The sequence below is a fragment of the Marinobacter shengliensis genome (assembly GCF_003007715.1).
In the GTDB taxonomy this organism is placed as follows: Bacteria; Pseudomonadota; Gammaproteobacteria; order Pseudomonadales; family Oleiphilaceae; genus Marinobacter; species Marinobacter shengliensis.
Genome location: NZ_PXNO01000021.1, coordinates 1 through 57203, shown reverse-complemented (window position 1 = coordinate 57203; position 57203 = coordinate 1). Strand labels below are relative to the sequence as shown.

General features: G+C 57.6%; 55 protein-coding genes, 1 tRNA gene, 1 pseudogene and 1 riboswitch (1 of these 58 running past the window's edge). Of the genes and pseudogenes, 24 read left to right on the top strand and 33 right to left on the bottom strand.

Annotated features, from left to right (window positions below; all coding sequences use genetic code 11):
- Positions 1-1623, bottom strand: partial view of an amylase gene (locus C7H10_RS06405; RefSeq protein WP_244178201.1) — the 5' portion only. It extends 750 nt beyond the left edge of the window; the window shows 1623 of its 2373 coding nt (coding positions 1-1623); its start codon is at positions 1621-1623; its stop codon lies off the left edge, out of view.
- Positions 1624-1854: 231 nt separating this feature from the next.
- Between C7H10_RS06405 and C7H10_RS06400 the strand changes: the two genes are divergently transcribed.
- On the top strand, positions 1855-2526 hold the full coding sequence (locus C7H10_RS06400; protein WP_106694208.1) for a TVP38/TMEM64 family protein: 672 nt from the start codon (positions 1855-1857) through the stop codon (positions 2524-2526).
- 217 nt (positions 2527-2743) lie between these two features.
- On the opposite strand, the gene C7H10_RS06395 is transcribed toward C7H10_RS06400, so the two are convergent.
- Positions 2744-3040 carry a hypothetical protein gene (locus C7H10_RS06395; RefSeq protein ID WP_106694207.1) on the bottom strand — a complete coding sequence of 99 codons (297 nt, stop codon included), beginning with the start codon at positions 3038-3040 and terminating at the stop codon, positions 2744-2746.
- A gap of 415 nt (positions 3041-3455) precedes the next feature.
- A complete protein-coding gene (locus C7H10_RS06385) occupies positions 3456-4022 on the bottom strand; it encodes a TetR/AcrR family transcriptional regulator (RefSeq protein WP_244178200.1) in 567 nt (188 codons plus the stop codon).
- A 129-nt stretch (positions 4023-4151) separates the two neighbouring features.
- Here C7H10_RS06385 and C7H10_RS06380 point away from each other — a divergent pair, with 129 nt between their 5' ends.
- The 6 genes from C7H10_RS06380 (at position 4152) to C7H10_RS06355 (ending at position 9452) form a co-directional block, all read left to right on the top strand.
- Positions 4152-4586, top strand: a complete 435-nt coding sequence (locus C7H10_RS06380; protein WP_106694204.1) for an MAPEG family protein — start codon at positions 4152-4154, stop codon at positions 4584-4586.
- 147 nt (positions 4587-4733) lie between these two features.
- Positions 4734-5909 carry an ADP-ribosylglycohydrolase family protein gene (locus C7H10_RS06375; protein WP_106694203.1) on the top strand — a complete coding sequence of 392 codons (1176 nt, stop codon included), beginning with the start codon at positions 4734-4736 and terminating at the stop codon, positions 5907-5909.
- Positions 5910-5978: 69 nt separating this feature from the next.
- On the top strand, positions 5979-6734 hold the full coding sequence (locus C7H10_RS06370) for an amino acid ABC transporter substrate-binding protein (RefSeq protein WP_106694202.1): 756 nt from the start codon (positions 5979-5981) through the stop codon (positions 6732-6734).
- A gap of 26 nt (positions 6735-6760) precedes the next feature.
- Positions 6761-7435 (top strand): amino acid ABC transporter permease, encoded by a 675-nt coding sequence (locus C7H10_RS06365; RefSeq protein ID WP_106694201.1) that lies wholly within the window; start codon positions 6761-6763, stop codon positions 7433-7435.
- Positions 7432-8178 carry an amino acid ABC transporter ATP-binding protein gene (locus C7H10_RS06360; protein ID WP_106694200.1) on the top strand — a complete coding sequence of 249 codons (747 nt, stop codon included), beginning with the start codon at positions 7432-7434 and terminating at the stop codon, positions 8176-8178. Before C7H10_RS06365 ends, C7H10_RS06360 begins: the two co-directional genes overlap by 4 nt.
- 383 nt (positions 8179-8561) lie before the next feature.
- Positions 8562-9452 (top strand): SRPBCC family protein, encoded by an 891-nt coding sequence (locus C7H10_RS06355; RefSeq protein WP_106694199.1) that lies wholly within the window; start codon positions 8562-8564, stop codon positions 9450-9452.
- A 144-nt stretch (positions 9453-9596) separates the two neighbouring features.
- Here C7H10_RS06355 and C7H10_RS06350 read toward each other — a convergent pair whose 3' ends face one another.
- Positions 9597-10061, bottom strand: a complete 465-nt coding sequence (locus tag C7H10_RS06350; RefSeq protein WP_106694198.1) for a MarR family winged helix-turn-helix transcriptional regulator — start codon at positions 10059-10061, stop codon at positions 9597-9599.
- A 292-nt stretch (positions 10062-10353) separates the two neighbouring features.
- On the opposite strand from C7H10_RS06350, the gene C7H10_RS19185 reads away from it, so the two are divergent.
- Positions 10354-10512, top strand: a complete 159-nt coding sequence (locus C7H10_RS19185) for a hypothetical protein (RefSeq protein WP_167392882.1) — start codon at positions 10354-10356, stop codon at positions 10510-10512.
- Between the two features lie 54 nt (positions 10513-10566).
- Here C7H10_RS19185 and C7H10_RS06345 read toward each other — a convergent pair whose 3' ends face one another.
- Positions 10567-11427: a DUF547 domain-containing protein gene (locus C7H10_RS06345; RefSeq protein ID WP_106694197.1), complete on the bottom strand. Its 861-nt coding sequence runs from the start codon at positions 11425-11427 to the stop codon at positions 10567-10569.
- A gap of 110 nt (positions 11428-11537) precedes the next feature.
- Positions 11538-12089 carry a carboxymuconolactone decarboxylase family protein gene (locus C7H10_RS06340; RefSeq protein ID WP_106694196.1) on the bottom strand — a complete coding sequence of 184 codons (552 nt, stop codon included), beginning with the start codon at positions 12087-12089 and terminating at the stop codon, positions 11538-11540.
- 119 nt (positions 12090-12208) lie between these two features.
- Here C7H10_RS06340 and C7H10_RS06335 point away from each other — a divergent pair, with 119 nt between their 5' ends.
- Complete coding sequence (locus tag C7H10_RS06335; protein WP_106694195.1) at positions 12209-12814, top strand: TetR/AcrR family transcriptional regulator; 606 nt, start codon at positions 12209-12211, stop codon at positions 12812-12814.
- A gap of 48 nt (positions 12815-12862) precedes the next feature.
- On the opposite strand, the gene C7H10_RS06330 is transcribed toward C7H10_RS06335, so the two are convergent.
- The 3 genes from C7H10_RS06330 to C7H10_RS06320 form a co-directional block, all read right to left on the bottom strand.
- Entirely contained in the window at positions 12863-13627 is a 765-nt protein-coding gene (locus C7H10_RS06330; RefSeq protein ID WP_106694194.1) for a substrate-binding periplasmic protein, read from the bottom strand.
- 87 nt (positions 13628-13714) lie between these two features.
- Entirely contained in the window at positions 13715-14566 is an 852-nt protein-coding gene (locus C7H10_RS06325) for a UDP-2,3-diacylglucosamine diphosphatase (RefSeq protein WP_106694503.1), read from the bottom strand.
- Positions 14567-14701: 135 nt separating this feature from the next.
- The gene (locus C7H10_RS06320; protein WP_106694193.1) at positions 14702-15325 is read right to left on the bottom strand and encodes a YbhB/YbcL family Raf kinase inhibitor-like protein; all 624 of its coding nucleotides are present in this window, start codon (positions 15323-15325) and stop codon (positions 14702-14704) included.
- 327 nt (positions 15326-15652) lie between these two features.
- On the opposite strand from C7H10_RS06320, the gene C7H10_RS06315 reads away from it, so the two are divergent.
- Positions 15653-16963, top strand: coding sequence for an NAD(P)/FAD-dependent oxidoreductase (locus C7H10_RS06315; RefSeq protein ID WP_106694192.1), 1311 nt, complete (start codon positions 15653-15655; stop codon positions 16961-16963).
- A gap of 34 nt (positions 16964-16997) precedes the next feature.
- On the opposite strand, the gene C7H10_RS06310 is transcribed toward C7H10_RS06315, so the two are convergent.
- The 3 genes from C7H10_RS06310 to C7H10_RS06300 form a co-directional block, all read right to left on the bottom strand.
- On the bottom strand, positions 16998-17882 hold the full coding sequence (locus tag C7H10_RS06310) for a phosphate/phosphite/phosphonate ABC transporter substrate-binding protein (RefSeq protein WP_106694191.1): 885 nt from the start codon (positions 17880-17882) through the stop codon (positions 16998-17000).
- Positions 17879-20203, bottom strand: coding sequence for a putative bifunctional diguanylate cyclase/phosphodiesterase (locus tag C7H10_RS06305; protein ID WP_106694190.1), 2325 nt, complete (start codon positions 20201-20203; stop codon positions 17879-17881). Before C7H10_RS06305 ends, C7H10_RS06310 begins: the two co-directional genes overlap by 4 nt.
- 246 nt (positions 20204-20449) lie before the next feature.
- Positions 20450-20523, bottom strand: a tRNA-Gly gene (locus C7H10_RS06300).
- Positions 20524-20594: 71 nt separating this feature from the next.
- Between C7H10_RS06300 and C7H10_RS06295 the strand changes: the two genes are divergently transcribed.
- The 3 genes from C7H10_RS06295 to C7H10_RS06285 all read left to right on the top strand — a co-directional run bounded on the left by C7H10_RS06295 (position 20595) and on the right by C7H10_RS06285 (position 23476).
- A complete protein-coding gene (locus C7H10_RS06295; protein ID WP_061331330.1) occupies positions 20595-22307 on the top strand; it encodes a potassium/proton antiporter in 1713 nt (570 codons plus the stop codon).
- A gap of 123 nt (positions 22308-22430) precedes the next feature.
- Entirely contained in the window at positions 22431-22985 is a 555-nt protein-coding gene (locus C7H10_RS06290) for a L,D-transpeptidase family protein (protein ID WP_106694189.1), read from the top strand.
- Positions 22986-23194: 209 nt separating this feature from the next.
- On the top strand, positions 23195-23476 hold the full coding sequence (locus C7H10_RS06285) for an Lpp/OprI family alanine-zipper lipoprotein (RefSeq protein WP_061331332.1): 282 nt from the start codon (positions 23195-23197) through the stop codon (positions 23474-23476).
- A gap of 66 nt (positions 23477-23542) precedes the next feature.
- Here the strand turns inward: C7H10_RS06285 and C7H10_RS06280 are convergent, their stop codons facing one another.
- From C7H10_RS06280 to C7H10_RS06245, 8 genes are all read right to left on the bottom strand, one after another.
- Positions 23543-24328, bottom strand: a complete 786-nt coding sequence (locus tag C7H10_RS06280; RefSeq protein ID WP_106694188.1) for a slipin family protein — start codon at positions 24326-24328, stop codon at positions 23543-23545.
- A gap of 42 nt (positions 24329-24370) precedes the next feature.
- A complete protein-coding gene (locus C7H10_RS06275) occupies positions 24371-25831 on the bottom strand; it encodes an NfeD family protein (protein WP_061331334.1) in 1461 nt (486 codons plus the stop codon).
- 22 nt (positions 25832-25853) lie between these two features.
- A complete protein-coding gene (locus C7H10_RS06270) occupies positions 25854-26606 on the bottom strand; it encodes an SDR family oxidoreductase (protein ID WP_106694186.1) in 753 nt (250 codons plus the stop codon).
- 70 nt (positions 26607-26676) lie between these two features.
- Positions 26677-27717: a L,D-transpeptidase family protein gene (locus tag C7H10_RS06265; protein ID WP_374787089.1), complete on the bottom strand. Its 1041-nt coding sequence runs from the start codon at positions 27715-27717 to the stop codon at positions 26677-26679.
- A gap of 60 nt (positions 27718-27777) precedes the next feature.
- The gene (locus tag C7H10_RS06260) at positions 27778-28347 is read right to left on the bottom strand and encodes a TMEM165/GDT1 family protein (protein ID WP_106694185.1); all 570 of its coding nucleotides are present in this window, start codon (positions 28345-28347) and stop codon (positions 27778-27780) included.
- Between the two features lie 84 nt (positions 28348-28431).
- Positions 28432-28537, bottom strand: a riboswitch (yybP-ykoY riboswitch).
- A gap of 46 nt (positions 28538-28583) precedes the next feature.
- Complete coding sequence (locus C7H10_RS06255) at positions 28584-29975, bottom strand: DHA2 family efflux MFS transporter permease subunit (RefSeq protein WP_106694184.1); 1392 nt, start codon at positions 29973-29975, stop codon at positions 28584-28586.
- A gap of 3 nt (positions 29976-29978) precedes the next feature.
- Positions 29979-30404, bottom strand: a complete 426-nt coding sequence (locus C7H10_RS06250; RefSeq protein ID WP_058092884.1) for a MarR family transcriptional regulator — start codon at positions 30402-30404, stop codon at positions 29979-29981.
- A 162-nt stretch (positions 30405-30566) separates the two neighbouring features.
- A complete protein-coding gene (locus C7H10_RS06245) occupies positions 30567-31850 on the bottom strand; it encodes an MFS transporter (RefSeq protein ID WP_061331339.1) in 1284 nt (427 codons plus the stop codon).
- Between the two features lie 249 nt (positions 31851-32099).
- Between C7H10_RS06245 and C7H10_RS06240 the strand changes: the two genes are divergently transcribed.
- The 4 genes from C7H10_RS06240 to C7H10_RS06225 all read left to right on the top strand — a co-directional run bounded on the left by C7H10_RS06240 (position 32100) and on the right by C7H10_RS06225 (position 36960).
- On the top strand, positions 32100-33002 hold the full coding sequence (locus C7H10_RS06240) for a BrxR family helix-turn-helix transcriptional regulator (RefSeq protein ID WP_106694183.1): 903 nt from the start codon (positions 32100-32102) through the stop codon (positions 33000-33002).
- Positions 33003-33011: 9 nt separating this feature from the next.
- The gene (locus C7H10_RS06235) at positions 33012-34778 is read left to right on the top strand and encodes an ExeM/NucH family extracellular endonuclease (protein WP_244178198.1); all 1767 of its coding nucleotides are present in this window, start codon (positions 33012-33014) and stop codon (positions 34776-34778) included.
- Positions 34779-34884: 106 nt separating this feature from the next.
- Positions 34885-35772 (top strand): alpha/beta fold hydrolase, encoded by an 888-nt coding sequence (locus tag C7H10_RS06230; protein WP_106694182.1) that lies wholly within the window; start codon positions 34885-34887, stop codon positions 35770-35772.
- Positions 35773-35916: 144 nt separating this feature from the next.
- Positions 35917-36960 carry an AraC family transcriptional regulator gene (locus C7H10_RS06225; RefSeq protein ID WP_061331343.1) on the top strand — a complete coding sequence of 348 codons (1044 nt, stop codon included), beginning with the start codon at positions 35917-35919 and terminating at the stop codon, positions 36958-36960.
- A gap of 43 nt (positions 36961-37003) precedes the next feature.
- Here C7H10_RS06225 and queE read toward each other — a convergent pair whose 3' ends face one another.
- Together queE and queC are read right to left on the bottom strand one after the other, a co-directional pair.
- Positions 37004-37660: a 7-carboxy-7-deazaguanine synthase gene (gene queE / locus C7H10_RS06220; protein WP_106694181.1), complete on the bottom strand. Its 657-nt coding sequence runs from the start codon at positions 37658-37660 to the stop codon at positions 37004-37006.
- Complete coding sequence (gene queC, locus C7H10_RS06215) at positions 37660-38325, bottom strand: 7-cyano-7-deazaguanine synthase QueC (RefSeq protein WP_106694180.1); 666 nt, start codon at positions 38323-38325, stop codon at positions 37660-37662. Before queC ends, queE begins: the two co-directional genes overlap by 1 nt.
- A 150-nt stretch (positions 38326-38475) precedes the next feature.
- Between queC and C7H10_RS06210 the strand changes: the two genes are divergently transcribed.
- A complete protein-coding gene (locus tag C7H10_RS06210) occupies positions 38476-38988 on the top strand; it encodes a 3'-5' exonuclease (protein WP_106694179.1) in 513 nt (170 codons plus the stop codon).
- Here C7H10_RS06210 and C7H10_RS06205 read toward each other — a convergent pair.
- A complete protein-coding gene (locus tag C7H10_RS06205) occupies positions 38957-39193 on the bottom strand; it encodes a hypothetical protein (protein WP_058092893.1) in 237 nt (78 codons plus the stop codon). The two genes, C7H10_RS06210 and C7H10_RS06205, sit on opposite strands and share 32 nt — an antisense overlap.
- Before the next feature lie 571 nt (positions 39194-39764).
- On the opposite strand from C7H10_RS06205, the gene C7H10_RS06200 reads away from it, so the two are divergent.
- Entirely contained in the window at positions 39765-40037 is a 273-nt protein-coding gene (locus C7H10_RS06200; protein WP_058092894.1) for a hypothetical protein, read from the top strand.
- Positions 40038-40062: 25 nt separating this feature from the next.
- On the opposite strand, the gene C7H10_RS06195 is transcribed toward C7H10_RS06200, so the two are convergent.
- Genes C7H10_RS06195 through C7H10_RS06185 form a run of 3 tightly spaced genes read right to left on the bottom strand, consistent with a single transcriptional unit; the run spans position 40063 to position 44534 of the window.
- A complete protein-coding gene (locus C7H10_RS06195; protein WP_106694178.1) occupies positions 40063-40476 on the bottom strand; it encodes a response regulator in 414 nt (137 codons plus the stop codon).
- A gap of 28 nt (positions 40477-40504) precedes the next feature.
- Positions 40505-41050 (bottom strand): hypothetical protein, encoded by a 546-nt coding sequence (locus C7H10_RS06190; protein WP_106694177.1) that lies wholly within the window; start codon positions 41048-41050, stop codon positions 40505-40507.
- Entirely contained in the window at positions 41043-44534 is a 3492-nt protein-coding gene (locus tag C7H10_RS06185) for a 7TM diverse intracellular signaling domain-containing protein (protein WP_106694500.1), read from the bottom strand. The genes C7H10_RS06190 and C7H10_RS06185 overlap by 8 nt, the downstream gene beginning before the upstream one ends.
- Before the next feature lie 215 nt (positions 44535-44749).
- Between C7H10_RS06185 and C7H10_RS06180 the strand changes: the two genes are divergently transcribed.
- On the top strand, positions 44750-45763 hold the full coding sequence (locus C7H10_RS06180; RefSeq protein ID WP_244178197.1) for a hypothetical protein: 1014 nt from the start codon (positions 44750-44752) through the stop codon (positions 45761-45763).
- Positions 45764-45765: 2 nt separating this feature from the next.
- On the opposite strand, the gene C7H10_RS06175 is transcribed toward C7H10_RS06180, so the two are convergent.
- The 3 genes from C7H10_RS06175 to C7H10_RS06165 all read right to left on the bottom strand — a co-directional run bounded on the left by C7H10_RS06175 (position 45766) and on the right by C7H10_RS06165 (position 48682).
- On the bottom strand, positions 45766-45993 hold the full coding sequence (locus C7H10_RS06175) for a hypothetical protein (protein WP_058092899.1): 228 nt from the start codon (positions 45991-45993) through the stop codon (positions 45766-45768).
- A 107-nt stretch (positions 45994-46100) separates the two neighbouring features.
- Positions 46101-47387, bottom strand: a complete 1287-nt coding sequence (locus C7H10_RS06170) for a serine hydrolase domain-containing protein (RefSeq protein WP_106694175.1) — start codon at positions 47385-47387, stop codon at positions 46101-46103.
- Between the two features lie 74 nt (positions 47388-47461).
- Entirely contained in the window at positions 47462-48682 is a 1221-nt protein-coding gene (locus C7H10_RS06165) for a sensor domain-containing diguanylate cyclase (RefSeq protein ID WP_106694174.1), read from the bottom strand.
- A 136-nt stretch (positions 48683-48818) separates the two neighbouring features.
- Here C7H10_RS06165 and C7H10_RS06160 point away from each other — a divergent pair, with 136 nt between their 5' ends.
- Genes C7H10_RS06160 through ybaK form a run of 4 tightly spaced genes read left to right on the top strand, consistent with a single transcriptional unit; the run spans position 48819 to position 52471 of the window.
- Complete coding sequence (locus C7H10_RS06160) at positions 48819-49202, top strand: c-type cytochrome (RefSeq protein WP_106694173.1); 384 nt, start codon at positions 48819-48821, stop codon at positions 49200-49202.
- Between the two features lie 11 nt (positions 49203-49213).
- Complete coding sequence (locus C7H10_RS06155) at positions 49214-50632, top strand: D-arabinono-1,4-lactone oxidase (RefSeq protein ID WP_106694172.1); 1419 nt, start codon at positions 49214-49216, stop codon at positions 50630-50632.
- A gap of 6 nt (positions 50633-50638) precedes the next feature.
- Positions 50639-51943, top strand: a complete 1305-nt coding sequence (locus tag C7H10_RS06150) for a DSD1 family PLP-dependent enzyme (RefSeq protein ID WP_106694171.1) — start codon at positions 50639-50641, stop codon at positions 51941-51943.
- A gap of 57 nt (positions 51944-52000) precedes the next feature.
- A complete protein-coding gene (gene ybaK / locus C7H10_RS06145; RefSeq protein WP_106694170.1) occupies positions 52001-52471 on the top strand; it encodes a Cys-tRNA(Pro) deacylase in 471 nt (156 codons plus the stop codon).
- A 96-nt stretch (positions 52472-52567) separates the two neighbouring features.
- Here the strand turns inward: ybaK and C7H10_RS06140 are convergent, their stop codons facing one another.
- The 4 genes and pseudogenes from C7H10_RS06140 to C7H10_RS06125 all read right to left on the bottom strand — a co-directional run.
- Entirely contained in the window at positions 52568-54811 is a 2244-nt protein-coding gene (locus C7H10_RS06140; RefSeq protein ID WP_106694169.1) for an NADP-dependent isocitrate dehydrogenase, read from the bottom strand.
- Between the two features lie 465 nt (positions 54812-55276).
- A pseudogene (locus C7H10_RS06135) lies at positions 55277-55534 on the bottom strand (acetoacetate--CoA ligase); the annotation flags it as partial.
- Positions 55535-55611: 77 nt separating this feature from the next.
- The gene (locus C7H10_RS06130; RefSeq protein WP_106694168.1) at positions 55612-55869 is read right to left on the bottom strand and encodes a bacteriocin immunity protein; all 258 of its coding nucleotides are present in this window, start codon (positions 55867-55869) and stop codon (positions 55612-55614) included.
- On the bottom strand, positions 55869-57203 hold a 1335-nt coding region (locus C7H10_RS06125), incomplete at its 5' end, for an S-type pyocin domain-containing protein (protein WP_106694167.1). The genes C7H10_RS06125 and C7H10_RS06130, both read right to left, overlap by 1 nt.

Below are 57203 nucleotides of genomic sequence, written 5' to 3'. Positions count from 1 at the left end.
GTCTGTGTAGAACCGCGCCCGGAAACGACCGCAGGACAACGTCATCGACATCATTGCCGAGGTTTCCGGTACTGGAGGCTGAGCCTCCACCGGGGCAGGGTTTGAGGCGGCTTGTTCTGACTGAATCAGGAACCGGTTGTTGATCCAGTCCGCCAGGGTATTCCAGACATCATTGCGAATCGCCCACGCATCAGGAGCCGAAGGCGTGGTCTTGAGCGCAGACTCCACCAACGCCGAAGCAATGTCATCGGGCCCGGCGCCCTCTGTGGCCATCAACCAGATCAAAGACGCGGTCTCGTTCAGGCTGCTCAGGTGGCCCAGGCGGGTGTCGTAGAGGTAAACCTGGTCTTCGCTGAAGGTTTCCTCTGCCACCCAGCGCTCCAACCGGGGCTGTTTCAAAGGGCGATCTGAAAGCGCCTGAGCGACTACCCAGTCGGATAATCGGGGCAGGGCCATAAATGGCAGGTAGGCGGCCGGATCCGCTCCGGGGATAAGGTTTCGGAAGCCGCCCCGGTTGGCCAGTTCCACCTGAGTTTCCCGGACCAGGCGTTCAACCATTGAGCCATCGGCTGCCCTGGCGGACGAATTGTTCAACCCGAGCAGCTTTACCATGTCGGCCACCATGCCGCCCTTGATCTGCTCCTCAATGTCGCCGCCACTCTCCGGGCCGGCGCACACCTCTAGCGAAGGGCTGAGGTTGCACTCAAGGATCCAGGGTTTGATGTCCGCATCAATCAGGCAATCAATGCCCATCAATTCATAACAGCCTCGGGTATCGGCACCGATCACCCGGGAACGCTCACGCATGGGTTCCAGGGCAGCCAGACAGGTCAGGGCGACCATGTCCTCGATTTTGGCAAATAGGGCTTCATCGTCGTGTCCCTGCTCCCGGAGCCAGGCCCGGTAACGTTCGAAATCCACGAATTCCACGGGCACTTCGGCATCCAGATTCAGCGCGTTCACATCCGGATTGGTGAGGTAGCTGTAGGGATTATTCGCGTTTTCCTCGTTGTAAGGCATGGACGCCAGCTTGGCGAACCCTTGGTGGTACAGGTAAACGCGAAAGGGCGAGACCGAAGAGACCAGCACATACAACCGCAAAACGTATTTCCGGCCGTGCATGGTGTGAGGATTTTCCAGGTACTCCTGAACCATCCAGGAGGATTCCATCGGCACTTCGGCCGGATCACCCACCAGCTGAATACCCTTGCCTCGGGCGGCATTCTTCGGCTTTAGCAACCAGCGCTTGTCCGGATTATCCAACGCCGCCTGCTGGAAGGCATGGTAGTCCTCAGGCATCGAGAACACCCTGGGCACGAACGCCAGGCGGTCGGTCAGATGTTTGCCGCCCTTTTGCTGCCGCTCGACGCGATCCCGCAAGTCCATCAGGCTGCGGTAAAGGCGGCTTTTCACCGTGAGGGCATTGTTGCCGGGGATGTGATTGATTTTCCGCTCCGGCCCCACCTGGCTGAAAAATTCGGGGGCAGGCATGCCGGTGTACCAGCAGGCATCCCATTGGTCTGCGCTCTCAGCCTTGCGCCACAAAGATTTATCGAGGGATTGCTCGAAAAAACGGTCCTGTTCATAAGACCTGTTGCCACCCATCCAATAGTGCCGAGTCATCTTGTCGCGCTCTCCGTTCCGGTTGTCCGTTGCCCGTCGTTGTCAGGGCACTGATTTCTGCGTTTCACGAATACCGACACATGAGATCTGCAACTGTTACAGCACGGCTCGAAATTTTCCGGCCTATCGGTTGGGCTTCGGGGTGGCCTTCAATTTGTGCATAATGCCCTCACACGCGCTGGCGCTCATGGTCAGGTGAGTCTGTTCACGGGCAATCGATAAGGCTGTTTAATGACATCACGAATTGCGGTTGTTCTGGTGATAATCGCCGCACTGGCGGGTGCCTGGTGGCTGCTGCAGATCCTGGGAATGCCGCCAAACCTGTCACCGGATGCCCTGGCAACCTGGTTACAAAGCCAGGGTGCGGCCGGGCCCATGCTGTTAATGCTGCTGATGTTAATCGCGGTGGTTGTAGGCCCAATCCCCACACTTCCAGTCAGTGCCACCGCCGGACTCGCCTTTGGCATCCTGCCGGGAACCGCTATTGCTGCCACGGGTGCCGTGATCGGCGCCCTTGCAGCCTTCTGGATTGCCCGGTTCCTCGGCCGGGAAGCCATCTGCAAGCGGTTCCCTGACAACCCTGTTCTGGCCAAAGATGGCTCACAGCGCTTCCTCACCATCGCCATCCTGCTGATGCGGCTGATTCCCGTGTTCTCATTCGCCCTCATTAGCTACGCCGCTGGCGTGACGGCCATCAGGGCCTGGCGTTTCGCCGTCGCGACTCTGTTGGGCATGCTCCCGATGACGGTGGTCTTCGCAGGGCTGGGGAATACCTTCAGGCTAAACCCTATGCTGACCGTGCTGGCTGGCGCTGCGATTCTGGCCGCCATGGTATGGTTACCCTGGTCGATCAGCCGACGCCCCGGCTCAAGGCTGGCCCGTTGGCTGAAACTGAACCAATAGCAACAAAAGAATGTCCGATGCGCCGCCCCGAAAATGCAGACCTAATGCCCTGGTTCGCCCGCGCCCTGTCCAGGGCGAACAGCACCTGGCTCGGGTTTTCATCAACTCGCGAGATGCCATGAGGCTCGCCGGCTCTGGGTTATCGAAGGGGCCATCAAAAAAAGGGTGGAGACCAGCTCCACCCAAGGGGTTTACGCCCCGACCAACAATGCAGGGGTCACACAGATTCAATGCAGTAATTAAGGTAAGTCGGCTCAAACACACCAGAGGCCAACCATTTGCCGGTGTTAGCCGATTTTGGCCCATCGTTCGCTGAGGGATAGCGGTAATTCACGTAGCCTGGTTCATAAATGCCCGGCGGCACCACGATGCCTGTCGTCAACAAGCTGAACGGCTCGCCAGCGTTAGACGATGCATAGTCGTAGTTAACATAACCCGGCACCGTCTCAGAGCCCGAGGCGAGAACAGAACCAGACCAGATCAGAGAAAACACAACCAGTAGCGCAGATTTCATATCATGCCTCCAACGGCAGTTGCCGTTTTGTGTCTTACTGAACACTGACACGCCTGCCAGCCGAATGTTACATGGCCAAGAAGTGCCTATCTGCGCATTACCGCTTTTGCCCAAGTGCCCAATGTCTGCTGAAGCGAAGTCCCAGCGCGAGTGCCGACCCAATCCCCATCAGGACCTGCTACTGAGGTGTTTGCCGATTTCACCACCGGCGAAGATCCAAACCAACATAATGCCGCCCAACATTCACCAGCGATACGAAACTTCCAGTAAACCAGTATCAACGCCAGCACCAGAGATGCCACGGCAAACCAGGGCAGAAGCCCGAACTGGTAGATTATTCTGCGCAGGTCCGGTTCCACGTCTGCCACGATCAACACGACCCATCTGGCCAGCCAGGCCAGGGTGCTCACTGGGTTCAAGTTTCACGGCAGTAGATGCCATCGAGGAGCGACAGCAGAATTGCCTTACTACGAGGAAGGTTCGTTACAGTGTCTTCTGCAGCCACCAAGTTTCCATCCAGCCGCAGGCTGATGTAGCCGTGAATCATTGACCAGATTGCAATTGCGTTGGTTTCCATGTCCACGCGGCGGTTTACCTGGCCTTGCCGCAACAGTGAGAGCAGGGTTGAATACACACGCTCCATTTCCTTGGCTAAGACTGGATCGTCATGATCGACCAACTGGCGTTGCCAGATTAGTTGATAGCGATGTGGGGAATGAAGAGCAAATTGGAAGCAGGTTTCAGCGAATGCCTTTATGGATTGTTCGGGTTCATCAACCGTATCAGCTACCGCCTCTGCTATTAAATCAGCCAGGTCGGCAAAGATCATTGCGGCTATGGCAGTCAGCATAGCGCGCCTGGAGGGGAAATGATTGGCTGGCGCTGAATGAGCGACGCCTGCATTACGTGCTACCGCACGAATTGTGACACCGCCAATACCCTCACTGTCTAACAGAATTACTCCTTCACGAAGCAGTTCCATTCGTAGATCACCATGCTTTTGTCCCACCGTGCGTTTCTGTTGCCTTTTCAAATTGACACCGTCCATATATCAGCATAAATTGACGCTGTCCATTTTAGCAGCAGCAGGTATTTTTTAGCGAGGAACCCCATGAACTCAAGCGATATTTTCTGGCCTGTTCTAGCCCAGATTGCTCTGACCCTGGCGATGTTCATTATGCTTGGGATCAGGAAGGCCAGAGCAGTAAAAACCGGTAAGGTGAATCGTCAGCAGGCGGCATTGGATAACCGGGTATGGCCCGGGGAGGTGGTCAAGGTCTCTAACAACATTGCGAACCAGTTTGAGGCGCCAGTGTTGTTCTACGTACTCTGTCTGGTTACATACAGCATCAATGCGGCAGGTACACTGGCCATCGCCCTGGCTTGGCTGTTTGCACTGAGTCGGTACGCTCATGCCTACGTGCATGTAGGCTCCAATTATGTACCCTTGAGATTGCGGCTGTTTGTGTTTGGATGCGTGATATTGTTGGCCATGCTCATCTTGGTGGCCTGGAATCTGGCTACGGGCGTCGTTGATCCGTACTGAGGATTGTCGCGCACAGCTCACGTATCTGGTCGGCTTTACCGTCGAACAGGTGCTGCACGTGATCAGCAGTGTCCGGTGCCTCGAAGGTGGCAACCGCCTTATCTCTTAGTCATATCGAATTCTGAAACCGACTGATAAGGATTTCCAATGACCAGCAGCGTGTCCATCGAGAGAAAACCCGCCATAGTCGCCGCTCTTGCCGGCGGCTGGGTGGCGGATGCGGCCGGCCTCGGTTTGCACTGGCTGTATGACAGCCAGCGAATCGATGAGGTGGGCGGCCAGTCGCCGGAATTCCTGCCGCCGAAGGCGGACTATTTCAAAGGCGGATTTGGCTACTTTGCGCATGAAGGCAAACAGTCCGGCGATATCAGCCACTACGGGGCGGCCACCGGGGTGCTGATCGACAGCCTTCTGGCCAGTGAAGGCAAGCTGGATATCCGCGATTACCAGCGGCGTTTCCGGGCGTATTTCGGACCTGGTGGCCACTGGCAGGGTTATATCGACAACCCCACCCGGGTCACTCTGAACAATCTGAACACCATCGAACAGAATGCCATTGAACAGGCGCAATCGGGCACCGCTGCCGAACTGACCGAAAAGCAGAAACGGATACTGGTGCAGAAAGTTTTGCCCTACACCCGACGCCTGAGCGGCGACCAACTGGCTGAACCGGTTCGAAAGGCCATCAGCCTTACCTATCAGGAACCCGAGATACAGGAAGCAGGCATTTACCTCGCTAAAACCATCGATCAGCATCTGCTACCGGAAAGCGGCGCCGACGATATGCAACTGCCTGCAGTGTCCAAGCTACCACCACTGGTAGCCTGCTATTCCGGCAGCAACAAGCTGATGGAGGCCACCGAAGCTGCCGTGCGGGTGACCAACCACAATGACGAGGCCGTGGCCTGGGCTAAGTGCGCCGCGACCCTTCTGGACCAGATTTTCCAGGGCAAACCCATGGCCGAAGCCCTGGAAACTGCCAAAACCGAGGCGCCAGACCAGGAAAGCCTGAGCAACGCCCAGTTCGGTTCATCACTGGATGCGATCAAAGCCGGCAACACCTTCGGCCGCACCTGCTATCTGCACGAAGCCATGCCGGTGATATTCCATATTCTCAACCATGCCACGAGCTATACCGAAGCCGTCCGCGCCAACATTCATTGCGGCGGCGATTCCTGTGGCCGGGCCTGGATCATCGGGCCGGCCATGGCGGCACTGCATGGGGTGGGCGGCCAGCATGGCATCCCTCTGAGCTGGTTGGCGCGGGTAACCAATGCCTCTGGTCTCCTCACGGATATTGAGAAGCTGATTAACAGCCAATGATAGGCATCATTGCCCAATTTTCACCTCCGACTATGCTTCAAGTAGGATCCACGCTGGGAGGTAGTTATTATGAAAACGCTATTGATCAACACGTTATTGACGATCACCTTGCTCGCGAGCGCACCTTTGCTTGCGCAGGAGGGCCCACTGCGAGTCGGAATGTCCGGCCAGTATTTCCCGTTTACGTTTGTAGAGCAGGATGAGCTCAAAGGCTTTGATGTCGATGTCATGAATGCCCTGGCCAAAGAGATGGGCCGCGAGGTCAAGTATGAAACCGCCAATTTCTCCGGCCTGTTTGGCATGCTGGAATCCGGGCGCATCGACACGGTGGCGAACCAGATCACCATCACCGAAGAACGGCAGAAGGCGTATATTTTCAGCGATCCCTACGTCTATGACGGTGCCCAGGTGGTGATCAAAAAGGGCAACACCGAAGTCGAGAGTGTGGAAGACCTAAAGGGTAAAACTGTTGCCGTGAACCTGGGCTCCAACTTCGAGGCACTGCTGCGCGAGCTGCCCTACGCGGACGAGATTAATATCAAGACCTATGAGAGCAACCTGGAGCGTGACACCGCCCTGGGCCGCGTCGATGCCTTTGTGATGGACAGGGTCAGTGCCAGCCAGATCATCAAGGAGAAGCCTCTGCCTCTGGAGCTGGCCGGCCCCACCTTCTCGCAGATCACCAACGCCTATCCGTTCCGCGACACCGAGGCCGGCAGAGCTCTGCGTGACGAGGTCAACAGGGCCCTGGCGACCCTGAGAGACAATGGCACCCTGGCGTCCATTTCCGAGAAATGGTTCGGCACGGATATCACCCAGCCCTGAGGGCACCCACCAAGGCCTGATTCCCTATGGACGTGTTGAACGTCGAATACATGCTAGGGCTGGTACCTGTGCTGCTCAGGTACCTGCCCCTGACCCTGCAACTGGCCGGTATCGGGATGGTGCTTGCACTGATTCTTGCCTGCCTGTTTGCCGTAGTCCGGGTGCTTCGCATTCCGGTGCTCAACCAGCTGACCATCGTGTTCATTTCGTTCTTCAGGGGCACACCGCTGCTGGTGCAGCTGTTCCTGTTCTACTACGGATTACCACAACTGGTCAGTGCACTAACCGTGATAGACGGTATTACCGCAACCATCATGGGCCTGACCATGCACTTCTCCGCCTACATGGCCGAATCAATACGCGCTGCTATTGTGGGTGTTGACCGCAGTCAGACCGAAGCGGCATTGTCGATCGGCATGACCAACGGCCAGATGATGCGGCGGATCGTCCTGCCCCAAGCCACACGGGTGGCGTTGCCCACGCTGATGAACTACTTCATCGACATGATCAAGGCCACCTCCCTGGCGTTCACCTTGGGGGTCACCGAACTGATGGGTGCCACCCAGAAAGAGGCCGCCGGTAGCTTCCTCTACTTTGAGGCGTTCATTGTCGCCGCCATCATTTACTGGATCGTGGTTGAACTGCTGTCAAAACTTCAGCACTACCTGGAGATCCGCCTGAACAAGGCCTATAGCCGATGATCAAACTGGAATCACTGAGCAAACACTTTGGCAAGACCGTGGTCCTCAACGGCATCGACCTTACTATTGAGAAGGGCGAAATCGTGGTGATCATCGGGCCTTCGGGAACCGGCAAATCCACCCTGCTGCGCTGCATCAATTTCCTGGAGCAACCCACCGCAGGCACCATGACCGTTGGGGACCTTACTGTGGATGTGAAGAAAGCCAGCCGGGCGGATATTCTCTCCATGCGGCGGCGAACCGCCTTCGTGTTCCAGAACTACGCGCTGTTTGCCAACAAGACGGCCCTGCAGAACATCGCCGAGCGGCTGCTGGTAGTGGACAACTGGCCCAAGGAAAAGGCTTACCAACGGGCACGCGAGATCCTCGACCAGATCGGCCTGGGCGAAAAAGCCGATGCCTATCCCGCATCCATGTCCGGCGGCCAGCAGCAGCGGGTTGGTATCGGCCGTGCCATGGCCGCCGGCGCCGAGGTCATCCTGTTTGATGAGCCCACGTCGTCGCTGGACCCTGAGTGGGTGGAGGAAGTCTTGGGGCTGATGAAACAGCTGGCGTCAGAACGCCAGACCATGATGGTGGTCACCCACGAGATGTCATTCGCCCGGGACGTAGCGGACCGGGTGATCTTTATCGACGGCGGCCGCATCGTGGAACAGGGCCCACCCAGCGAGATCTTCTACAACCCGCAGGATCCTCGAACGAAGGATTTTCTGAAGAAGATTCTCGCCACCAACCCTGTCTGAAGAGCCGGGAAGTTATTACCAGGCTTCCCCGAACGGTCGGATATCCAGCTCAAAGGTCTAGGCAGACGGGTCCTGCTGGATGAGAGACCAGACAGCGTGGGCCACTGCAGAAGCGTCTCACAAAGGCTTCACCATTCCCGCACCGACGCCCATCACTGCGCAAACTTTGTTCATGGTTTACCTCCTTTTCAGTGGGAAATCATTATTCAGTGTAGGGCAGATTTCTACACCTCAGAGATAACGAGAAGCACTCAACTCATTCAAATTAAAACCTCCCCCACGCAAACACGGCTCGAATTTCATGTGTCAATATAGTTGACAAACTGCATAACCCTCCCTACTTTGTCTACTCGGTTGACATATATTAACCTGGGAGAATCAACATGAACCAGACACTCGTTCGCACAGCACTGAAACTCAATGCGGCGTTTTCGGGTATTTCAGGACTTTTCCTGCTTTTCCTGCCAGATCTCATAGGCGGGTTGATTGGAATAGTCTCCCCCATGGCCTTTCAAGCAGTGGGGTTGGGGTTGCTGATTTTTTCTATGGATCTATTGCATCAAGCCACTCGGAACCAGGTCGCCGGCTGGCGAGCACTGTACGCCAGCGCCGGTGATTTCATCTGGGTTCTGGGTTCCATATTGGGCTTGATCCTCTGGAGCTCACACCTCACTCCTCAGGGAATCTTTGGGATACTTGCCGTTGCTGCGGTTGTGCTTTGCTTTGGGCTCACCCAGATGGCTGGATTGAAAAAAATGTACTTCCTGCCAAAGGACCGTTGTTATGGCTATTTCATCCGGCACAAGTCCGTCTCGGATGCAGACAGCCTCTGGCACATTGTCGGAAATCTGGGGGCCATCGCCCAGTATGCTCCGAATCTGGCTTCCTCGCGAATTGAAGACGTTCACGACGGCGACCTTCCATTGCGAGCCTGTGAAGATAACCAAGGCAACCAATGGCGGGAGCGCTGTACCGAGTATGACGAACACCGCAGATGCTATGAGGTTGAATTCCTGACCGACGAGGCAGGCTTTCCTTATCCGGCGACCTGGATGGTTGGGGGCTGGCGGGTTGAACAGATCCCGGACGGATCCGAAGTGGTCGTCTGGTGGAAGCTACATCCGAAACCCAAATGGTTGGCGCCGGTGATCATGGCAATGCTGGCCTTCGGTGTCGACAGAACATTTCCTAGTGTGATCGTAAACATGGAAACACAGGCGCTTTCACGGGATTCTGGAGAACTCGCAGACTCTGAAGATCAGGCAACAGCTTGACTAGCGCTTGGGCTGCAACTAGTGGTCGCTCACGACACCATTGTTAAAGCCTGTGGCGATTGTTTAGGAGGGGCTACAATGAGTGGGGAAGAAATTGACAGGCTGGGATCCAACTGCGAGAACTGACAACCAGCCTTCGTGCGATCAGAGAGTTCCAAGAGTGCCGGCTAGCGCATCCAGTTCTCGCACCAGATCCTTGAGGCTTTTCTTGCCGACGCTCTTGTTCAGCTCACGATCCATCTCTGCAAGGATCTGTCGAACCTCGGACATCAACCTCTCGCCCTTCAGCGTAAACTCAATAGGTTTGAGCTTACCCGGTCCGGCTCCCTGGACAAGATAACCGGCTTCGCTCAACTCCCTCACGGTTTTTGCCACCATCTGGCGTGAAATATCGAGCCTTCGGGCAATGTCAGAACCAAAGTTCACCCCGCAGTCCAGGGCACCCAGAAACCCAAGTAAGGAAGCGGATACATCCGCATAGCCTCGATCACGAAGCCGGGCGGCTGCAACTTCAGAGATCCTGTCTTTCACCATGCCCGAGGTCTGCACCAGGGTGAGGGTGTCGCTTTCGGCAAGTGGTGTGCCCCGCTCAGTAAAACTAACCGTCATAATTCTGTGCCATGGCTGTATTTGAAAAATCGTGGAAAGCCGTGGCAATAGTGTACTGCATCTTCCTCCTGATAGTAGGCAAGCGCTGGAATGAGGCCAGTTTCTTGCAAGAATTGCTGACACTCAACCACCGGTTAACTCATATAGCTATATCAACAGAGCCAAACCCTGTTTGAAACTCCTGCTGAACTGTAACAAGTAGTCTCTCTCGAGTGTCTGTATATCAGGCGCAGAGATCTCCTCATCAAAAGGAGGCTCGCACCGATCACCAAACAACGAGAGGATTTGAGCCATGAGAAAGTTCACTGTTTTGATGACAGCGATTGTCCTGACAGCATCCGCCAGCGTCTCAATGGCAATGAATGGCCAGGCTGATCGCTTTAACGAAGCTCGCAGCTATCCGGACAAAACCGTTGAGGTAGCGTCACGCGCGGGTTCACAATCCAAGTAAACAGAATTTGGCCGCTGTCCTTCCGGTATGGCGGCCAATCAATTTTCGATTTCTCTATCGGCGAATCTCTGGAAAGTTCTCAGGCGTGTTCAGGCTCCAGTCGTAGTCGATGTAGCTCAGCCCGGCCGCGCTTTTAACACGCTCAGACACCTCAGGCGTCGCCCACTCCAGAATGAATGCCCGGTTTGATCCGGAAGCCTCCTGAAAATCCTCCTCGTACCACTTGAACAGCTCACTCACATACAAACGTCCGGATTCAACCCGGAGCTGGCGCTCGGTGCTCAATGCCCGCCGGGTATTCTCGGCCAGCAATCGCTCCAGGTTCGCCGCGGTATAGATCTCTGCCCTTAAAGGCGGGCAACCCACAGAGGCGCAGTTAACGGCAAAATGCACCCTCGCGTCTTTCCAGCCACGGGCCTGGTAGTCATCGCCCAGAAGAATCCCTTTCTCGATATCATCCAGGCTGTAAGCCTGGCCAGCCACCGTAAAATGGGCGCGGCCGAAGACATTTTTGACAAACGGATTGATTCGGCCGCCGTAATCCCACACCGAAGACACCAGCTGGCCATTCGGCCGCTCGGTCAGAATCTGGTCGATCATGAAAAAGTTATAGGCGTTGATCCAGAAGGCCACGGCTTGCGCCTGTGTTTCAAGCTGGTTCAGATCAAAGGACGCCAAACGGCTTCGCTGTCGTTCGAGACGCGGCAGCGTCTTATCATCGGCTAGAGCCGATTCATAATCAAAGGCGGAGACCAGACCATTTCCCGGCAGCATGTGCTCAATAAGATGATCGGTGACAAGCTGCTGGAACGGCTCGTAAGGGGAGGTGTCCGCCAGCACACTGGCCGACAGGAACCCTAGCGCGATCAACCCGCGCGACAGGGTTTTGCTGAAAATCGAGAAATAACCGGTCATAACAACTCCATTCATGGTGTCTAAATAGGATATATCGACACACTTCAGGGCGAGTTGTTACGGCAAGGCGGTGATTGGCCGGCAAGCAGCCGGCCAATCACCGCCGGACATCAGGCCTTTTTCCATTCAAACTTTTTAAAAGGCTCATCGACCGGTGTTTTCGCAATGTGATTGATGTAGTTACTCAGGGTTTTCTGAGACAACGTCATAATCACTTCCAAAACATGCCGGTTATCGTAACCTGCCTCGAAAAACGCGTTTAAGTCATCTTCACTCAGGTTACCCTGCTTGCGCATGACTGCCAGGGTGAAATCACGCAGCGCTTCAAGTTTGTCGTTCGGAAGCGGGGTCTCGTCACGCAGGGCATTGGTGATGTCGTCAGACACTTCCATCATCTTCGCGATCCCGGTATGAGCGGGAACACAGTAGTGGCAAGCGTTCTCAACGTTGATGGTCTGCCAGACCACAGTTTTTTCATCGTTGGTGAAACTGCTGTCCAGTACCAGCTGATGCAGTTTCTGGTAGGCCTCAAGCACTTGCGGCGATTCTGCCATGACCGCATGCAGGCCGGGAATCATACCGAAGTTCTTTTGGGAATTTTCCAGGAACGGCTTGGCTCCCTCGGGAGCGGACTGGGCATCGTGTAATTTGAAATCTGCCATTGCGGTACTCCAATCAAGTTTATGAATGATCGCTCAACAACCAAACGGTATCTGTTTTTGAGCGGCCATTCAAGCTATAATTGAGCGAGTATTCAAAAGCACCACACAAGGGTGTCGTTATGCCAAGACCTCCAAGCTATGACCGGGATACAGCCTTGGCCAAGGCTGTCAGTCTGTTCTGGCACAAGGGCTATCACGGCAGTTCAATGAAGCAGATTGAGCAAGCGCTGGATATGCGCCCGGGCAGCATCTACGCCACGTTTGGCAGTAAAGATGGCCTGTTTTCTGAAGCCCTGGCCAGTTACGCCCAACAGGGCGGGACTGATCTTTCAGAGCACATGGCCGGCTATGACAGCATTGTCGAAGGGTTGCAGGCGTATCTTCGGAAAATCGCGAGCAGCTGCACAGACGTTGACTGCGCCCCCGCACGCGCCTGCCTGATCGTGAAAACCCTGCTGGAGGCCAGCAGCACCAACCCGGCACTGTATTCACAGGCCCAGAGTGTGCTGGCCGCTATTGAAACGTCCTTTGCCGAGCTGCTGGAAAGTGCAAAAAATCAGGGAGAGATTGCCGTCAAGACCGATTGCCGGCGGCTGGCAAGGCTGCTTCAGAGCCAGATTATGGGGCTGCGCTCCATGGCTGAGCGCAACCTGTCGGCCACCGAGCTTGAACAGCTCGGCGACGACATGGCGGCGATTCTGGATAGCTACAAGTTAAGGGATTAGGGCGCAATCGTGTTTTTTCAATACCTCGGGGTAGTTATGTTCTGTTGCTTACTGCTGAACATAACGGCGAAAAATCTCATCAAGCGTTCCATCCTCTCTGAGCGATGTCATCGCCGTGCGCAAACGGTCAATAATGGACGGGGATACGCCATGCCCTCCGGCCAAGTACATCGGATCCGTGTCGAACCCCATCAAAGCCTCCAACTCAACAGGATTTCCTCCCTCTTGGCGAAGCAGCACATGCGCGACCATTTCTCGGGCAAACCAGTATGAGGTTCGCTTGTGTAAAAGCATACGTGCGGCAATTCGCTCGCTACTTGTTGCAAACAGATTGACATAACCGTTGTCTCGTAGGAAATCTTCGCCGGGGCTTGCCCTTTGCACAACGATCAGAGTATCCCGGCGGGGCGATTCATCGACAGACGAAGACAAACGATACAGGTAGTATGGGTCCGAGAGGATCGGCACTATCCATTTGTAATGCGTCTCACGGGCCTCAGTGCGGGTAAGCGGCGCAATGCCTAGATTGGCCCCTGAAGCCACTTGCTGCTGAGCTCTCGGCCATGGGCGCATGACCAACTCAAGTGACACACCGGATCGACGAGACAGCTCTTTCAACACATCAATAAAAAAGCCACCTGATGCTTCATCTTCGATATAGGGCGGAAACTCACCGAGCAATACTGTCAACTTTGGCTGCTCGACATTACCAGACACCGGCTCTGCTTGGACTAGCGGCGGTGCGAACAGGCAAGCTAAAGCCAGTACCAGCTGATAAAACGCCCTTCTCGAATCAGGTCTGGCGAAAGGCATGAGTTATCTCCAGGCAATCGGTCTCCTCCATTTCATTGCAGTGTAGACCATTACGCTGGAATGTCCCGCACCACGAGCCACCCGGCTTCACCTGGCAAGGCGATTGGCCTGCTCGATGAAAGCCGAAGGCAAAACATCGATCATAGGGCGCATATTACCGGCCACTTCAGGATCCGGTGACTCCGGTTCGCAGCCTACTATTTCCGGATGCTCTGACCAGTGCAGCAACTCCAGCCGCCCATCGTCCCGCTCAACCAGCGCGGTGCAATGCTCCACCCAGTCGCCATCGTTGCAGTAGAGTCCATCTTCACTGCGAAGAAAGCCTGCCGAGTGGATGTGGCCGCAGATAAAACCGTGGTAATGACCTTTCTCTGCAGCCGTCAGCGCCGCCAGCTCGAATCGCCGGATAAAGGTTCTGGCCTTACCGATCCGGCTTTTGATCCAGGCCGCCAGCGACCAGTAAGGCTTGCCTTGAAGCCGACGCAGGGCGTTGAACCAGCGGTTCAGGCGCAGCAACAGGCCGTGGGCGCGGTCTCCCACCAGCAGCATCAGCGGGCTGCAGCGCACCACCTGGTCGAACTGGTCGCCATGGCAGACCAGAAACTGACGACCGTCGGCGGTGGTGTGCACTGCCTTGTATTGCAGCTCTATGCCGGAGAAGGTCTGACCGCAGAAGCGCCGGAAAAACTCGTCGTGATTACCGGGAATGTATACCACCCGGGTACCGGTGGCGGCGAGCTCCAGCAGCTTGTGGATAACCTGCCGATGACTGTCCGGGAAATGGGCCCGGCGCTGCATGGCGATCAGGTCGATAATGTCGCCTACCAGGTACAGCGTCTGGCAGCGAACGTTGTTGAGGAAATCCAGCAGGTAGTCGGCCTGGCAATCGGCCGTTCCCAGATGAACATCGGAAATGAATACGCTGCGATACGCTCGCATGGTGCCTCCCGTGGTGTCAGGCCTGCCTTCGGTTTCCTGTAACAACCTTGGCAAGCTCCGGTGACACCCGGGTGACAATGGCAAGTCAGTTTTATGAAGTCGGGCGAAGAACCGTCCGCCCGGCGACAAACAGCGTCAGCGCAGATCTGGATTGAGAGTGTAGGTGCCGGTCACCCTGGCACTGGCCAGCACATGGCCGGCCATCGCCTGGCGCACATCGTTCCCATCAAACTCACCTTCCAGACCAAGACTGTCCACATCCAGCGCGTGCACTTCAAAATGGTAGTGGTGGATGATCTCGTCGTTCCAGGGCGGGCAGGGGCCGTCATATCCGGCATAGGTGCCCGCCATGTCCGGGTTGCCGGCAAGGAACTGGGTGTAATTATTCACGCCCCGAACGCCAATCGGACCCGGCCCATGGTCCTTGCCCTTGGGCAACACGCCGTCACTGTCTTCGCCTTCCGGGATGCGGCCGATATTGGCGGGAATGTCTGTCAGCAGCCAGTGGAAGAAATCCACCCGGGGCAGGTCGGCGGGCACGGTTTTGCCTTCCTGATTCACATCATCGGCTACGCTGGGCACATCCGGGTCAAACATCATCACCACAAAACTCTTCGTACCCTCCGGTGCCCCAGACCAGACCAACTCGGGGTTTCGGTTGGGGCCAAAGCTCATGTGGTCCTGCTCGCTGAAAACCCCAAAGGCAAACTTCTCTGGAATGGGTTGTCCCTCTTCTACACCACGAACCTCTAGTTTCACGATCGTCTCTCCTGTCGAGCGGCTTTTGATTAATTCAGCCATCGCCGAATGATACGGGACCGGCCGGTGTTCCGGTTTTATCAACCACGTCAGGTCTTTGTCCAGATTAGCAAACTAGCGGCGGAAAACACGGCTTCTGCGCTCAGGTGTAACCCAAAGCACCCGCCAGGCAACACTTCTGTCCAATTGTCATCCCGGGCCGTCAACGTTAGTATAACGGAGTTAGCAGCCTACCTTTTGTGTTCACAGGTCAGACTGATCAGAGCAGACAGCCAAGCGTTTTCCCGCGAGAGCGCTTGGCTCTCATCTTCTGAAGGTCTGACTGTTATGGAAAACCTGCATCACATTGTTGTCGTCGGCGGTGGCGCCGGAGGCCTGGAACTGGTCACCAGCCTCGGCAACAAACTCGGCAAAAAAAACAAGGCTCGCATCTCCCTGGTCGACGCCGGCTTGACCCACGTCTGGAAACCTCTGCTGCACGAAGTGGCCTCCGGCTCACTGGACGCCAGTGCCAACGAAATTAATTACCGGGCCCACGCACGGAAACATCACTATGAATTTCAGCTGGGGCGCATGAACGGCCTTGATCGGGCGGCCAAGGAAATCATCATCGCGCCGTTCCTGGACGAAGAGGGCCACGAGGTGGTGCCCGAGCGTCGGATTCAATACGACACCCTGGTGATCGCCGTGGGCAGTACAGCCAACGATTTCGGCACACCCGGCGCCCAGGAACACTGCCTGTTTCTCGACAGCCTCAGGCAAGCAAGGCGATTCCATAACCTGATGCTCAACGCCTTCCTGCGCAAGAACCACGAGGCCAATCAGGGCAAACCCCATACTCTGAACATCAGCATCATCGGCGCTGGCGCCACGGGTGTGGAGCTGGCTGCCGAGCTGCGACTGGCATCCAGGGAATTGCCGGTCTACGGCATGAACCACCTGCAGTCCTCGGATGTTTCCATCAGCGTGATCGAAGCGGCAGACCGGATTTTGCCGGCCCTGCCCGGGCGCCTGTCAGCGGCAGCCACCCGTGAACTGGAACGCCAGAAGGTGAAAGTACTGACCGGGCAGCCAGTCAGCGAAGTGCGTGAAAACAGCCTGGTCATGAAAGACGGCACCGAATTGCCATCTGAAATGACCATCTGGGCCGCGGGCATCAAGGCTCCGCCGTTTCTGGCGGAGCTCGGCGGCCTGGAAACCAATCGCAGCAATCAGCTGTTGGTGAAACAAACCCTCGAAACCACACGGGATACCGACATCTTTGCCTTCGGTGATTGCGCAGCCTGCCCGCAGCCCGATTCCGACCATCCCGTGCCACCACGGGCCCAAGCCGCCCATCAGCAGGCCGATGCCCTGTTCAAGACCCTGTGCAACCGCCTGGAGGGCAAAGATCCAGTGGCCTTTGTCTACAATGACCATGGCTCACTGATCAATTTCAGCCGTTACACGACGGTCGGCAACCTGATGGGCAACCTGTCTGGTCGCAGCATGTACATCGAAGGGAAGGTGGCCAGGTTGTTCTATGTGTCCCTGTACCGGATGCACCAGGTTGCCCTGCACGGGTTCCTGCGCACGGGCATTATCTGGCTGATGGACAAGATCAGCCGAGCGATGCATCCTCGCCTGAAGTTGCATTGAATGATGACCTGAATACTGGAATTTCCGAACGCGGCTATTTCGGCAGGGCGATGACCTCAATCGCCCTGTAGTCATCGTGGGTCACGCGGTTTATTCCCATCGCGCGCTGGGTATTCAAATACTCGGTAAGCATTGGTGAAGGTGTTGTCAGTAAATCAATTACCCGGCTGCGAACTTCCTCGCAAATCCCACTGCGGAATACAAACGGGTCATAGTGAAGCGGTGCAGAGCGCCAGAGAACGGTTAGAGTATTCTTATCAATCACGCCGCGCCTGTAGGCTTCATCTGCTCTTGAGCTGGAAACAAAGGCTGCATCCGCCTTGTTATCCAGCAACGCCATCAATGCCTTGTCATGGCTGCCCGCGTATATGTTTGCGCCAAAGAAATCGGAGAACGGCTCGCCGATAGTAGTGGCAAACTCTTTCTTTGGAACCAGGGCCCCCGATGTACTGGAGGGGTCGGTCAGCAACACCTGGGCATGTCTCAGGCGCTCAATGCTATCTATTCCTGCCGCTTTTGGAACCACCAACAACGAGTAATAGAAACTTCCCTTTGGCGTAAAGAACCCGGCCTCTGTGGTTAATGACGCAAAGGCATCCAGGCCCGAATCTTGAGCGTGGGCGATAACATAGGACGCCGGCCCCATGACGGCCAGATCGACACCGCCCGAGAGTAAGCCATCCACCACGCTTTCGTAGGAAGTTGCTCTGACCAGCTCAACTGGCATTCCAAGCCCCTGTTCTAACAGCATGATTAACGGCCGATATTCAGTGCGCTGCTGGTCAATGTCTTTTTTAGGAACCATGGTGAAGGTCAATCGGTTCATGCTGCAGGATTTGACCTCCTGAACGGCTTCTGCACGGGAGAATGGTGCAAAAGCCACGAAGACAAGCCCTATAGTCAACATCAACAACCTCATGCGCTGGCGGCCTCCTCTGCAAAGGTTCTGAGAAACTCTGGTATTTGCTCTGCGGGCATTGGACGCCCAAGGTGATAGCCCTGAGCGATATCGCAGCCGGCGACTTTCAGGTGCACCAGCTGTTCACGGGTTTCTACCCCCTCGGCCACCACCTTGAGCGCCATTCGCTTGGCCAGAATAATGGTTGAGGACACAATGGGACTGTCATCGTGGCTGTTTGATATTCGATTGATCAGGCTTCGGTCAATCTTCAGCTTGTCTACCGGTACCGCCTCGAGGTGGGCAAACCCTGCATAACCGGTGCCGAAATCATCAAGACTGAGCCGGATACCTGCCCGCTTGAGGCAGTGCAGACTCTCGACGGCCCGGCCCTCCAGCATGGCGGTTTCCGTAATTTCCAGCTCCAACAGGTCTGTCGTCAAGTCGTGTTCAGCCACCATCGCCAGGACCTCTTTACAGAATTCCGGCTGGGCAAGCTGTATCGGGGAAACATTGACTGCGACTGGCTTTGAGCTACCGTATTTCTGTTTCCAGTCAGATATCTGGACACACGCCAATCGAAGTACTTCCATACCCAGTGCCACCACAAAGCCCGTTTTCTCGGCGACAGGAATAAACCGATCCGGATAAAGCAAACCAATACCTGGATGCTGCCAGCGCACCAGGGCCTCATAGCCGATGACTTCCATACTCTCCAGACACACCAGGGGCTGGTAGTGCAGCACGAACTCCCGTTTTCTGAGAGCCTCGGCGAAGGCTTGTTCCAAGTGAAATTCTTCCACATCAGCTACATTCAATGACTGGTCGAAAAAGCGATATTGGCCACGCCCGGCTTTCTTGGCCGAGTACATGGCTGCATCAGCGCATTTCGTCAGTTCATCAATACTCTGGCCATCCCGAGGACTGATGGCGATACCGATGCTGGGACTGGTAACCAGTTCCGTGCCTTCCAGCATGTAGGGAGCGGACAAGTGCGCAGTCAATGCTGAGGCCCACTGCTCAATGTCTGCCTCACTGCGATCGCCAGCCAGCAACACCACAAACTCATCACCGCCGAAACGAGCGGCGATGTCACCTGTTCCAAGCATTCGCTGAATACGACCCGCGACCGCTTGCAACAACAGATCGCCGATATGGTGACCGAGCGAGTCATTAATGGATTTGAAACGGTCCAGGTCAATGAACAGCATCGTTGATAACTTACGCTGTCGGCGTTGTTCCAGCACCAGCGAATCCGCCACATCCAGAAACTGGCGACGGTTGAACAGACCACTGAGATGATCAATGGAAGCGGCACGGCTACTGCGGGCATGCTCGGTCTCAAGACGCCCAATCAGTCGCTGGTTGTTCCGCTCCGACAACCGCAATGCTTCCATAATCCGTTGCTGCTGGGTCAGGCTACGAATGAGCCAGAACACAATGCCCAGAACCAGTAACGTCATCACGCTATTAGCTACCAGTTGCTTGTTCCGGCCAGGCGTAATCGGTGCAAAGATTTCATAATAGGGCTGGGCCACACTGACGGTGAAACCGTTAGCGGGACGGGTAACAAAAACGTACTGGTAACGCTCGCCCGCCAGCTCCAGCGTGGCTTCTCCGGTGACAACACGACCTTCACCTGCAATTTGAACTTTTGGAACCTGTGGACCTCCGACCACAATGCCGCTTTCATTGGCGCGCATCCACTCACCACCCCTGGAATCCAAAATCTGAATAAAGCCCGCGCCCAGCTCAACATTCTGTATAAGCCCTGCCAGGTAGGCGATGTCCAGCTCAATCAATATCAATCTTGAGGATTGGGACACGTCTGTCAGCCTGAGCGGAACCAGGAATGGCAATCGCCAGGCAGGTTCTCCCGGCGCGTATGCAGGATCCGCAACTCGGTCGGGAAGCACAGGCGCAGATCCAGTTCCGGCAAAGTGCGTCTCAGTTCCAGCCAACCAACTACCAAGCTTTGACCGTGCTGAACCCAAATGACTGGTATAGATCAGATCTCCAGATAAGTTGTAAACACTGAGCCGGTTGAACACCGGATCTTCTGCCAGAAGGGTCAGAAGCCGAGTTTCTGCCCCTTGATGCGCGATGACATCGTCAGTCACCAAGCTACCCATGGCCTTGGCACGATCAGTCATCTGCTTTAGGCTCTCCGACACAATTAACGCCAGATTGCGGTTCTCGGACAGCCTCGCATTGAGTGTTTCTGCCTTTGTCGATGATCCTTGCCAAAGAAATAACACCCAGAGGAACAAAACGATAATCACCCCAAGTGCCAGCATGGTTAGCTGAACGCTATTAAGGGGGGTATCGGACTTCGTTGTCATCAAGCTAGAACCTGGAGAAAGGGGATAGATTACAGGCAGCCTCTCCAGTGGCCGTACTAATCCTATGAACTGAGCGTGCCGTTTGGCCGGCCAAACTCAGATGCCTCGAACACTAATCGCGTAGTGTGGCAGTTGCATTACAGGCCGGCTTTGTTAACAGATTCACAGCCAGGACACAGGGGCCAACCTCGGAAATCCTAAAAAGGTTGGGGGTGGAAAATTGCAGACTATGCAGAGATAGTGTCTTGGAGCGGGCGATGGGAATCGAACCCACGTCGTAGGCTTGGGAAGCCTCTGCTCTACCATTGAGCTACGCCCGCCTGCATAATGATTGCCACAGCAATATAGGCCCGGACCAGCGTCCGGGCAAGTCCCTTTGGTCAGGAGTCTGATGGATCCCACGTTTACTCTGATTGGCGCCTTGATGCTTGTGTTCAGCATCGTTCTCAGCCCGCTTTCAAGCAGGGTCGGCATGCCGGTGCTGCTGGTTTTTCTGGCTGTTGGCATGATGATGGGCGAGGATGGACCGGGCGGCATCCAGTTCAATAACTTTGAGCTGGCTTTTCTTATCGCCAATCTTTCACTGGCCGTTATCCTGCTGGATGGCGGAATGCGCACCCGGGTAGAGACCTTCAGGGTAGGTCTGCGGCCAGCCCTGGTACTTGCCACCCTTGGCGTTGCCCTGACCGCGGGTGGCGCGGCCATCGTGGCATGGTGGGTATTCGATTTGCATTGGATGATGGCGTTGTTGATCGGGGCCATTATTTCCTCAACCGATGCGGCCGCGGTCTTCTCTCTGCTGCAGGGCCGGGGCCTGCACCTGAACGAGCGGGTCAGTGCCACCCTTGAGATCGAGTCTGGCAGTAACGACCCGATGGCCATTTTCCTCACCCTGATGCTGGTGACCTTGATTGGCCAACATGAGCAGGGGTCCATTCTCTCGGGCCTGATCATGCTGGTACAACAGTTCGGCATCGGCGCCGCAGCCGGCGTTCTGGGTGGCTTTCTGGTGGTGGAACTGGCCAATCGGATGCGCCTGACCCCCGCGCTGTACCCCCTGCTGGTGGGTGCGGCCGGCATTTCGGTGTTTTCAGCCACCAACGCTGTCGGAGGCAGCGGATTCCTCGCCATTTACCTGTGCGGTGTGGTCATTGGAAACCGTCATGTCCGGATGATGCCGATGATTCTTCAGGTGCACGACGGCATGGCCTGGCTGGCACAGCTCTGTCTGTTCCTGATGCTCGGCCTGCTGGTGAGCCCATCAGACCTGATCCCCCTGGCAGGCGCCGGTTTGGTGCTGGCTCTGGCGCTTATCTTTGTTATTCGGCCATTAACCGTGCTGATCACGCTCTGGCCATTCGGCTTCAACCGGCGGGAGCTGGGCTTTATCAGCTGGGTGGGCCTGCGAGGCGCGGTGCCCATTGTTTTGGCGCTGTTCCCGATCATTGCCGACCTGCCAGATGCGCAACTGGTTTTCCACGCGGCGTTCTTTATCGTTCTGGTGTCGCTGATTGTGCAGGGCACCACCATGGCACCTCTCGCCCGCAAGTTGCGGCTTGAAGTTCCCGCCGGCGAAGATCCCTACCGGCGGCTACCACTGGATGCGCCCGCCGCTGGCGACCACGAGCTGATGCTGTTTCCACTCCGGGGCAAGGGTTGGGACAAGCCCAGAGCCCTTGGCCAGCTGCGCCTGCCGGAAAACACCGCCGTGGCCGGGGTGTTTCGCGACCGTAAGTGCCTTCAGCCCACAAAGGACCTCGAAGTGACCGCCGGCGATATGTTGGCCATGTTCGCCACGCCGTCGGTTCTACCCGATCTCGGCAAGGCATTGAGCGGGCGGCAAGCTCCGAAACACCTGGCAGAGCGAGCCTTCTTCGGCGACTTCGTGCTGAACGGAGATGCCCTGCTCGGCGATGTGGAACAGGTCTATGGTATCGAGTTCGACGAGTTGCCTCCCGAGTTGTCGCTGGCCGAGTGTTTCGCCAAACGCACCAAGGGGCATCCAGTCGTTGGCGACACCGTCATATTGGGGCCAGTAACGCTCGTGGCCCGGGCCACCGAAGCCGACCGGGTAACCAAGGTTGGCCTGAAAATGGATGCGTGACGCCCGTCCGGTTTGTGCAGGAAAACCAAAAACCGTAACAAAACCCCTTATCAATCCCCTTGCTGGCTATGTTATAAACACACGTGAACAAAGTTTAACCATCCAGCGACCTGTGCCAGCATCATGATCTTCAGAGTTTTTCTATCACTAATGCTTGTCGTATTGCCTGCCATGGCCAGTAGCTCGGAGTTGCTGGCCCGGGCTGATACACGCATGGCCATGCCTGGCAGCGAACCAACGCTGGAAGAGCACCTGAACATCACCAAGGTTCTGGTGCGCAAAAGTGAGCGCAGGCTTTATCTGTTGAGCGGTGAGCACAAGGTGCGCAGCTATCGGATTTCACTGGGAGGCAATCCGGTAGGACACAAGCTGTATGAGGGTGACAAGCGAACGCCAGAAGGGGATTACATTCTCGATTGGCGCAACGCGAACAGCGATTTCTACAAGTCCATCCATATATCCTACCCGAACGCCCGTGACCGGGAGCTGGCCGAAGCCTGGGGGCTTAATCCCGGCGGCAGCATCATGATCCACGGACTGCCCAACGAAGCGGGCGACCTTGCCTTCGCGTATACCGGCCTGGACTGGACCGAAGGCTGTATTGCGGTCACCAATGAAGAGATGGATGAGATCTGGGCACTGGTCGATAACGGCACCCCCATTCGGATTCTTCCCTGACCGCAGAACCCACCCCGTTCATGACGGGAGTATTAAGTTGTTGTCATAGCCTAAGAAAATTTACGTATCCTTAGTTAACATTTTGTCTCTGAGTGTTTTACACTGTTTGACGACTCCGGTAGTCAACGCCTATCGGGCTTAGCTGACAGGAAGTCGTCTTAATGACTTCTGGATCACAGGAAATAAAACGACCAATAAGGGGATTTACCATGCGTAAACTGACGATCGCCGGGTTTGCAATGGCCGCTGCTCTGACTGCAGGCTGTGCCACCACTGAGCAGGGCGCTATCGACGAGGCCAATGCGACTGCAAGCTCCGCCGAGCAAACTGCTAACAACGCTCTGAACACTGCTAACAGCGCTGCAAGCTCCGCTCGCACTGCTCAGCAGACTGCTGAAGAAGCCCTGGCTGCTGCCCGTGCTGCTCAGAAGTCCGCTGACGAAGCGAACGAGCGCGCCAAGCGCATGCTCGAGCGTGCCAGCCAGAAGTAAGGCTGCCGTTTAGCAAAAAAGGCCGGTTCAACCGGCCTTTTTTGTGCTCGCTCAAAATGTTTTGTCTTACCCCTCCGGGTTGCCGGAAGCCTTCTGTTGCTGGTTTTGCATAAAGGTTTTCATCATGTCCATCGGTAGCGGGAACACAATTGTGGAGGAGTTGTTGTTGCTCATGTCTGACAGGGTCTGCAGATAACGCAACTGCATGGCACCGGAATTCACAGACATCACCTCTGCGGCCTCGACCAGCTTTTTGGAAGCCTGCAATTCGCCCTCTGCGTGGATGACCTTCGCACGACGTTCCCGCTCAGCCTCAGCCTGCCGGGCAATCGCACGAATCATCGACTCATTCAGGTCAACGTGTTTGATTTCCACATTGGCCACCTTGATACCCCAATCCTCGGTCTGGGAATCAATGATTTCCTGAATATCCGAATTCAGCTTGTCTCGCTCAGACAGCATTTCATCGAGATCGTGTTTGCCGAGCACAGAGCGCAAGGTTGTTTGCGCCAACTGGCTGGTAGCAGCGCCATAGTCTTCGACCCGGATAATCGCCTTCTCGGGGTCAACCACGCGGAAGTACAGCACTGCATTTACTCTGACCGTCACGTTGTCTTTGGAAATAACATCCTGGCTTGGGACATCCAGGGTGATCACCCGCAGATCCACCCGGACAATTTGCTGAATTCCGGGGATGACGATGATCAGGCCGGGGCCTTTGACACCCTGAAAGCGGCCCAGGAAAAACACCACACCGCGCTCGTATTCCGGCAGGATCTTGATGGCGGAACCGAGAATCAGAAGCAGCACCACAGTCGGTGCAATATAGGGAATAATGTCACCCAGGTTCATACGGCCTCCTTGATTTGCCGTTGGTTAGTACGAATTGCTCGTTCAATGACCTTGATCAGAATCAGGCCTGGCTTCAACCAGAAGGGTCAGCCCCTCCATACCGTTTACCTGCACCTGCGTGCCCTTGGTGATCTGATGCGGACAACGGGCATTCCAACGCTCCCCACTGACTCGGACATGGCCCTTGTAGCCGTCATAAGAAGATTCAAAGTCGTCCAGTGCCACGCCTTTTTCCTCAGCCATGTGTTCGCTGCCACTGACCGGCGTACGGCGTCGCAAACCGATGAAGCGGGTAACCGTCCAGAGAATAAACCCGCCCGCCACAACAGCCGTGCCGCCAACGGTGGGCAATGAGATATCCGAGTGGCTGCCATCCATCAGAATCACCGATCCCGTGACAAAGGCGACTATGCCACCGACACCAAGAATGCCGAAACTAGGCATGAAGGCTTCCCCCACGATGAACGCCAGCCCCAACAGAATCAAGGCAAGGCCGGCGTAATTCACCGACAACACCTGAAATGCAAACAACGCGAGTATCAGACAGATAGCACCGATCACCCCGGGGAACACGGCACCGGGATTCGACAGTTCAAAGATAATGCCGTAGAAACCGATGATCATCAGGAAATAGGCGACGTTCGGATCGGTGATCACCGACAGTAACCGGGTTCGCCAATCCGGTTCTGAACGGACCAGTTCCAGGTCCGCCGTGACCAGCTCCCGCTCGCCGGTGGCCATCTGCACGGTGCGACCATCAATGGCCTCCAGCAATTCGCGGAGGTTAGGCGCCACGACATCGATAACATTCAGTTCCAGCGCCTCGGTTGCGCCGAGGTTGACGGCTTCGCGGACGGCCTCTTCCGCCCAGTCGGCATTCCGACCATGGCGCTCGGCCAAGCCACGGATATAACTGACGGCATCCTCCAGAACCTTACGCTCCATCGCCGTGTCGCCCCGGCGTTTCTGTGGTTCGGCGGCCGAGTCGTCGGCACTGGTCTCTGAAGCTTCGTCGTCCCCGGCGGGCTGCTCCGGTTCTTGCTCTGGCGAGCCTGGCAGGCCGCCCATCTGAACCGGCGTTGCCGAACCGAGGTTGGTGGCGGGCGCCATAGCCGCAATATGACTGCCGTAGAGGATGAAGGTACCGGCACTGGCGGCGCGGGCGCCCTGGGGTGACACGTAGGTTGCCACCGGCACCTCGGAGGCGAGGATGGTTTTGATGATTTCCCGCATGGAATCCATCAGGCCACCCGGCGTATCCATTTCCAGAATGACCAGGCCAGCATTCTCCTGCTCGGCCCGTCTGATGCCACGGGTGACATAATCCATTGTGGCCGGGCCGATAGCACCCTCGACCGTCAATACCAGTGCCGTTCTCGGCGTGTCCTGCTGGGCAATTGCCTGCCAGGAAGCCCCGATCAGTCCCAGCAGCCCTCCCAGGAAAAAAATCAGGGACCAGAGGGGCAAGCGGAGGTTCTGACGTTGCATCGGGTTTGGCGTCATGGCGATCTCCCAGGCAGAGTGATCAGAATATTCGGGCCAGTACGGACTCCGGCAGTCGCCTCAGTATGAAACCAATGGGCGTCCAGGGCCAACCTGGCACAAAACGTTCGGCCTTGCCGGACTCAATGGCACGGACCATGGCCCGGCATCCGGTCTTCGCGTCCACAATGAAAGGTGTGTTCTTGACCTTTTCGTTGATCTCAGTCCGGATATACCCCGGATAGAGCGTGGTCACGCGAATGGGAGACCGGCGTTTTTTCAGTTCGACACGCAAACCCTCGCAAAGTGCCGCCAATCCGGCCTTGGTCGCCGCATAGGTGGTGACGTTGCCCGGCATCCCCCGAACAGCCGTTACCGATGATACGGCAACCAGGTGACCATGGTTCTGTGCCCGGAAAATCTCCATGGCGGCTTCTATCTGGGCCAGGGCGGAAACAAAATTGGTTTCTGCGGTCTGCCGGTTGGCATCAAAGCGCCCGGTGCCCAGCGGCTGCCCCTTGCCAATCCCGGCATTGACGATGATCCTGTCGAGCTGACCAAACTCCTCCCGGAAAGCCTGAAAAACCTCGGCCACTTGTGCGTGATCATTCACATCCAGGGCCCGCACACTAATCTTCACTCCCGGATAGATGCCCTCCAGCTCGGCCCGGAGCTGGTCCAGCCGCTCGGTACGACGGGCACACAGGGCAAGGTGATCACCCCGGGCAGCAAACTCCCGGGCCATGCCTTCACCCAGTCCGGAACTGGCTCCGGTAATCAGTATAGTACGACTCATGAGTACTCCTGCCGTTTGGTTATTATTGGTTGTCGCGGAGCGGGTACTTCAGCAAAGCCTGGCGCCAGGGTCAAAAGTACAGCTTTTGCTCCGGCTCTGCAGGCTCTTCCGGGTTGCTTTCCGTCTGCCCCTTATCAGAAGCCACCCGGGTCAGCCGCTCACCGACCATGGTGGGAATGCCATCGGCCTGATCCACCACCAGCTCGATGGACCGGCGCTGGACTTCCACATCCGGGTGTTGCTGGCGGAAGGCTTCCAATTTTTCCAGTGTTACACGCCATAGCTGTTCGCGATCCTCGGGCGAGTAATCTTCATGGGGCCGGTGCACTTCAAGCCAAACCTCGCCGCCAGACAAGCCAAGCTTGACAGGTTCGCGAATAATCTGGACCGACGTGCCCTTCTGAACCTGATAGACAAACCGGGAAATGTCTTCGTTGTACATACGGAAACAGCCGGCACTGACCGGCAAGCCGATACCGAAACGCTTATTGGTTCCGTGGATCAGGTAGCCTTTCTCGCTTAACATCAGGGCATGAGTGCCAAGCGGATTATCCGGGCCGGGCGGGATCATACGCGGCAGATACTCTCCACGGGCCTCATAGGATGCCCGGATACTGGCCGGCGGATACCACGCAGGCGATTCCAGTGGCATGGTTACCTCGGCGTCGGTTAGCGGTGACGGATTCTCTTCACGCCCAATGCCCACCGGATACACCTGAACGCCATCGTTGGTGAAATAATAGAGCCGATACTCGGCCAGGTTAATCACGATGCCTTCCCGGCGTGCATCGGGCAGAACATACATACGCGGCAGGGTAATGGTCGTGCCGTCTCCCGGTAACCAGGGGTCAACACCCGGATTGGCCTTCACCAACTCCAGGTAACCCAGAGCCTCATCATGGCCAATAGCAGCAAAGGTATCCTCATAGCGGGTCGTGAAAACCTGCAGCTCCCCCGCCAGATCGCCGTTAAGAGCGAACGTTGGTACCCGGGGCGAACGATCGTTTTCCACCGTTGCAGTGTCTGACGGCTTTTGGTTCTGCGCAGCATTGACAGCTGACGCCAGGAACATCAGGCACACCAGAACGGCGACACATTTTTTCAACCACATATCAACCAGTTCCCATAAACATTCATTCCGGGCCTCTGCTCTGAAAGACACGGTTCCGTGTCAGGAGTTCACCAGGGTGGTCCAGACCGTTACCACCGCCAGCACCACAAACAATACGCTGGCACTGATCCTGGCCGTCGCCAGCGGCAGTCGCTCCATTAGCCAGCGCCCTGCCAGGATCACCGGAATATTGGCCAGGAGCATGCCTACCGTCGTGCCGATGATAACCCATAACGTTTCCGTATACCTTGCCGCCAGGACCACCGTAGCCACTTGGGTTTTATCACCTATCTCCGCCAAGAAGAACATTACCGTAGTAGCCCAGAAGGCGCCCATGCCGAGAAACCGAGATTCGGCACTGTCGTCTTTATCCGGTATCAGCAACCACAGGGCGATGGCGACAAAGCTCACTGCGAGAATCCAGGGCAGCCACTGGGACGGAATCCAGCTGGCCACCCAGGCCCCCAGCCACGCTGAGAGCGCGTGATTGAGCACGGTCGCAACCAGAATACCAAGAATGATAGGGGTACGCTTTGCGTATCGGGCAACCAGGAAAAGAGACAGGAGCTGGGTTTTGTCGCCAATTTCGGCAACGGCCACGGCAAGGGTTGAAGCGAGAAACGCATCCATTCGAAGAGACCTCAGGGCGGAAATCGTCAGACATGAGACAGCTCACCTTCCGCCCAGTGGAGGTGAGCTGCCTCAGGTCTTGCCAATTCCGCGATCAATCACGGAACACGGTAGCCATGGAGAATGAGCTCCAAGTATGTTGACTACCGTCCGCTCCTGCTACCCAGAAGCGAAGGCTACTCCCCCGAAGTTGGGCACATGCTAATGAATCCCGCCGGAAATGGCAACTGGCCACCTTACACCCGCATTTTCCAGACCGGCACGGCAGCCAACGCCACAAACACCGCTACCAGCCACCAGGCTGCCTCGAACGCAGCCACGGTAGGCACACTGCCCTGGTGTTCACCGAACTCGATGGTCAGTGCCACCACATTTACCCCCAGGGCACCCCCGAGTTGGCGGGCGAAATTGATGGTGCTGGACCCGGCGCCCAGCTGTTCCTTGGGCAGTGGATTCAGCGCACCGGTGGACAGGGCCGGCAGCATAAAGCCAATCCCAATCCGGCCCAACACTGCCCAGAGTACCAGCCAGCCAAACCCAGCGTACTGGCCGGTCAGAGCAAACAGGACCGCAGACAGGGCGAACACCCCGATTCCAAACAGCACCAGGCTGCGGGCGCTGCGCTTGTCTGCCAGCCGGCCTGACAGCGGAAAAACAATGCCCAGCACCACCCCGGCGGGCAGCATCAGCAGACCCGCCTCCGTCGCGGAGAAGCCCAGCGTGGTCTGCACAAACAGGGGAATCAGGTAGGTTGAGCCAAACAGCGCCAGCCCAAGCGCCATGGCGCCCAGCGTGGCGAACAGAAACACCGGTTGGCGCAACAGTAGCAGGTTAACCAGGGGATGCTTCGCCGTGCGTTCCCGAAAGACAAAGGCGAACAGAAGGCCAAGGGCCAACGCCCATTGCATCACGATTCGCAGTTCCTGGCCTGGCCAGGCCTGCATTCGGGTCAGGGTATCGAGGGTCAGGGCGATGGTTGCCCCAAGCAGTAACAAACCGGGCAGATCAAAGGGATAAGGCGCAGGGCGGGAGCGGGGCAGCGGCAGGAACCGCCAGGCCATCCAGACACCCAGAAGGGTGACCGGTGCCGGCGCAAACATCACATAGCGCCAGTTGAACTGGTCCACCAGAAAGCCACCCAGCACAGGGCCCAATGCCGGTGCCAGAATCACCCCCATGCCATAAATGCCCATGGCTTGACCACGCCTGTCTGCCGGAAATATCCGGAACACCAGGTACATGCCCATGGGTTGCATCAACCCGGCCATGGCGCCCTGGCCTATTCTGGCGGCAATCAGCTGTTCAGGAGACTCGGCAAAGCCGCCGACAAGGGATATGACGGTGAACACCGCCATGGCAACACCCAGGGTCAGGCGCACACCAAAACGGTCCAGCAGCCAGGCGGACGCCAGCATGGTGGTGGTCATGGCGGCGATGAATCCGGTGGCCAGCCAGTGCACCTGGCCCTGGCGAATGCCGAACTCCATCATGATGTCATGGAGCGCAACATTCACCACCGTGGCGCTGAGCACCGTGGCCATGGTGCCAAGGACAACCGTAGCAACGGCCAGCCAGCGCCAGCGTTCGCCGTAACGGGCGGTCAGGCCCTCGACAGAATTATCGATCAAGCGTTACTTCTGCTTCTCGGCATTATCCATAATTTTGTGGAACACCTTGAGCGCGCATTCGATTTCCTTGTCAGTCACGCCCTCCAGCATCTCTTCACGCAACACAGCGGCACGCTCGGACAGCTCATCCATGAACTCGGCACCGGCCTTGGTCAGATGCAACCGGCGGGCGCGCCGATCGTTCGGGCAGGGGCGTCGCTCAATCAACTCCTGCTGCTCCAGGCTATCAAGCAACCTGACCAGGGTAGGATTTTCAATGGCCATCAGACTGGCCAGTTCGCGCTGGGTAAGGCCTTCACCACCCTGCTGCAGATACACCATGGTGCTCCAGCGAGCCTGCGTGACTCCCAAGTCTTTCAACCGCTCATCCAGCATCTTGCGCCAGCGGCGGGTAACCCGGGCAACGGCAAACGGGAATTGATCTCTCATGGTTAAACACTCCTGATGGTGATCCGGCATGGGACAAGCAAACGCCACCCCGAAAACCGAGAAAACACTTACCTTATTGGAAATTCACCAATAGTAAGCTAACCATTGAAATAAAAACAGATATCAGGGTGAAAATATAATTGGGGAAAACCGAAAGGCGCGTCAGCCAGCCTGACGCAACTCTTCCTGCATTTCCTCCACTTCCGGAGATTCGTGGAACTCGGTATTACGCGGGTCCAGCTCGGAAAGCACCGGAGACGCCTCCGGCATGGCCGGGACAAAGTGCTCCTGCTCCTCCACCGGCACGTCGTCGGTGTGGCTGATCCGGTAGCTAGTGATCACTGCCAGCAACACCAGGAAGCCGGCATTGCCATAGAACAGGCCGGAGGGCCCCATGATGTTGATTAACTCCGCCATGGTGATCGGCCCGATCACGCTGCCAATACCGTAGCTCAGCAACAGCGTGGCACTGGCGGCGACAATCCGGTTGCTGTCCATGCGGTCGTTGGTGATGGCCACCGCGATTGGGTACAGAGTGGCCGACAGACCGGTAAAAAGTCCTACCAGCAAGGTGAGCAACGCCAGGCTTGCCGCCCCGAAAACGCCAACCCCAACGGCCGAAGCGGAAGCAATCAGTGCCACCCAGAACATCACCCGGCGTCGGTCAAATCGATCGCACACCCGGCCCAATGGCCAGGCCAACAACATGGCAGCAATGATGGCGCTGGCCATGAAGGTCGAAGTTCTGGCCACGTCCAGCCCCACTAACGTGGCGTATACCGGCCCCAGTGCATAGAAGCCGCCAATCATGACGCCGCTGATCAGCGCGCCAGCGACACCGGAAAATGATTCCCGCCCGAGTTTGAAGATCGACATCCGGTGCACCTGCTCAATCGCCGGCGCTTCCATTCGAGTGAGAGCCAGAGGAATCAGGGCGAGAGTCAGCAGGATGGCCGCCAGCGAAAACGGCAGGAAACTGCCCGGGTCACCCACGTTGACAATCAACTGGCCGCCGGCGGCCGACAAGTAGAAAACAATCTGGTAAACGGCAAACAGCGCACCCCGGTTGGCGTTAGTGGCACGGCTGGAGAACCAGCTTTCAATCACCACCAACACACCGGCGATGGTGAAGCCAGACAGTACCCGAAGGACCGCCCAGAAAATCATCGACACCGCCATCGGATACATCAGCGACACCACGGCAGCCATAGCAGCAAATGCCGCAAAGGCGCGGATATGGCCTACCCTGCCAATAATCTTGTGGACATACAGGGTGCCAAGGACAAAACCGATGGAATAGCACACCAGCACCCAGCCAATGACATTGGGTGAGACTTCTTCGATACTCAGGCGAATACCCAGCAGCGTCATCAGAAACGCATTGCCGCTGACCAGCAACACAATGCTGAGGATCAGCGCCGAAAGGGAGGTGACCATTCGGGTCATGAGTGGCTCCGGGTATTGGGTTACATCAGGGTGACAGTAAAGAAAAGATAGCAACGTTATGGGTTGTCTGCTGGTGTGTATTTAACCAGCCATCGCCAGACGACTCCACTAAGCAGTTGCCGAGACCTCGAACCCAGTAGTGGCGCGGTATTTGACAATGTTTTACATTAATGGGCCGTAACAGAACCTGATAGCCGTAGCGGGTAACATAAACATCAAGCTACTTACTCGGACCGTGAGCGCCTGGTTATGAAGAAAACGGACTGGCCCATTCGCTGGGATTTACTGCTTCGCTATCGACTGATTGAAATCATCGCCTTGTGGGAAGGACGCCTGACCACTAACCACATCTGCCACAGTTTCGGCATTGGTCGCCAGCAGGCATCAAAGGATATCAACACCTACTTGCGGGAACTGGCTCCCGGCAACCTGGTTTACGACCGGCACCTGAAAGGTTATGTGCCGGCAGCCGGTTTCAAACCGGTGGTAACACGGGGCCAGGTTAGCGAATATCAAGACCTGCTTGCGCGGCAACAGAGCCTGAGCGACACGTTTTCTGACCTGGAGCTTGGACTGCCGGGCAATGCCGTCATCCCGGAACCGTCCCGGCGCATCGCCCCGGAAACCATGCGGGCTGTGGTTAACGCTACCCGTTATCACCGCCAACTCAAGGCCAGTTACGTGTCCCTGAGCCGACCGGAAGCTGCCGACAGCCTGCTGGAGCCGCATTCACTGGTATGCACGGGTAACAGCTGGCATGTGCGGGCCTGGTGCAATGCCAACCGGGAATTCCGGGATTTCGCCCTGAGCCGTTTTCAGGGCCAGCCGGAGGCACTCCGGCAGAAATCCAGGCACGCCGCGCAGCAGGATGAAGACTGGCAACGCCTGGTCACCCTGGAGATCGCACCTGATCAGCGCCTGACCGAGGCGCAACAACAGATCATTGCCAACGACTACGGTATGGAACAGGGCTGCCTCAGCATCGAAACCCGTGCAGCGTTGGCGCCCTATGTCCTGTCCCGGCTCGGAATTACCTTTGACAATAGCCACCCGGACCCACTGGTGCAGCAGCTGGAACTGGCCAACCCGGACCAGCTTGGCTTTGGAAGCAAGCGCGAACGGGCACTCAAAGCGGTGGCCGGTCTCTGCTAGACTGGCCCGGTGACGACACTTTCCAGACTTCTGCTCAACGCCGCCCTCGGCCTGGCTACCACGCTCTGCGTCCCGACGCAGGCAGTGGCCGAGGCGTGCGGCGCGCCGGCCACTGCCATCCACGCCATTCAGGGCAGCGGCCCTGCTTCGCCCCTGGTCGGGCAAACCGTCACCGTCGAAGGCATCCTCACCCAGGACAGTCGCCACAAAGGTGGTTTTGGTGGTTTCTACCTGCAACAGGCTGATGCTGAAACGGACCAGAACCCGGCCACCTCCGAAGCCCTGTTCATCTACACACGCCAGGCAGCGGGCAAGCTCGGCCAGCGCCTGCGACTGACAGGGACCGTCAAGGAATATCATGGTCTGACGGAACTGGTGGATGTCGGCAAGCTGACCGTCTGCGGCGAGGGCAAAATGCCCAGGCCCATCGAGGTGTCACTGCCCTGGTCACAACCACCGGAAAGTCTTGAGAACATGCGGGTTCGCTTTGCCGCCCCGCTGACGGTTATTGACCACTACAACCTTGCCCTTTACGGCGAGCTTACTCTGGCCGCCGAGGATCAAGTCATCCCGACGGAATACCTGGCACCGGGGCCAGCAGCCGTCACGCAGGCCCGCAACAACCATCAACACCGTGTGTTTCTGGACGATGGCCTGGCCGTGCGCAATCCCGATCCCGTGCCTTGGCCACCGGGCGGGCTTGATGGGCGGAACACGGTACGCGCCGGCGATACCGTCTCGCAACTGCAGGGTGTTCTCGATTTCCGCTTTGGCCAGTGGCGTGTCCAGCCAGACAGGCAACCGGTCTTCAAAGCCAGCAACGAGCGCCCGCAACCACCCGGAAAGCCCGATGACGTCGACCTGCGGATCGTCACCCTGAACCTGGAGAACTACTTCAACGGTAACGGCCAGGGTGCAGGCTTTCCCACTGCCCGGGGGGCAGAGAGCGTGGCAGCCTTCCGGGAACAGAACCAGCGGCTGGTGGCGGCTCTCACCCTGCCAGACCCAGACATACTGGCCGTCACCGAACTTGAAAACGACGGCTATGGCCCAGACAGTGCCGTTGCCGAACTGGCCGCGCGACTTGGCGCCGAGTGGCGTTTTGTGGCGACACCCGGCGATGACGGCTCCGACGCCATTCGCAGCGCCCTGTTATACCGGACAGACCGGGCAACCCCTGTTGGCGATGCCAGCCGGCAGCCGTCAGAGCCCATGGGCAGGCCTCCCCTGGCCCAGATGTTCCAGGCCCGGCATGGCGACCAGGTTGTTCGCATCGTAGTGACGCACCTGAAATCGAAGTCCTGTCGGAACGCCAGCGGCAAAGATTCCGATCAGAAAGACGGCCAGGGCTGTTTCAATTATCGGCGCAGCCAGGCTACCGAAACCATGCTCGACTGGCTTGGCTCACTTCCGGCACCGGACACACTCGCCGGCACCCTGATCACCGGCGACCTCAACAGCTACGCTCAGGAAGACCCGGTGCAGGTGCTTTATCGCCAGGGCTTTACCAGCCTGGTGCACCACTTCCATCCCTGCCAACAGGACCACTGCCCACACCACAGTTACCGATACCGGGGAGAAAAAGGCAGCCTCGACTATGCCCTGGCTTCGGCCAGCCTGCTGCCCCATGTCATCCACGCCCAGGCCTGGAACATCAACGCCGATGAACCCCGGGCCCTGGGCTACGACCAGCCACCTCGGATACCGGTCAGCGGCCCCTGGCGCTCTTCGGATCACAACCCGGTGATCACGGATATCCGGCTGCCATCGCCTTGAACCCGGTTGCCGCACCGACGCCAGATCGGGGCGGGCAGGCAATAGCACCCAACCACAGGGGCGGTAAACTGGAATTCGGATTTACCATCAAGAGGTTGTCGTATCCATGAAAGTCCCGACCCCGAACCTATGGCCGGTCGCCCGCACCGGCCAACGCTGGCTGCTGCGCGCACAACGGCAGGAAGCCATTGTCGACGGCCATCGCATGGTGTTTCTGGAACGTGGCAAACCGGCACCCGGGCGACCAACCCTGGTGTTGATACATGGCTTTGCCGCCATGAAGGAAAACTGGGCCTTCTGGATGCAGAGACTCCCTGCAGACTGGCACCTGCTGGTTCCGGACGTACCCGGACTGGGTGAGAGCCAGTACCATGCTGACGCCTGCTACCGCTATGAAAGCCAGGCCCGACGGCTGAGTGACTGGCTATCCGGCTACGCGACAGACAACCTGCACATTGCCGGCAGCTCCATGGGAGGCGCCATTGCGTCAATTCTGGCCCATAAGCTGGAGCAACCTCCTCGGTCACTGACACTGCTTAACAGTGCCGGTATCCCGGAACATGCGGATGTGGATATTGACGCTCCGTTTGAGTCTGATCGCGATGCCATCCTGATTCCCCAGGACTGGGCCGGGGTCTACCGGATGTTCAACAGTGTGGGCACCGGCAAACCAACGTTACCCGGGCTGGCCATGGCCGGATTACTGGGCCCGGACCTTCTGAACCGCCGACAAGCACTGAGACACATTTTCAACGACATGCTCGCTGACGCCCTTGCCCCGGCCCGATATCTCGGCCCGGGCACACCACCGCTGCAGGTGCAGTGGGGCGAGAAAGACGTTATCACCCCGACCCGTTGCGTAAACTGGTTCAGAACCGCCACACCAGACGCCGATGTGCATGTATTCCGGGGCGTCGGCCACCTGCCCATGCTGGAAAATCCTGGCCGTTCCGCCAAGGTTCTGGAAACCTTCATCCGGCGCCATAGCCATTGAAATGACTGAGCGGAGAGGTGCCGAATTGGCCTCTCTGGCCCATTGACCCGTCAATCAAGTCATGGGGCTGGCCCGGGCAAACGGTCATAATCAGCAATACTGAACACCCTTACATAACAAGAACAGTCGCTGACGAGGAAACCCATGCGCGTCTCAGTTTCTACTGCACAGGATCTGGGCATGCCGGCCATCTACCTGCATACCCTGGCCGAATTGCTGCATACCATTGGAGTGGACGAAAGGGATCTCATTCTTCGGGTCGGTCTTGACCCCACCCGCCTGAACTCAACGGAAGTAAGAGTCAGCCAGGCCCAGGCCAGCGAGTTTGTCACCCGCGCCATTATTGAGAGTGGCGAGCCGGGCCTTGGCATCATGCTCGCCCGGGAGCTCAAGCTCCCCCTGCACGGCGCCCTGGGAACGGCGGTCATGAGCAGCCGAACCCTGGAAGAGGCGCTGGAGCTGATGACCCGCTACCTGACGCTGCGAGCGCCCCACCTGAAAGTTCAGAAACGGGTATCCGGGCAGAACGCCTGGTATAACGTGACCTGCGACATCGAGCTGGGGCCACTGCAGGGTTTTGTGCTGGATGCGGTTCTGTTTGGCTGTGTAACCATGGGCGCTCAGTTGACCGGCACCCTGGTACCCGGCACACGGGTGCTTCGGCGCGGGCCAGAGCCCAACCACTTCCACCGCTTTCGCAATCGTATCGGGGTGCCGGTGGAGTATGGCGCGACCGAGAACGCGCTTATCGTGCCCGTCAGCCAGCTTTGCCTGCCAGTGCGATTCAGCGACGACCAGCTTGCCGCCAGTTCACGGGCGCAGTGCGAGGAAGCCCTGAAGCAGTTAAAGGAGGATGCCGGCTTTGCCTGCCGGGTTCGACGGGTCATCGAGACCAGTCATCCGTTTCCTCCAAAACTGGCGCGGGTAGCCGCTACTCTGTTTGTGTCCGAGCGCACCCTGAAACGCCGCCTCCAGGAAGAAGAGGCCAGCTTCCAGCAACTGGTGGATCAGGTTCGCCTTGAGCGGGCCAAGGAACTTCTGGAAAACACGGGCATGAACCTGAGCCAGATTGCCGATGCCCTTGGCTATGCCGATGCGGCCAACTTTACCCGGGCCTTCAAGCGTTGGACCGGTCTGAGCCCCAGCCATTTCCGCACCCGGGAAACGGCCCTGCGCCGAACGGCCTGAAGCATGACCGGAGAGTGCCTGCGGGGCTCACCCGGGCATTCGGTCAGTCAATGCCCAGGATCTTGTGCATTTGCAGGGTCAGGCGCCATTGCGGATGCGCGAGGCAATACTCGGTGGCCTTTTGGGTGTTGCTGCGTTTGACCGGGTCATCCCCCTGATCCGGTACAGACGGCGAGGCCATTGGTGACAGGAAATAGTGCCTGGCCCGAATTCCCAGAAACCGTTCCGGCTGTGCCAGAGGCTGGGGATACACCAGTTTCAGCTCGTCACATTGGGTAATAACCACCTCGGCGTCGGCTTTTGGGCTGACACACAGCCAGTCAATTCCCTCCGGCGCCGGCAGGGTGCCGTTGGTTTCCACCCCTACCTCGAAACCCGCAGCGTGGAAGGCATCAATCAACGGCTGGTCCAGCTGCAACAGAGGTTCCCCACCGGTGCAGACCACGTAGGGCTGGCCCGGGGCGCCGGGCCAAAGCTTACGAATATGTTCGGCCAGCTCCACGGCAGTCTCGAAACGTCCGCCATTCTGGCCGTCGGTACCGACAAAATCGGTATCGCAGAAGTTACAGACAGCCGCCGCCCGATCCTTCTCCCGTCCGGTCCACAGATTGCATTTGCTGAACCGGCAGAATACCGCTGCCCGGCCAGCCTGGGCGCCTTCCCCCTGCAGGGTGTAAAACGCTTCCTTTACCCGGTACATCAGGCGTGACTCTCATAAGCCAGGGGGTCTTTCAGGCCATGAGCCGCAAACGCCTCGAGGCGCTCAACGCAGGAGCCGCAACGGCCACAAGCCCGCTCCCGGCCGTTGTAGCAGGTCCAGGTCTGGCTGTAGTCCAGGCCCAGCTTCAAACCCTCGCCCAGGATCTCGCCCTTGTCGAGCGCCATAAAAGGTGCCTCTACCGCCACTGGCTGGTAATTCGCCACCCGGCACACCGCATCCATTTTTTCGATAAATTCCGGCCGGCAATCCGGATAGATGGCATGGTCACCGCCATGGGCGCCAAACCAGACGGCTTGTGCACCGGCCGTGACGGCATAGCCGGTGGCCAGCGACAGCAGGATCATGTTGCGGTTGGGTACCACCGTCGACTTCATGCTGTCTTCCTGATAGTGCCCCTCCGGCACGGCAATGTCTGAGGTCAGTGAGGACCCCGCCATCACCTCACTCATGGCGCGGATATCAATCACCTTGTGGGGAATCGCCTCCGCCTGACACACCGCAGCTGCCGCCTCCAACTCCCGTACATGGCGCTGACCGTAATTAAACGACAGTGCATGCACTTTATAGCCACGGGCCCGGGCAAGATGGAGCAGGGTAAAGGAGTCCATGCCCCCGGAATAGATAACGACAACGGTGTCAGTCATGGGGTATTCACCAGGAAAAGAAGGGGATTTGTCATTGGGCTTTTACAAACCATGGCTATATTGTAACAGCGCCAGAGCCGCTTGGGTTCGCGTCATGGGAAGATCAGGGGTAAACTCGATGGAAAACGACAAACAGCCAGCAACGATTCAATGAACTCAGACAGCAGCCCGGCATTCATCGACTTTGAAGCATCCAGTCTCGATCTGATCGCAAGTTATCCGATCGAAGTTGGCGTGTGCATGCCCGATGGCAGCCTGCACAGCTGGCTGATTCAGCCGCACGTACTTTGGCAGGACTGGTCTGAGAGCGCGGAAACCATACACGGCATTTCCCGTGCACGGCTGGAGCAGGAAGGCACACCGGTAGGGGAAGTGGCCCGGGCGCTGAACAGGCTGTTGCCGGAGCAGATCTTCTGCGACGCCTGGACCTTTGACAGCTTCTGGCTGCACCGGCTGTTCCGGGCCGCCGGCGAAACCCCGGAGTTCCAGCTGGAATCGGTGTCCATGCTGCTGAACCCGGCCCAGGTGCGGCAGTGGTCGGGCACCCGCCAACAAGTCATTGCCGACCTGGGACTACCGGTTCACCGGGCCGCCAACGACGCGCTGATCCTGCACAAAACCTGGGAGCGGGTTATTTGCCAGGGCGAAGCCGCAGTGCAATAACTTCCAGGCCGTCACGGACGGTGTGAAGCGTCCAGTAGGTGGCCAGGGCCATCAGGGCCGCGCCCACCACGGTGAACGACAGATTTTCTCCAACTGCCTGCCCCTGAGCCATCATCAGATAAACGGCCACAGCGACAATCAACGCAAGCTCAACCATGAAATCGGAACGGAATTTGTTACGGGCAGATCCGGGTTCGTCGGGCATTTTCTTCGGTTTCAACCTCTGGGTTTCGGATAATTCAATGCATTAAGTTAGTGTACGAATTATCGCAAAAACGACCCCAAGAGGCTGTACGGACTAGTGGCTACGAACTAACCGAAACCACCCTGGCCTGCCAATATCCGGGCAAAAAAAACGCAGCCAATTCGGCTGCGTAGAAAGGAGAGATCCATTCGATACCTGATACGGAGGTACCGCGGATTGCACAACGTAAAAACACGTGACGCTGGGAATTATCCCGATCGACCTTCGCCACGTCTGTACGGGTTTGCCGAATCACCGGGGCTATTGCAAACCGGCCAATTGCCTATACACTGGTAAGTGAACCGAATCCAAAGAGCTGATATGACCAGGATGATTACCAAGACCACCGCTTACTCCGCCACCGGTTGCCGTCACGGGCAGTCTGTGCGCGCCATGGTGAAAGACATCTAACGGCTTTCGGTCAGTCCCGGGAGCCATTGCGGCGACCGGGGCAGCTTCTCTGCCAAACCCCGGTTGCCTCAGGCCCCGGGGTTTTTTGTTTTTGCAGCCGCAAAACGACAAGGAGAACATCATGAGAAGACATCCGACAACCCGTGCAGCCAATCAGCCGATCAGCAATCGTCAGGCTCCGATCAAGCGCCCGGAAAAGCTGCCGCTGCTGGATGCGATTTGCAAGAAACTGAATCAGCGTGTCAACCTGGATGACGAACAGCGGGTGCTGGGCCTGTATGAACGAGGCTGGATTTTCAAAGGGGTTCTTAGCAATCTGGATGGATCCGAAGCGCGTTACGTGCGTGCCCTGGCCACCCGTTATAACTCCTGGATTGCACGCCAGGTTGCCTGAACACTCCGATGCTGTGCTGAACCGGTCAGTGGCGCCGGTTCAGCCCCTGCATCATCGCCATATCGCCGCCATGCACGATGGCGTAGTTATTCACCACATCGTGAATTTTTTCCTGGGAGTAGGGCTTGACCACATAACCATTGGCACCGGCACTGATTGCCCGCTGAATGCTTTCAATGGAGTCATCGGCGGTGACCAGCACGATATGCTGATCCTCCCGAATCTGCTTGAAGCGCGTCATTAGCTCATGACCATCTCCATCCGGCAAACCCAGATCCAGCAGAACAATATGGCACTCGCTGGCATCGAAAGCCGCCCGGGCCGAGGCCGCATCCGGGCATTCAGCCACCTGCGTCGCCCCCGCCTTGTAGAGCATTTCAACCAACCGCTCCCGCATCACGGGCTCATCTTCCACTACCAGTATTCTCAGATCCGTCATCCATTGTCTCCTGTATTATCCGCTCCGATCAGTAGCCATCGTTGCCGGTTCGTCTGGGCAAATCCAGGGGCGCGGGCCGGGGACGACCATCTTTCGACGGCGACGTGGCTTCAGACACCTCCGCCCCTGACGGCCCCTGGTTGGTACGCACCAGAATATTGGCGATGCTCACCGCCGTGGTGTAGAGCGAAATGGCCACAATCAACAAGACCGGCTGCACAAACGCCACAAATCCCGGGACCTGTGCGTTGGCTGTGATACTCAGTATCAGGATAATCGCCGGGCCCAGCACCACGAACAACGTCAAGGCAATAAAGAACACAATACGCTCTTTGTAACGCCCAAGCTCTCGATTGGTCACCAGGCCAAGCACAAATTTGCCAATGGCCAGACCCGCCAGTATCGCCGCCGCGATGCTCAGGTCCGGGCGCATCAGCGTCTGGTAAAGATTGCCATCCCACAACCGCTGCATGGCAATCACCAGAAACGGAAACAGCACGAACAGAACGTCGGCGTAGGTACCATACATCATGCTGAGGGAATACTGTTCCTGTTGCTGTCGGTTTTCAGTCATTGGCCTGTTCCTGTGTTGTTTCCCGCTCATCTGGCGCTCCCTGCAGCGCCCGTTCAATCATCTCGTCCAGAGTTCTGAGCTCCCTGCCGATTCGCGCCCAATCCGGCGGATTTTCCCTCAACCGATTTTCCAGGCTGGTCGCCTGGCGCGTCATCAAGGGGTAGCCCATGGCACCGGCCGTGCCTTTGATCTGGTGGCTTTCCATCTGTAGTGCGCTCGCATCCCTGGCCCGGAATGCCACACGCATGCGTTCACGCCGATCCTCAAGCCCGCCCAGAAACCGGGGCACCAAATGCGCCATATCATCGGAGGTGACCGCTGAGGCCGGTGACGCCACCAGGTACCGTTCGAGAATGGCCTGCAAATGCGACTGGTCGATCGGTTTGTTCAGCACCCCATCACAGCCCGCCGCCAGCAGAGCATCGTTCTCGGTCTGATCCCCGGCCGTGAAGGCAATGATCGGGCGGCGGAACCCGGCCTGGCGCAGCAGGCGGGTGGCGGCTACACCGTCCATTTCCGGCATGTGCCGATCCATGAGGACCAGGTGCACAGTGTCAGCCAGCGCAAGCCGGACGGCCAGATCGCCACTGGCGACCGGAACCGGCTCAACACCAAAGCGCCGCAATATCCGCTCAACCAACAAACGATTGTCGTCGTTATCTTCGGCAACCAGCACCTTACCCGAGTACTGGCGCGTATCGCCCTGATAGTCCTCAGGGCAAACCGTCAGGTACCGGGCCAGCACCTCGTAGAAGCGTTGTTTGTCGATGGGCTTGGCCAGATGCTCGTTACAGCCCGCCAGCCGGTACTCGGCAATGTCTTCCGTCATTACGTTGGCTGTCAGGGCGATGATTGGGGTATTTACCCCGGCTTCTCTCAACGCCTGAGTGGCATCCCGGCCGTTCATCACCGGCATCTGGATGTCCATCAGAATCAGGTCAAAACGCTCCCGGCTAGCCAATTCCAGCGCCTCGGCTCCGTTACTGACGTGCACCAGCTCGGCACCGGTTCTGTCTACCAGCATGGATACCAGGCGTCGATTAACGTCGTTATCTTCAGCACACAGAATCCGGCCTTTGAGCCTGGGGGCCAACACCGTGGCAATACCCCGTCGGCGCTGGTTCAACTCCGAGGCGTCACGCAGAAAATGAACGTCGGCAAGGTCGCCGGTGCGAATGCAGACGTCAAACTCACTGCCCTCACCGTAGGTACTGGATACCCGGATACTGCCGCCAAGCAACTCGGCCAGCCGGCGGGAAATGCTGAGTCCCAACCCCGTCCCGCCGTATTGCCGGGAGATAGCCGTGCTGCCCTGGGCGAAGGGATCAAACAGCCGCTCCAGTTGCTCCGGTTTCATGCCAATGCCGGTGTCCACAACCCGGGCACAGAGGGTTTCGGCCTCTCGGTCACAGCGCAAAATAAGAGAAATTGTGCCTTTTTCGGTGAATTTAAGCGCATTTCCACACAGGTTAATGATGATCTGCCGAAACCGGGTTGGGTCGGTCAGGATCTGCTCGGGCAGGGGAAAGTCGCAGATAATGGTGAATTCCAAGCCCTTTTCCCGGGCCCGGGGTTCGAAAAAGGCGCGAATCTCATCCAGCAAATCCGGCAGCATGACCGGTACCACATCGACATCGAGCTTGTTGGCATCGATCTTCGAGTGGTCAAGGATGTCGTTGACCAACTCCAGCAGATGTCGGCCACTGCGCACGACAGTCTCGGCACTGCTGCGTTTCTCCCGCTCATCAAGGTCTGGGTCCAGCAGGGTTTCGCCATACCCGATAATGGCTGCCAGCGGTGTCCGGATCTCATGGCTCATGTTGGCCAAAAACTGGCTCTTGGCCTGGGCTGAGTGTCGGGCCAGCTCTTTCTCCAGGCGCTCCTGCTCACGCTCCCGCTCGATTCGCTGGCGCTGGTGGCTCTCGGTCGCATCAATGCAGGTACCTTCAAGGTGCATGGGCTCGCCATCCAGATCGTAGGCCGTGTGCAACGAGATGGTGGCCCAGCGTTCAACACCACTGCGGGTGAAATAGCGGGCTTCAATACCCTTGACCATGCCCCGGACTTCCAGTTGCTCTACCACCAGGCGCCGCAGCCGGTCATCAGCAATGCAGGTTTCCAGCACATCCGGGTTGTCCTGCAGTAACTCGCGGCTGCTGCTGTAGCCCAGCAACTCGGCCATCGCCGGATTGGCGGTGACAAAGCGCCGGTCTGGCGACATCTGGAAGACCCCTTCAATGGCGTTATCAAACAGAGACTGGTAGCGCTGGAGATTAGCCAGTGCCCGCTGGTTCCAGGCCAGCGCTTCGCCCTGAACCTGCTTGATACGATCGGCAAGGGCAAAGGAAAACAGAATGATCTGGGCCACCAGGCCGAATTGGGGCGCATAGGTGGTAAAGGTATTCAGCGGCAGATACCCCATGACCGTCAGGGCATAGATCCCAAAACCGATCAGCGCCATGGTCCAGGCAAAGAAGTAGGACCGGGCCGCCGGGTTGTAATAGCGCCATGACAGGTAACTGACCACAATCAGGATCAGGCTCAACAGAATGGACCCCACCACAATCCATTCCATCGCCACCGAGTAGGGCATGAAGAACGACAACACGAAGGTGGCCGTCACCGAATACAGGCACAGGCGGATGACCTGGTCCAGGTCCGGGGAGCGCTGTTGGGTCTCGAGCAGAGAACGGGCCATCAGCAACCCGAAGAACCAGGTCAGGATGATCTGAAAATGCAGGTAGGCCTTGTCCAGAATCGGTGGCCGGTTGTCCAGCAACTGAACCCCGTGCACCTGTTCGGTGCCGATAAACACCGCCGCGCAGACCAGGTACAGCACATAATAGATGTTGCTGCGTTCCCGGACTGACACAGCAACAAACAGGTTATAGGCGAGGATGGCCAGGATGGCCCCCAACAGCACGCCCCTGACCGCTTCATCGATGGAGACTTTCTCAATGTAACTGTCCGGGTGCCAGAGTGTTACTGGCAACCTGAAGGTATTGGTGGTTGTGGTTCGCAGATACACGGTGGTGGTGGCATCGGGCAACAACTGCAGACGGAAGGTCGGGTTGGGCACGGCCAGATCCCGGTCGTCCCAGTTATCGAGGTAGCCCGCACGGCGCTGTTCAACCACACGACCGTCACGCACCAGATACAGCCAGACTTCATCCACCAGTGGCAGCGCCAGTTCCAGTATCCAGTTGCTGGCAACCTGGCTGCCGCGGGTGGTCAAATCAAAACGGGTCCAGTAGGCCGAGTCGGTATAACCGAAATTGAGCACGCCCCCCCGGTGCAGGCTGAACTGCTCGTCCGGCATGGCCAGGATGTCGTCAATGACCAGCTCATGGCCAGCATCTTCCAGATACCAGATACAGCCATCGAGATTACGCACACTGCTGGTCGTACTTTCCAGCACCACCGACCCGGCGGGACAGGCGCTTTTCGCCTGTACCAGAGATGGCAGGGAAACAACAACCAGCATCAACAGGGCGACGAGCACCCGGTTGAGCGTTTCGTAAAACCGTTGCTGCAAAATGTGATCTCCGCGCGGGTAGCTGCGTGCTTTATCGTTTATTGTCAGCACAAGTCACTTTAGCCTTTCACCCGTTTTTTCGCACCCCGGGGCCACCTGAAATGAGACATTCCTGCCTTTTTGTTGCTGTTTCCCTGTCCGTCCTTACCCTGTCGGGGTGCCGGATGGAAAGCACCGGTTCCTCCGCGTTCAACCCGGCAACCAATGTTGAACTGGTGTTCTCAACCTTTGACCTGACCAACACCGAGCAGGCGCCGGATACCCTCAGCTTCACCCGGTTCAGCGATTTCTACCAAAGCATACAACCCACTGGCGACGACGCCGACAACGAGGACCACCTGGCTACGGTGGAAGAAATCCGGCGGCATATCGATATCTTCATCGGTGCACAGCCAGACGACACCGGCCAGGACTATACCCGGGTGCGTAACCCGCTGGACCTGATGAACCAGGTGATCAGCGTGGGCGGTATTACCAACTTTGATGAAGGCCGGCGCTATATCCGGGATCGCATCGCGCTGTCCCAGGCCGGCAACTACAACACCCGCAGTGCCGGCGCCCGTATCCGCTTTACCGACCAGGCGGCGTCCTTCAGTCTCCAGCCCCTGAACGACTACGAATGGAACTACCAGACCCTCGATTGGCGATATCTGCCGGAGGGTCCCGAAGGCAGTGACCTTACCGAAAAGGTCTATCGGACCATTCAGTATGTGGCCCGAAGCGTCAACGATGATGTCAGGGAAGAGCAGCCGGAGCTGCTGAGCGTGCTGGCCGGTTCCCGCTTTGACGCCTTGCAGTTTGTTGCCAGTGGCTACAACCAGCCGGAGTATGCCACCGCCGATTACGTCAGCCGGAATCACGGGGGCATTGAACTACGCCAAACCTTTGTAACCGACGCCCAACTCGACACACTGTTCATCAAGAATACCGAGCAGACGGTCATAGACCTGAGCCGGTACGGTGCGGATAACACGCCGCCAGACTGCCTGCGCGTTGAGATCAACTACGCCATGGATACCGTGCATATCTACACCTCGGATGGCGAGCCTGCCCGTGTACCGGACGACGGGGCGGAAGACGACGATGCAACAAAGCAGAATCCCGATAACTGCGTCTACCAGAGCGAAGATCTCGCCATCGCCACCTGGAACGCAGCGTCGGCCTCAACCCGCAAATAGGCTCACAGGTCCCAGTTCTGCAGAAAGCCTTTCTTCCGGCTGATCATACGCTCGTAGGTGGAGATCATGATGGCCGCATGGGGGGCTTTGGTCAGTCGCAGGGTTTCGATACGGCGTTCCAGACGCTGGACCTCGTCGCATACCTGCTGTTGTACGTGGCTGCGTACGCTGTCGTGCTGGTCCAGCTTGACACGCTGAAGTTCAGGCGGGGGAAGTTCCGGTTTGTCCATGGTGCCTCATCCTTTGAGTCTGGTGAATAATCCATTTCAGAATGCCGATTTTGCAGAACTGTCAGACAAAGTGCAATTAGAATGAACAAGGTTTCACTTTTACTGACTCAGGCAGCCACCAGCCTTCGCTTGTTTTCCGGCAACACCGGGAACTGCCTGCACACAGTATAGACAAATCTGGCCAGGGCCGGTAAATGATGACCCACTATCGGAAACCCGGTGTTGAGCAGGCTCACGGAAATATCCCGGGCCGGGTCCGCCCAACACAATTTGTTGATCAGACCGACATGGCCAAAGGCATAACGGCTCTGCTGTCCCCAGAGCCCTACCGGGTTTCCGCCCAGCATCATGCCGGCGCTGAAGCGCATGGGGATCATCATGGTTCGGTCTATCTGCAATGAACCGAACTGATGGATGGCACGGCGGATGGTTAACTCACTGCAAATTCGCTGACCATTCCAGACCCCGCCATTAAGCATCATCTGGAAGAACCGGCCCATTTCCTCCGCGGTGCCACAGAGATTACCGGCGGGTATGACCGCCTCCTGGAAGCGCGGGTCGTTGGTGACTTTCTCCACCGTGCGAATGTCTCCGCCCAGGGCCCGGCTGACGATCCACGACAGCGGAAACATCGGGGTCGGGCCGGTGGCATAATTGGTGGCCAGTTCGTGCAGCTTCTCCGGAGCGATTCCGTAAGTGAACCACTTCATACCCATGGGTTTGCGCAGGTACCGGTCCAGATAATTTTCGATGGTATCGCCCGTGACCTTCTCCAAGACCCGCTGCAACACAAAGCCACCGGTAATGGCGTGGTAAGCCACCTTCGCGCCGTCCACCTCGACCGGTTTGGCAGCGCACAGCAGGCGCCAGATTTCATCACGCTCCCAGAGCACGTCTATGGGGGTCTCACGGGGAATCGCCGGAATACCGCCCCGGTGCGAGAGGATCTGGTGCACGGTGATGGTGCGCTTTCCGTTCTTGGCAAACTCCGGGCAGTAGTAGGAAACCGGGTCCATCAGATTAACCAGGCCCTGCTCTGCGAGCATGTGCATCAGCAGCGCCGTCACCGCCTTGGATGCGGAGAAATAGCAGATCGGGGTTTCCGTGGTCATCGGCAGCCTGGGCAGGGCAGCCGGATCATGGGGGCCGTTGCCCCGGGTATGGCCCATGGCGCCATGCAGCACCTGCTCGCCCCGGTAGCGCAGCGACAGCTGGATTCCCGGGTGCACACCGGTCCGGTACAAGCCCTCCACACTGCGCCATACGGATTCCACGGCGTCCTGCGGTAAACCAACCCGATCCGGGTGTTCGGTGTCACGATTGCGGAAAGTGACAGAGGTCAGGTCTTCCGGAATATCGCAGGTGTGCAGTGCACGGCGGGCGAGTGAATGCATAACGGACGCCTTTTATCGTTATTGAGAACTGGCCCCTCCCGGGACACTTGCTGGGGCCGAAATTTCAGCCTTTATCAGGTTTCATTATGAACCGGCTCGATCGGCTGCGCCATGGCCACACAGTTGCGACCCTGCATTTTGGCCTGATACATCGCCTTGTCCGCTGCGCTGCAAAGTGTTTCCACTGTGTGACCATGAACAGGATAAACCGCGACACCCACGCTGATGGTTAATGGCACCGAGTGGCCAGACTCCAGCGGTATCGGCGCGTTACCTACCCGCTGGCGCAAACGCTCGGCGGTATCCCGGGCACCCTCCACATCCATTTCGGGCAGCACAATAACGAATTCCTCGCCACCAAACCGGCCGACGGAATCGACACTTCTTACCCGGTCGGTCAGGATCTCGCTCACCGCACAGAGCACGGTATCACCAGCAGCGTGGCCCCAGCTGTCATTGATGTCCTTGAAGTGATCAAAATCAATCCATAGCAGCGCCATCGGACGTTCATAGCGGCGGGCGCGCTCCAACTCTTCCTCCAGGACTCTGGAGAACTCCCGCCGGTTGAGCAGGCCGGTCAAAGGATCTCGGGTGGCCATCTCCTCCAACTCGGTTTCCAGCTGTTTGCGGTCGGAGATATCCAGCACTATCCCCTCCAGGAAAACACTGCCGTCTTCGTGCTCGACACCGCAGCCACGCTCCCAGACCCACACCTTACGGCCGTCTTTGCGGGTAATAGCGTACTCCAGGGAAAAAGACCGGCCTTTGCGCACCGCAATGGCGACCTCTTCGGACACCTGTTCGATTGCATCCGGGTCCATCAGGCTGGCATAGCTGACGAGCTTGTTGTTGATCAGGTCGTCGGGCAGATAACCGGTCAGCTGCTCACAGCCACCAGAAACGAACATCATGGTCCAGCTGTCGTCGTTCCGGCAACGATAGGCCATGCCCGGGAGGTTATCCATCAATACCCGCAGTTGCTGCTCCCTCTGGCGCAGCGCCCGCCGCTGGTCCAGCTGGAGCGACAGCAACAAACGATCCTTGCTGAGCAAGCGCAGCATAACGGTGAATAACACCAGCGCTGTGACCGCGACAAACAAAAACCCTTTCCAGGTTTGCATGGCTGACAGGGACCGGGGGTCTGCAAACCAGATCTCCACCATCCGGTCAGAAAACGTAATCCAGATGATACCTGCCACCAGGTACACCAGGGTGGCCGACAGGGCACGGCGCAAAGGGCTTTGACTGCTACTCCAGCCGGTTTCTTTCCCTCGCTCTGGTTGTTCAGGCTGCATAGTCTTCCTTTTGCCTTGGGGAGCTGTCCTATAGGAAAAGTAGACAGTTTCACACGTTCAGTCGAGGCAAGGTTGCATTTTCCCGGCATTTCCACAAAACTAAACGTGACACATAGTTTTGTTTTGGGCAAAAACAATGATTCAACACCCTCTGCACCATACTCACGCCAGGCTGCTGGTCATTACCAGCCTTGCCTTGATCATTGGCGGTTGTTCACCCTCCGGCCCTTCTGAACAGGCCATCCGGGACTATGCCGAAACAGCCCGCCCTCAAGACCCTGAACTTTCTGGTATCTATCAGCGCTCCTGCATGGCCTGTCACAGTCGGGGTACTTCGGATGCCCCCCTGACCGGTGACAGCGAAGCCTGGAACAGGCGCCTGGAGGGAGGCATGCAGCGGCTGGTGGACAACGTGGTGTCGGGCATGGGTGGTATGCCGCCCTACGGCTTGTGCATGGACTGCGACACCGCAGAATTTCAGGCGCTCATCGAATTCATGGCGCGGCCGGCAGAAACCTGAGGTAGATTCATATGGAACGACGGCATTTTCTGCAATTGCTGGTCAGTACCGCCATCGTCGGGCACACCCTGTCGCTGCAGGCAGCACAGCAAGCGCCGGCACAGGCACAAAGCAACGCCGGGGGCAGCAAGTCCCCTTTGCCTTGGCGTAACTGGTCTGGCTCCCAGCAGTCGGTCCCTGCCATGCGTGTTGCCCCCCGGAGCGTCACCGAGCTGCAGGAACTCCTTGCCGCCCCAAACCATCGACACCTGCCCGTTCGCCCCGTTGGCTCTGGCCATTCATTCTCCGCCCTGGTACCCACCGACGGCATTCTGGTATCCATGGCTCGCCTGAGCGGCGTTCTGGGGCATGATGACAGCCGGTGCCAGGCCAAGGTGGCCGCCGGCACCCTGCTCGGGCAACTGGGCCAACCCCTGGAAGCGATTGACCAGGCCCTGTTCAACATGCCCGATATAGACCAGCAATCCCTGGCGGGCCTTCTGGCCACTGCAACCCATGGCACTGGCAGCAAGCTGATGTGCTTGTCTGGCTACGTATCGGCGCTGACACTGGTCACCGCCAATGGCGAGCGTATCGAGTGCAGCCAGACCCAGCATCCGGACCTGTTCCAGGCAGCCAGGGTGGGGCTGGGCTGCCTGGGCATTGTGACTGACGTCACCCTGCAAAATACCCGCCCATATCGGCTCCGGAAAACCACCGAATGGCTGCCCATCGAGGACATTCTGGCAACGGCGGACACCCTGGCAGACCAGCATCGCAATTTTGAGTTCTATTACATTCCGTTCTCCGGCATGGGTTTCACCAGCACCCACGACCTGACGGACGACCCCCTCTCGGCAACCCCGGCACTGGACCAGAACGACGGCGCGCGGGATTTGCAGAAAGCCCGCGACTACCTGGCCTGGTCCCCCAGGCTGCGGCGCTTGATTCTCGGGGGTTATATGCGCACCCTGGCCCGGGAGCAGAAGGTGGCGCCGTCCTGGCAGAACTACACCAGTGACCGCAATGTGCGCTTCAATGAGATGGAGTACCACCTGCCCAGAGAAAACTGGCAAAAGGCCTTCCGGGAGGTGGTGGATCTGGTTGAAAACCGTTTCCCGGAGGTGTTCTTTCCCTTCGAGGTGCGCTTTGTGCAAGCCGATGATGCCTGGCTCAGCCCATTCTATCGGCGGGATTCAGTATCCATCGCCGTCCACCGGTTTTTCGAGGATGACTACCAGCCGCTCTTTGCCGCAGTGGAGCCGATATTCCGCCGGTATGGTGGCAGGCCTCACTGGGGCAAGCTGAACACGCTTACCGCCGCTGAATTCCAGGCGCTGTACCCGAAATGGCAGGCGTTCTGTGAAGTAAGGAAAAGTCTCGACCCGAACGGCCGTTTCCTGAACCCTTACCTGGCCGGCCTTTTCAGCGACAATACCTCCCACGGATAACCCACCATGGCTCACAGCGAAGCGTTCCGTCAGCAAAGGCGCAAACTCATTCTGGCCGGGGTGGCGGCCGGCGGCCTGGGTACAGCCGCATGGCTCCGGCCCCCGGCTATTCGCGATGGCCACTCAGACTACTTCCGCGCCCTGTCCCGGGCGCTGGATGCCAGCGGGCTGGCCACACCCACTCTGGTGATTGACCAGCAACGCCTGGACCACAACATTCAGGTGTTGCTACAACACCTTGGCCACGACTTCGACTACCGGATTGTGGTGAAATCCCTGCCTTCGGTGCCCTTACTGGAGCACGTGATGGCCAAGGCCGGCACCCGGCGGCTGATGCTGTTTCACCAGCCTTTCCTCAACCAGATTGCCAGCTCCATCCCTGACGCCGACATTCTGCTGGGCAAACCGTTGCCGGTCGCGGCGGCTGCCCGTTTCTATGATCGGCACCAGGCTGACCAGAACGACTTCCAGCCCCGACAGCAACTGCAATGGCTGATCGACTCTCCACGCCGGTTGGCGCAATACGGGCAACTGGCCCGGCAACGGAACGAGCCTATGCGGGTGAACCTGGAACTGGATATCGGCCTGCACCGGGGCGGGTTCAACGATGATCAGCTGCTATCCCGGGCGCTGTTGGACATAGAGCAATCCCGCTGGCTGAGCTTCAGCGGTTTTATGGGTTATGAACCCCATATCGTGAAAGCACCGGGGCCAACCGACTGGTTGTGGCAAAAGGCCATGGCCCGTTACAACCGGTATGTTTCACTGGCCCGGAACACCCTGGGGCGTGATCTGGCAGGGCTCACCTTCAACACCGGAGGCTCCACCACGTACCAGTTATATAAGGGCCGGGCCAACACCATTACCGCCAACGAACTGGCGGCCGGCTCCGGCCTGGTGATGCCCACGGATTTCGACCTGGCCACCCTGGCGGGCCACCAGCCTGCGGCTTTCATTGCCACTCCGGTGCTGAAACTGCAGGAAGCCAACCGGATTCCCGGCACACCGGGCATTGGCCGACTGCAGCGATTGTGGAACCCCAACCGGGCCAGGGCGGTCTTCATTTACGGGGGCAACTGGAAGGCTCGGCCGGTGTCACCGGCGGGGCTGACAACCAACCCGGTGTTCGGACGGTCCAGTAATCAGGAGATGCTTAACCTGGCCGCCGGGGTGCCACTGCAGGAAGACGACTGGGTATTCCTGAGGCCGCATCAGAGCGAGTCTGTGTTTTTGCAGTTCGGCGATCTCGCCGTTTTCGATGCCAGACTGGGGGAAATTTCCCGTTACTGGCCGGTGGTGCCAGAGGGATGACGTCGCCGGCAGTGCATGCTTTAATTCCGTCCACCATCGATCAATACGGGACCCTGCATGACCCCTGGAATTCTTGCGGCCAAGAAGGCCAAAGTGAACTACACCATACATGAGTACGACCACGATCCGGCGGCCGAGAGTTACGGTGGTGAAGCAGCGGCGAAAATGGGTGTGGCGCCGGAGCAAGTATTCAAGACGCTTGTGGTGAGCCTGGATGACAAGGAACTGGCGGTCGGCATTGTACCGGTCACCGCCATGCTGGGCCTCAAGCAGATCGCAAGGGCCGCCGGGGCAAAGAAAGCCACGATGGCGGACAAACAGCTGGTCCAGAAAACCACCGGTTATGTGCTGGGTGGTGTCAGCCCTCTGGGCCAGAAAAAACGGCTCCGAACGTTTATCGACAGCACCGCCCACCACTTCCCGACGGTGTTCGTCAGCGCCGGCAAACGTGGACTCGAGATTGAGCTGACGCCGGACGATCTGGCACGCCTGACCAATGGCCTGTTAGTGCCTCTGCAGCAGGATTGACGGCAGGAGCAAGCACAAAAAAACCGGGCGACCATGGGCAACCCGGTTTTTGTCAATCACGGCCGGAGCAGGCTCCGGCCGGCTGAACCGCTGGCCTTACTTCACGGAGTCCCGTGCATCGGCCAGGATCTTGTTGAAGGTCGCGCTTGGCTGCATCACCTCACACACCTTCTCCATGGGCGGGTGGTAGTAACCACCGATATCGGCCGGGTGACCCTGCACCACGGTCATTTCCTCCAGGATCTTGTCCTTGTTCTCTTCCAGCTGTTTCGACAACTTGGCAAAGAACTCTTTCAGCTCCTTGTCATCATCCTGCTTTGACAGCTCTTCCGCCCAGTAACGAGCCAGGTGGAAGTGGGAACCCCGGTTGTCCAGCTCACCGGTCACCCGGGACGGAGACTGGTTGTTCTCCAGCAGGCGCTCGGTGGCCTTATCCAGGGTCTGGCCCAGCAGACGGGCACGCTGGTTGTTCTGTTTCTCACCCAGCTCATCCAGAGACACCGCCGTGGCCAGGAATTCACCCAGGGAATCCCAACGCAGGTGGTTTTCCTGGATCAGCTGCTGTACGTGCTTGGGCGCAGAACCGCCGGCGCCGGTTTCGTATAGGCCACCGCCGTTCAGCAACGGTACGATGGACAGCATCTTGGCACTAGTGCCCAGTTCCAGAATCGGGAACAGGTCGGTCAGGTAGTCCCGCAGCACGTTTCCGGTTACCGAGATGGTGTCCAGACCACGAATCAGACGTTCCATGGTCCAGCGGATGGCGCGAACCGGAGACTTGATGTGGATTTCCAGACCGTCGGTGTCCAGCTCGGCCAGGTACTTTTCAACCTTCTTGATCAGCTGAGCATCGTGGGCGCGCTCATCGTCCAGCCAGAACACCGCCGGCGTGCCGCTGGAGCGGGCCCGGTTAACCGCCAGCTTGACCCAGTCACGGATCGGCAGGTCTTTGGTCTGGCAGGCGCGCCAGATGTCGCCTTCTTCAACCTTGTGCTCGGTCAGTACGGTGCCGTCTTCGGCCACCACACGCACAATGCCGTCTTCCTTCATTTCGAAGGTCTTATCGTGGGAGCCATACTCTTCGGCTTTCTGCGCCATCAGGCCCACATTCGGTACGGTACCCATGGTGGTGGGGTCAAACGCGCCGTGGGTTTTACAGAAGTTGATCACTTCCTGGTAGATGGTGGCGTAGGTGGACTCCGGCATAACCGCCTTGGTGTCCTTGAGCTTGCCGTCACGGGCCCACATCTTGCCGGAGTTGCGGATCATCGCCGGCATGGAGGCATCGACAATCACGTCGCTCGGTACGTGCAGGTTGGTGATGCCTTTAACGGAATCCACCATGGCAATTTCCGGGCGGTGCTCATAGCACGCGTGCAGGTCTTCCTGAATCTGCTCCTGCTTGGACTCCGGCAGCTGCTTGATCTTCTCAATGACGGAAGACAGGCCGTTGTTCGGGTTAACACCGATTTCCTTGAACAGGTCGCCGTATTTGTCGAACAGCTCCTTGTAGAAAACCTTCACCGCGTGACCGAACACGATCGGGTGGGAGATTTTCATCATGGTGGCTTTAACGTGCAGGGAGAACATCACGCCGGTTTTCTCGCAGTCGGCAATGGCGTCTTCGAAAAACTTCACCAGAGCCTTCTTGCTCATGAACATGCCGTCCAGCACTTCGCCTTCCTTCAGCGGCAGGTCGGACTTCAGTACCGTCTGTTTGCCCTGCTTGTTCTCAAACACGATGCGGGCGTTGGTGGCCTTGTCCAGGGTTACCGATTGCTCACTGGAGTAGAAGTCACCACCGCGCATGTGCGCAACGTGCGTACGGGACGCCGGGCTCCACTCCCCCATGCTGTGGGGGAACTTGCGGGCAAAGGCTTTTACCGCAGCCGGCGCACGGCGATCGGAGTTACCTTCACGCAGTACCGGGTTAACAGCACTGCCCAGTACTTTGGAGTAACGGGCGTGGATTTCTTTCTCTTCGTCGGTTTCCGGGTGTTCTTTATATTCCGGAACCTTGTAGCCCTGTTCGTTCAGCTCTTTGATGGCGGCACGGAGCTGGGGAATGGACGCGGAGATGTTCGGAAGCTTGATGATGTTGGCGTCCGGATCCTTGGTGTACTCACCCAATTCAGCCAGGGCATCCGGAACGCGCTGGTTTTCTTCGAGGTAGTCCGGGAAGCCTGCCAGAATACGCGCCGCGAGAGAGATGTCGCTGGTTTCAAAGTCGATGCCGGCCGGCTTGGCGAAGGTTTCCAGGATGGGAAGCAGTGACCGGGTGGCGAGGGCGGGGGCCTCATCGGTCAGTGTGTAGACAATCTTGGCTTTGGATGTTGTCATTTTCGTCCTCAGGCAAATGGGTGGGTTCAGGACGGTCATGGCACGGTCAGGCGTCTTGTGAACGGCTGGTTATGCCGATGACTGATTCGGAACTTTTGATAGACCTACTAAGATAGCATTTTTTACCAAACTTTGGTTACGATCTTAGTATAAGAACGGACTAAAAATGCCTGATCTTCGGTTACAGGACGATGAAATGGCGGGAATTTACGAAACTTTCTAACATTTATCAGGTGTGGTGTCAGCGTGCCAGGGGGAGAGTTTTCCAAAACACGCTGTGAATACTTCCCTGTAAGCTCTGCTCCGCCATCCATGGCTCCGCAAGGTTTTGGAAAACCCTCCCCCTGTCACTCTCAAACGCTGTACGGGTAGTCCGATGACATCGTCTCAGGGTTCGCAGACACGGGCTGTTTTGTCAACAAAACAGCCCGTATTGGTGCATCTCTCGCTCACATTTATCCTGATTCAGTCGGGTAATAACCCCACCTCCACCAACCGCTCACGTATCCGGTCCAAGGCTTCCGGATTGCCAAGGGCATCCCGGTTGTCCGCTTTACTTGAGCCATTGACCAGCCGGGCCACCGCGAGTTCAACCTTTTTGCCACTGCGGGTGTAGGGAATGTCGGGCACTTCCACGATGTGTTTGGGTACGTGCCGGGGGCTGGTGCCTTCGCGGATTCGGGCTTTCAGGGTTTTGATCAGGTCGTCGGTGACAGTCTGGCCGGCGACGTTGATGACGGGGGGCCATACCTAGTTGGAATGTTACCCAGATTTATTGACAGGCTCTGATACTTTGATCCCTACTCACGAAAACAGACTCTTCCCTTTTCGTGGTACCACCTCTTGATCTCATTAACGATGCCTTGGGGAGAATCCTCGCGGTCAGTCTCTGGATAGAAAATCAGATCGCTTTTTGCAGGGTGCTCAACCAGCTCATTGAATTGGTCAACAAACTGACTTTCCTCATCTTCAGTAATATCCTCATTCCAAAACCAGTTTAGAGCGGCAATGAACTCTTCTTCGGTATAGTCACTCAATCGTTTTTTTTGCAGTTTCATTATGTCCTCCGGTGGACCTGAATATGCCTGAAGGGGGTTACCACTCTCAAATTTTCAACGTCGTATACGGCGCCCCCGTTTCCTATTTCTTCTACATGGTGAATTTCAAACCGGTTCCTTTTTCCGGCTTGATCATTAAGCCTTGTAAAAGGAGCTCTGCCGGCCCTGATGGTTTTTTGATTTCGAGAACTGAACTGCCCCATGAGTTCCGTATCCTTTGCCACCTCAAGCCAAAAGGCCTCACGGAACCGGTCAAAATTGGCAAATTCACGCCCCCTGAGCCGATCCGCAATCTGCGCAGGTATCGGCGCTCCAAGATCTCTTGAGGCATTCTCTAACCAGATTCCGGTAATTTCTTCTCCGCCTCCAGTGACCACCCCTCGTTCATCGCGAGCAGTCTTCCGGAAAACCAAATACAACGGCTCAATCCCGCTGTCCGCCGGAAAGCTCACGATCAGCTCAACCTGATCCTCAAAGGGCTGCTGGTAGCCGGGTGGCGAATGTTCCTGGCCATCCTCCTGGATGGGTGTCACCAGAATGCTGTAGGGATCAATACCGGAATCCGCCGGGTATTCGGTGCTCACTACCGGGCGGTGGCCGCTGTCATCCGGGTACCACACGAGGGTGAAGTCGTCATCAACCACCACTTCAAAATTCTCGCCCTTGAGCTCTGCGTGAGCAACCGGAACCCGGTCTTTGTATCCGGTGCTGTCGTTGACGTGATAGCCGGCCACCCGGAGGTTTCCGGTGGCATCCACGTGCAGATGAAAACGCACCCGAATGGCCGCCTCAGCCATCTCAAGCAGTTCTTCCTCGGTGTACAGGGTGCTGTCGCCCAATTTGGATGGCCAGAGTGCCAACAGCACTGCACTGCCGGCGGTGCTGAGTACTCCGGCACCAATGCGCGCGGCCATGGCCCAGCCTTTTGCCAGTCTCATTGCCGAACCAGAGATCAGGCCCAGCGGCCGCAAGCCGTTTGCCCCAGGGCTGGTGACCGTGGCGGGGGCAAGCATCGCAAGGGTGCCGAAATTGCTGGCCTTTTCCTCGCCCTCATTACTGTCGGTATCCCCGGAGGGCCGGGTGCAAGACTTGGCGAATACCTTGGGCCCCAGGGGCGGAAGCCCAAAGTTTTCCGAGATCACCACCGGCGGGGGTAGAGGCTCAGGTGGTGGCTCAATCACCGGGGGTTCCGGCGTGTAGTCGAGCTTGGGCGGTGGTGGCAGGCTATCGGAATGAGCGTAGGCGGTGCCTCTGGAAGGAAACGCTTGCCGGTCACCGAAGCGTTTTTCGAAGGCCGTGACGGCATTCTCTGCAATGGCTGCAGAGGTGCTTTC

Coding starts and splice junctions, on each gene's coding strand:
- C7H10_RS06400 (WP_106694208.1), top strand. CDS start 1,855: ATGACATCACGAATTGCGGTTGTTCTGGTGATAATCGCCGCACTGGCG.
- C7H10_RS06395 (WP_106694207.1), bottom strand. CDS start 3,040: ATGAAATCTGCGCTACTGGTTGTGTTTTCTCTGATCTGGTCTGGTTCT.
- C7H10_RS06385 (WP_244178200.1), bottom strand. CDS start 4,022: ATGGAACTGCTTCGTGAAGGAGTAATTCTGTTAGACAGTGAGGGTATT.
- C7H10_RS06380 (WP_106694204.1), top strand. CDS start 4,152: ATGAACTCAAGCGATATTTTCTGGCCTGTTCTAGCCCAGATTGCTCTG.
- C7H10_RS06375 (WP_106694203.1), top strand. CDS start 4,734: ATGACCAGCAGCGTGTCCATCGAGAGAAAACCCGCCATAGTCGCCGCT.
- C7H10_RS06370 (WP_106694202.1), top strand. CDS start 5,979: ATGAAAACGCTATTGATCAACACGTTATTGACGATCACCTTGCTCGCG.
- C7H10_RS06365 (WP_106694201.1), top strand. CDS start 6,761: ATGGACGTGTTGAACGTCGAATACATGCTAGGGCTGGTACCTGTGCTG.
- C7H10_RS06360 (WP_106694200.1), top strand. CDS start 7,432: ATGATCAAACTGGAATCACTGAGCAAACACTTTGGCAAGACCGTGGTC.
- C7H10_RS06355 (WP_106694199.1), top strand. CDS start 8,562: ATGAACCAGACACTCGTTCGCACAGCACTGAAACTCAATGCGGCGTTT.
- C7H10_RS06350 (WP_106694198.1), bottom strand. CDS start 10,061: ATGACGGTTAGTTTTACTGAGCGGGGCACACCACTTGCCGAAAGCGAC.
- C7H10_RS19185 (WP_167392882.1), top strand. CDS start 10,354: ATGAGAAAGTTCACTGTTTTGATGACAGCGATTGTCCTGACAGCATCC.
- C7H10_RS06345 (WP_106694197.1), bottom strand. CDS start 11,427: ATGACCGGTTATTTCTCGATTTTCAGCAAAACCCTGTCGCGCGGGTTG.
- C7H10_RS06340 (WP_106694196.1), bottom strand. CDS start 12,089: ATGGCAGATTTCAAATTACACGATGCCCAGTCCGCTCCCGAGGGAGCC.
- C7H10_RS06335 (WP_106694195.1), top strand. CDS start 12,209: ATGCCAAGACCTCCAAGCTATGACCGGGATACAGCCTTGGCCAAGGCT.
- C7H10_RS06330 (WP_106694194.1), bottom strand. CDS start 13,627: ATGCCTTTCGCCAGACCTGATTCGAGAAGGGCGTTTTATCAGCTGGTA.
- C7H10_RS06325 (WP_106694503.1), bottom strand. CDS start 14,566: ATGCGAGCGTATCGCAGCGTATTCATTTCCGATGTTCATCTGGGAACG.
- C7H10_RS06315 (WP_106694192.1), top strand. CDS start 15,653: ATGGAAAACCTGCATCACATTGTTGTCGTCGGCGGTGGCGCCGGAGGC.
- C7H10_RS06310 (WP_106694191.1), bottom strand. CDS start 17,882: ATGAGGTTGTTGATGTTGACTATAGGGCTTGTCTTCGTGGCTTTTGCA.
- C7H10_RS06305 (WP_106694190.1), bottom strand. CDS start 20,203: ATGACAACGAAGTCCGATACCCCCCTTAATAGCGTTCAGCTAACCATG.
- C7H10_RS06295 (WP_061331330.1), top strand. CDS start 20,595: ATGGATCCCACGTTTACTCTGATTGGCGCCTTGATGCTTGTGTTCAGC.
- C7H10_RS06290 (WP_106694189.1), top strand. CDS start 22,431: ATGATCTTCAGAGTTTTTCTATCACTAATGCTTGTCGTATTGCCTGCC.
- C7H10_RS06285 (WP_061331332.1), top strand. CDS start 23,195: ATGCGTAAACTGACGATCGCCGGGTTTGCAATGGCCGCTGCTCTGACT.
- C7H10_RS06280 (WP_106694188.1), bottom strand. CDS start 24,328: ATGAACCTGGGTGACATTATTCCCTATATTGCACCGACTGTGGTGCTG.
- C7H10_RS06275 (WP_061331334.1), bottom strand. CDS start 25,831: ATGACGCCAAACCCGATGCAACGTCAGAACCTCCGCTTGCCCCTCTGG.
- C7H10_RS06270 (WP_106694186.1), bottom strand. CDS start 26,606: ATGAGTCGTACTATACTGATTACCGGAGCCAGTTCCGGACTGGGTGAA.
- C7H10_RS06265 (WP_374787089.1), bottom strand. CDS start 27,717: ATGTGGTTGAAAAAATGTGTCGCCGTTCTGGTGTGCCTGATGTTCCTG.
- C7H10_RS06260 (WP_106694185.1), bottom strand. CDS start 28,347: ATGGATGCGTTTCTCGCTTCAACCCTTGCCGTGGCCGTTGCCGAAATT.
- C7H10_RS06250 (WP_058092884.1), bottom strand. CDS start 30,404: ATGAGAGATCAATTCCCGTTTGCCGTTGCCCGGGTTACCCGCCGCTGG.
- C7H10_RS06245 (WP_061331339.1), bottom strand. CDS start 31,850: ATGACCCGAATGGTCACCTCCCTTTCGGCGCTGATCCTCAGCATTGTG.
- C7H10_RS06240 (WP_106694183.1), top strand. CDS start 32,100: ATGAAGAAAACGGACTGGCCCATTCGCTGGGATTTACTGCTTCGCTAT.
- C7H10_RS06230 (WP_106694182.1), top strand. CDS start 34,885: ATGAAAGTCCCGACCCCGAACCTATGGCCGGTCGCCCGCACCGGCCAA.
- C7H10_RS06225 (WP_061331343.1), top strand. CDS start 35,917: ATGCGCGTCTCAGTTTCTACTGCACAGGATCTGGGCATGCCGGCCATC.
- queE (WP_106694181.1), bottom strand. CDS start 37,660: ATGTACCGGGTAAAGGAAGCGTTTTACACCCTGCAGGGGGAAGGCGCC.
- queC (WP_106694180.1), bottom strand. CDS start 38,325: ATGACTGACACCGTTGTCGTTATCTATTCCGGGGGCATGGACTCCTTT.
- C7H10_RS06210 (WP_106694179.1), top strand. CDS start 38,476: ATGAACTCAGACAGCAGCCCGGCATTCATCGACTTTGAAGCATCCAGT.
- C7H10_RS06205 (WP_058092893.1), bottom strand. CDS start 39,193: ATGCCCGACGAACCCGGATCTGCCCGTAACAAATTCCGTTCCGATTTC.
- C7H10_RS06200 (WP_058092894.1), top strand. CDS start 39,765: ATGAGAAGACATCCGACAACCCGTGCAGCCAATCAGCCGATCAGCAAT.
- C7H10_RS06195 (WP_106694178.1), bottom strand. CDS start 40,476: ATGACGGATCTGAGAATACTGGTAGTGGAAGATGAGCCCGTGATGCGG.
- C7H10_RS06190 (WP_106694177.1), bottom strand. CDS start 41,050: ATGACTGAAAACCGACAGCAACAGGAACAGTATTCCCTCAGCATGATG.
- C7H10_RS06185 (WP_106694500.1), bottom strand. CDS start 44,534: ATGCTGGTTGTTGTTTCCCTGCCATCTCTGGTACAGGCGAAAAGCGCC.
- C7H10_RS06180 (WP_244178197.1), top strand. CDS start 44,750: ATGGAAAGCACCGGTTCCTCCGCGTTCAACCCGGCAACCAATGTTGAA.
- C7H10_RS06175 (WP_058092899.1), bottom strand. CDS start 45,993: ATGGACAAACCGGAACTTCCCCCGCCTGAACTTCAGCGTGTCAAGCTG.
- C7H10_RS06170 (WP_106694175.1), bottom strand. CDS start 47,387: ATGCATTCACTCGCCCGCCGTGCACTGCACACCTGCGATATTCCGGAA.
- C7H10_RS06165 (WP_106694174.1), bottom strand. CDS start 48,682: ATGCAGCCTGAACAACCAGAGCGAGGGAAAGAAACCGGCTGGAGTAGC.
- C7H10_RS06160 (WP_106694173.1), top strand. CDS start 48,819: ATGATTCAACACCCTCTGCACCATACTCACGCCAGGCTGCTGGTCATT.
- C7H10_RS06155 (WP_106694172.1), top strand. CDS start 49,214: ATGGAACGACGGCATTTTCTGCAATTGCTGGTCAGTACCGCCATCGTC.
- C7H10_RS06150 (WP_106694171.1), top strand. CDS start 50,639: ATGGCTCACAGCGAAGCGTTCCGTCAGCAAAGGCGCAAACTCATTCTG.
- ybaK (WP_106694170.1), top strand. CDS start 52,001: ATGACCCCTGGAATTCTTGCGGCCAAGAAGGCCAAAGTGAACTACACC.
- C7H10_RS06140 (WP_106694169.1), bottom strand. CDS start 54,811: ATGACAACATCCAAAGCCAAGATTGTCTACACACTGACCGATGAGGCC.
- C7H10_RS06130 (WP_106694168.1), bottom strand. CDS start 55,869: ATGAAACTGCAAAAAAAACGATTGAGTGACTATACCGAAGAAGAGTTC.